The 55,947-nt window shown below is 68.9% G+C and carries 55 protein-coding genes (1 of these 55 only partly in view); 28 read left to right on the forward strand and 27 right to left on the reverse strand.

What is annotated here, in order from left to right; genetic code table 11:
- The 10 genes from Tfont_RS08765 to fliR all read left to right on the forward strand — a co-directional run.
- A partial coding sequence (locus Tfont_RS08765) for a FliI/YscN family ATPase (RefSeq protein WP_143969150.1) occupies positions 1-1,154 on the forward strand: 1,154 nt, incomplete at its 5' end.
- Positions 1,151-1,603 (forward strand): flagellar export protein FliJ, encoded by a 453-nt coding sequence (fliJ, locus tag Tfont_RS08770; RefSeq protein WP_068608899.1) that lies wholly within the window; start codon positions 1,151-1,153, stop codon positions 1,601-1,603. The genes Tfont_RS08765 and fliJ, both read left to right, overlap by 4 nt.
- Before the next feature lie 12 nt (positions 1,604-1,615).
- A complete protein-coding gene (locus Tfont_RS08775) occupies positions 1,616-2,938 on the forward strand; it encodes a hypothetical protein (protein ID WP_143969151.1) in 1,323 nt (440 codons plus the stop codon).
- A gap of 186 nt (positions 2,939-3,124) precedes the next feature.
- Positions 3,125-3,649, forward strand: coding sequence for a flagellar basal body-associated FliL family protein (locus tag Tfont_RS08780; RefSeq protein ID WP_143969152.1), 525 nt, complete (start codon positions 3,125-3,127; stop codon positions 3,647-3,649).
- A gap of 47 nt (positions 3,650-3,696) precedes the next feature.
- Positions 3,697-4,710, forward strand: coding sequence for a flagellar motor switch protein FliM (fliM, locus tag Tfont_RS08785; protein WP_143969153.1), 1,014 nt, complete (start codon positions 3,697-3,699; stop codon positions 4,708-4,710).
- Positions 4,700-5,131 (forward strand): flagellar motor switch protein FliN, encoded by a 432-nt coding sequence (gene fliN, locus Tfont_RS08790; protein ID WP_068608892.1) that lies wholly within the window; start codon positions 4,700-4,702, stop codon positions 5,129-5,131. The genes fliM and fliN overlap by 11 nt, the downstream gene beginning before the upstream one ends.
- Before the next feature lie 19 nt (positions 5,132-5,150).
- Positions 5,151-5,537, forward strand: a complete 387-nt coding sequence (locus tag Tfont_RS08795) for a FliO/MopB family protein (RefSeq protein ID WP_143969154.1) — start codon at positions 5,151-5,153, stop codon at positions 5,535-5,537.
- Positions 5,534-6,301, forward strand: a complete 768-nt coding sequence (gene fliP, locus Tfont_RS08800) for a flagellar type III secretion system pore protein FliP (RefSeq protein WP_143969155.1) — start codon at positions 5,534-5,536, stop codon at positions 6,299-6,301. Before Tfont_RS08795 ends, fliP begins: the two co-directional genes overlap by 4 nt.
- 11 nt (positions 6,302-6,312) lie before the next feature.
- The gene (gene fliQ, locus Tfont_RS08805) at positions 6,313-6,582 is read left to right on the forward strand and encodes a flagellar biosynthesis protein FliQ (protein WP_068608886.1); all 270 of its coding nucleotides are present in this window, start codon (positions 6,313-6,315) and stop codon (positions 6,580-6,582) included.
- A gap of 67 nt (positions 6,583-6,649) precedes the next feature.
- The gene (gene fliR, locus Tfont_RS08810) at positions 6,650-7,387 is read left to right on the forward strand and encodes a flagellar biosynthetic protein FliR (RefSeq protein ID WP_143969195.1); all 738 of its coding nucleotides are present in this window, start codon (positions 6,650-6,652) and stop codon (positions 7,385-7,387) included.
- Positions 7,388-7,396: 9 nt separating this feature from the next.
- Here fliR and Tfont_RS08815 read toward each other — a convergent pair whose 3' ends face one another.
- On the reverse strand, positions 7,397-8,026 hold the full coding sequence (locus Tfont_RS08815) for a response regulator (protein WP_143969156.1): 630 nt from the start codon (positions 8,024-8,026) through the stop codon (positions 7,397-7,399).
- Positions 8,023-9,123 carry a hybrid sensor histidine kinase/response regulator gene (locus Tfont_RS08820; RefSeq protein ID WP_260682327.1) on the reverse strand — a complete coding sequence of 367 codons (1,101 nt, stop codon included), beginning with the start codon at positions 9,121-9,123 and terminating at the stop codon, positions 8,023-8,025. Before Tfont_RS08820 ends, Tfont_RS08815 begins: the two co-directional genes overlap by 4 nt.
- A 306-nt stretch (positions 9,124-9,429) precedes the next feature.
- On the opposite strand from Tfont_RS08820, the gene Tfont_RS08825 reads away from it, so the two are divergent.
- From Tfont_RS08825 to Tfont_RS08850, 6 genes are read left to right on the forward strand one after another with little or no spacing between them, the layout of a single operon-like run.
- On the forward strand, positions 9,430-9,885 hold the full coding sequence (locus Tfont_RS08825; RefSeq protein ID WP_390612406.1) for a hypothetical protein: 456 nt from the start codon (positions 9,430-9,432) through the stop codon (positions 9,883-9,885).
- A gap of 26 nt (positions 9,886-9,911) precedes the next feature.
- On the forward strand, positions 9,912-10,274 hold the full coding sequence (locus Tfont_RS08830) for a response regulator (protein ID WP_143969158.1): 363 nt from the start codon (positions 9,912-9,914) through the stop codon (positions 10,272-10,274).
- Between the two features lie 45 nt (positions 10,275-10,319).
- The gene (locus Tfont_RS08835) at positions 10,320-12,602 is read left to right on the forward strand and encodes a chemotaxis protein CheW (protein ID WP_143969159.1); all 2,283 of its coding nucleotides are present in this window, start codon (positions 10,320-10,322) and stop codon (positions 12,600-12,602) included.
- Between the two features lie 18 nt (positions 12,603-12,620).
- Entirely contained in the window at positions 12,621-13,457 is an 837-nt protein-coding gene (locus Tfont_RS08840; protein ID WP_231960259.1) for a CheR family methyltransferase, read from the forward strand.
- Complete coding sequence (cheD, locus tag Tfont_RS08845) at positions 13,454-14,089, forward strand: chemoreceptor glutamine deamidase CheD (protein WP_143969160.1); 636 nt, start codon at positions 13,454-13,456, stop codon at positions 14,087-14,089. Before Tfont_RS08840 ends, cheD begins: the two co-directional genes overlap by 4 nt.
- 15 nt (positions 14,090-14,104) lie before the next feature.
- Positions 14,105-15,220 carry a protein-glutamate methylesterase/protein-glutamine glutaminase gene (locus Tfont_RS08850; protein WP_143969161.1) on the forward strand — a complete coding sequence of 372 codons (1,116 nt, stop codon included), beginning with the start codon at positions 14,105-14,107 and terminating at the stop codon, positions 15,218-15,220.
- Between the two features lie 40 nt (positions 15,221-15,260).
- Here Tfont_RS08850 and Tfont_RS08855 read toward each other — a convergent pair whose 3' ends face one another.
- On the reverse strand, positions 15,261-16,007 hold the full coding sequence (locus Tfont_RS08855) for a hypothetical protein (protein WP_143969162.1): 747 nt from the start codon (positions 16,005-16,007) through the stop codon (positions 15,261-15,263).
- A gap of 283 nt (positions 16,008-16,290) precedes the next feature.
- Here Tfont_RS08855 and Tfont_RS08860 point away from each other — a divergent pair, with 283 nt between their 5' ends.
- From Tfont_RS08860 to Tfont_RS08875, 4 genes are read left to right on the forward strand one after another with little or no spacing between them, the layout of a single operon-like run.
- Positions 16,291-17,226, forward strand: coding sequence for a branched-chain amino acid transaminase (locus Tfont_RS08860; protein WP_143969163.1), 936 nt, complete (start codon positions 16,291-16,293; stop codon positions 17,224-17,226).
- 30 nt (positions 17,227-17,256) lie between these two features.
- Positions 17,257-17,499 (forward strand): zinc-finger domain-containing protein, encoded by a 243-nt coding sequence (locus Tfont_RS08865; protein WP_143969164.1) that lies wholly within the window; start codon positions 17,257-17,259, stop codon positions 17,497-17,499.
- 24 nt (positions 17,500-17,523) lie between these two features.
- Entirely contained in the window at positions 17,524-18,858 is a 1,335-nt protein-coding gene (locus tag Tfont_RS08870; RefSeq protein WP_143969165.1) for an O-antigen ligase family protein, read from the forward strand.
- On the forward strand, positions 18,851-19,855 hold the full coding sequence (locus tag Tfont_RS08875; RefSeq protein ID WP_143969197.1) for a stealth family protein: 1,005 nt from the start codon (positions 18,851-18,853) through the stop codon (positions 19,853-19,855). Before Tfont_RS08870 ends, Tfont_RS08875 begins: the two co-directional genes overlap by 8 nt.
- Here the strand turns inward: Tfont_RS08875 and Tfont_RS08880 are convergent.
- From Tfont_RS08880 to argB, 9 genes are all read right to left on the reverse strand, one after another.
- On the reverse strand, positions 19,840-20,586 hold the full coding sequence (locus Tfont_RS08880) for a glycosyltransferase family 25 protein (RefSeq protein WP_143969166.1): 747 nt from the start codon (positions 20,584-20,586) through the stop codon (positions 19,840-19,842). The genes Tfont_RS08875 and Tfont_RS08880 overlap by 16 nt on opposite strands.
- A 7-nt stretch (positions 20,587-20,593) precedes the next feature.
- The gene (locus Tfont_RS08885; RefSeq protein ID WP_143969167.1) at positions 20,594-21,082 is read right to left on the reverse strand and encodes a thioesterase family protein; all 489 of its coding nucleotides are present in this window, start codon (positions 21,080-21,082) and stop codon (positions 20,594-20,596) included.
- Between the two features lie 123 nt (positions 21,083-21,205).
- Positions 21,206-22,006 (reverse strand): enoyl-CoA hydratase, encoded by an 801-nt coding sequence (locus Tfont_RS08890; protein ID WP_143969168.1) that lies wholly within the window; start codon positions 22,004-22,006, stop codon positions 21,206-21,208.
- The gene (locus tag Tfont_RS08895) at positions 22,006-23,241 is read right to left on the reverse strand and encodes an acetyl-CoA C-acyltransferase (RefSeq protein WP_143969169.1); all 1,236 of its coding nucleotides are present in this window, start codon (positions 23,239-23,241) and stop codon (positions 22,006-22,008) included. The genes Tfont_RS08890 and Tfont_RS08895 overlap by 1 nt, the downstream gene beginning before the upstream one ends.
- Positions 23,242-23,260: 19 nt before the next feature.
- Positions 23,261-25,672 (reverse strand): 3-hydroxyacyl-CoA dehydrogenase/enoyl-CoA hydratase family protein, encoded by a 2,412-nt coding sequence (locus Tfont_RS08900; RefSeq protein ID WP_143969170.1) that lies wholly within the window; start codon positions 25,670-25,672, stop codon positions 23,261-23,263.
- Between the two features lie 28 nt (positions 25,673-25,700).
- Entirely contained in the window at positions 25,701-26,132 is a 432-nt protein-coding gene (locus tag Tfont_RS08905) for a DUF2147 domain-containing protein (RefSeq protein WP_068608856.1), read from the reverse strand.
- A 26-nt stretch (positions 26,133-26,158) separates the two neighbouring features.
- Complete coding sequence (locus Tfont_RS08910; protein WP_068608854.1) at positions 26,159-27,955, reverse strand: acyl-CoA dehydrogenase C-terminal domain-containing protein; 1,797 nt, start codon at positions 27,953-27,955, stop codon at positions 26,159-26,161.
- A 51-nt stretch (positions 27,956-28,006) separates the two neighbouring features.
- Complete coding sequence (locus Tfont_RS08915) at positions 28,007-28,657, reverse strand: TetR/AcrR family transcriptional regulator (RefSeq protein ID WP_143969171.1); 651 nt, start codon at positions 28,655-28,657, stop codon at positions 28,007-28,009.
- A 159-nt stretch (positions 28,658-28,816) separates the two neighbouring features.
- A complete protein-coding gene (argB, locus tag Tfont_RS08920; RefSeq protein ID WP_068608851.1) occupies positions 28,817-29,719 on the reverse strand; it encodes an acetylglutamate kinase in 903 nt (300 codons plus the stop codon).
- Positions 29,720-29,768: 49 nt separating this feature from the next.
- On the opposite strand from argB, the gene Tfont_RS08925 reads away from it, so the two are divergent.
- The 5 genes from Tfont_RS08925 to Tfont_RS08945 all read left to right on the forward strand — a co-directional run bounded on the left by Tfont_RS08925 (position 29,769) and on the right by Tfont_RS08945 (position 37,110).
- Positions 29,769-31,313, forward strand: a complete 1,545-nt coding sequence (locus tag Tfont_RS08925; RefSeq protein ID WP_185974505.1) for a CYTH and CHAD domain-containing protein — start codon at positions 29,769-29,771, stop codon at positions 31,311-31,313.
- A 107-nt stretch (positions 31,314-31,420) separates the two neighbouring features.
- Positions 31,421-34,165: a cation-translocating P-type ATPase gene (locus Tfont_RS08930; protein ID WP_143969173.1), complete on the forward strand. Its 2,745-nt coding sequence runs from the start codon at positions 31,421-31,423 to the stop codon at positions 34,163-34,165.
- A 58-nt stretch (positions 34,166-34,223) separates the two neighbouring features.
- The gene (gene miaB, locus Tfont_RS08935) at positions 34,224-35,558 is read left to right on the forward strand and encodes a tRNA (N6-isopentenyl adenosine(37)-C2)-methylthiotransferase MiaB (RefSeq protein WP_143969174.1); all 1,335 of its coding nucleotides are present in this window, start codon (positions 34,224-34,226) and stop codon (positions 35,556-35,558) included.
- A gap of 151 nt (positions 35,559-35,709) precedes the next feature.
- Complete coding sequence (locus Tfont_RS08940) at positions 35,710-36,243, forward strand: GspH/FimT family pseudopilin (RefSeq protein ID WP_068608845.1); 534 nt, start codon at positions 35,710-35,712, stop codon at positions 36,241-36,243.
- Between the two features lie 45 nt (positions 36,244-36,288).
- Complete coding sequence (locus Tfont_RS08945) at positions 36,289-37,110, forward strand: exodeoxyribonuclease III (RefSeq protein ID WP_143969175.1); 822 nt, start codon at positions 36,289-36,291, stop codon at positions 37,108-37,110.
- On the opposite strand, the gene ntrC is transcribed toward Tfont_RS08945, so the two are convergent.
- The 6 genes from ntrC to Tfont_RS08980 form a co-directional block, all read right to left on the reverse strand.
- A complete protein-coding gene (gene ntrC, locus Tfont_RS08950) occupies positions 37,076-38,620 on the reverse strand; it encodes a nitrogen regulation protein NR(I) (protein WP_143969176.1) in 1,545 nt (514 codons plus the stop codon). The two genes, Tfont_RS08945 and ntrC, sit on opposite strands and share 35 nt — an antisense overlap.
- A 37-nt stretch (positions 38,621-38,657) precedes the next feature.
- Positions 38,658-39,743, reverse strand: coding sequence for a nitrogen regulation protein NR(II) (gene glnL / locus Tfont_RS08955; protein ID WP_185974507.1), 1,086 nt, complete (start codon positions 39,741-39,743; stop codon positions 38,658-38,660).
- A 7-nt stretch (positions 39,744-39,750) separates the two neighbouring features.
- Entirely contained in the window at positions 39,751-40,281 is a 531-nt protein-coding gene (locus tag Tfont_RS08960; RefSeq protein WP_143969178.1) for a hypothetical protein, read from the reverse strand.
- 160 nt (positions 40,282-40,441) lie between these two features.
- The gene (gene glnA, locus Tfont_RS08965; RefSeq protein WP_143969179.1) at positions 40,442-41,857 is read right to left on the reverse strand and encodes a type I glutamate--ammonia ligase; all 1,416 of its coding nucleotides are present in this window, start codon (positions 41,855-41,857) and stop codon (positions 40,442-40,444) included.
- Positions 41,858-42,010: 153 nt separating this feature from the next.
- Positions 42,011-42,853 (reverse strand): competence/damage-inducible protein A, encoded by an 843-nt coding sequence (locus tag Tfont_RS08970; RefSeq protein ID WP_143969180.1) that lies wholly within the window; start codon positions 42,851-42,853, stop codon positions 42,011-42,013.
- Complete coding sequence (locus tag Tfont_RS08980; protein ID WP_260682330.1) at positions 42,850-43,806, reverse strand: EI24 domain-containing protein; 957 nt, start codon at positions 43,804-43,806, stop codon at positions 42,850-42,852. Before Tfont_RS08980 ends, Tfont_RS08970 begins: the two co-directional genes overlap by 4 nt.
- 7 nt (positions 43,807-43,813) lie before the next feature.
- On the opposite strand from Tfont_RS08980, the gene Tfont_RS08985 reads away from it, so the two are divergent.
- Positions 43,814-44,662 (forward strand): alpha/beta fold hydrolase, encoded by an 849-nt coding sequence (locus Tfont_RS08985; RefSeq protein WP_260682331.1) that lies wholly within the window; start codon positions 43,814-43,816, stop codon positions 44,660-44,662.
- Here the strand turns inward: Tfont_RS08985 and Tfont_RS08990 are convergent.
- Positions 44,634-45,419, reverse strand: coding sequence for a 16S rRNA pseudouridine(516) synthase (locus Tfont_RS08990; RefSeq protein WP_068608832.1), 786 nt, complete (start codon positions 45,417-45,419; stop codon positions 44,634-44,636). The two genes, Tfont_RS08985 and Tfont_RS08990, sit on opposite strands and share 29 nt — an antisense overlap.
- A 68-nt stretch (positions 45,420-45,487) precedes the next feature.
- Between Tfont_RS08990 and Tfont_RS08995 the strand changes: the two genes are divergently transcribed.
- Complete coding sequence (locus Tfont_RS08995) at positions 45,488-46,093, forward strand: DUF2062 domain-containing protein (protein ID WP_143969181.1); 606 nt, start codon at positions 45,488-45,490, stop codon at positions 46,091-46,093.
- Between the two features lie 12 nt (positions 46,094-46,105).
- Here the strand turns inward: Tfont_RS08995 and Tfont_RS09000 are convergent, their stop codons facing one another.
- The 5 genes from Tfont_RS09000 to Tfont_RS09020 are packed head-to-tail and all read right to left on the reverse strand — an operon-like array spanning position 46,106 to position 51,152.
- Positions 46,106-47,380: a heme biosynthesis protein HemY gene (locus Tfont_RS09000; RefSeq protein WP_143969182.1), complete on the reverse strand. Its 1,275-nt coding sequence runs from the start codon at positions 47,378-47,380 to the stop codon at positions 46,106-46,108.
- Positions 47,381-47,428: 48 nt separating this feature from the next.
- The gene (locus Tfont_RS09005; protein WP_143969183.1) at positions 47,429-48,550 is read right to left on the reverse strand and encodes a uroporphyrinogen-III C-methyltransferase; all 1,122 of its coding nucleotides are present in this window, start codon (positions 48,548-48,550) and stop codon (positions 47,429-47,431) included.
- Complete coding sequence (locus tag Tfont_RS09010; protein ID WP_068608828.1) at positions 48,547-49,329, reverse strand: uroporphyrinogen-III synthase; 783 nt, start codon at positions 49,327-49,329, stop codon at positions 48,547-48,549. Before Tfont_RS09010 ends, Tfont_RS09005 begins: the two co-directional genes overlap by 4 nt.
- A gap of 4 nt (positions 49,330-49,333) precedes the next feature.
- The gene (gene hemC / locus Tfont_RS09015; protein ID WP_143969184.1) at positions 49,334-50,350 is read right to left on the reverse strand and encodes a hydroxymethylbilane synthase; all 1,017 of its coding nucleotides are present in this window, start codon (positions 50,348-50,350) and stop codon (positions 49,334-49,336) included.
- 10 nt (positions 50,351-50,360) lie between these two features.
- Positions 50,361-51,152, reverse strand: a complete 792-nt coding sequence (locus Tfont_RS09020) for a LytR/AlgR family response regulator transcription factor (RefSeq protein WP_068608825.1) — start codon at positions 51,150-51,152, stop codon at positions 50,361-50,363.
- Between the two features lie 112 nt (positions 51,153-51,264).
- Here Tfont_RS09020 and argH point away from each other — a divergent pair, with 112 nt between their 5' ends.
- The gene (gene argH, locus Tfont_RS09025; RefSeq protein WP_143969185.1) at positions 51,265-52,725 is read left to right on the forward strand and encodes an argininosuccinate lyase; all 1,461 of its coding nucleotides are present in this window, start codon (positions 51,265-51,267) and stop codon (positions 52,723-52,725) included.
- Positions 52,726-52,772: 47 nt separating this feature from the next.
- Here the strand turns inward: argH and Tfont_RS09030 are convergent, their stop codons facing one another.
- The 3 genes in view from Tfont_RS09030 to Tfont_RS09040 are tightly spaced (at most 7 nt apart) and all read right to left on the reverse strand, a layout consistent with a single transcriptional unit that may run on beyond the window.
- Positions 52,773-54,116, reverse strand: a complete 1,344-nt coding sequence (locus Tfont_RS09030; RefSeq protein WP_143969186.1) for a GGDEF domain-containing protein — start codon at positions 54,114-54,116, stop codon at positions 52,773-52,775.
- Complete coding sequence (locus tag Tfont_RS09035; RefSeq protein WP_143969187.1) at positions 54,113-55,087, reverse strand: ABC transporter substrate-binding protein; 975 nt, start codon at positions 55,085-55,087, stop codon at positions 54,113-54,115. The genes Tfont_RS09030 and Tfont_RS09035 overlap by 4 nt, the downstream gene beginning before the upstream one ends.
- A 7-nt stretch (positions 55,088-55,094) precedes the next feature.
- Positions 55,095-55,947: the 3' end of a TonB-dependent receptor plug domain-containing protein gene (locus Tfont_RS09040; RefSeq protein WP_143969188.1), read on the reverse strand. Its footprint extends 1,139 nt past the window's final position; the window shows 853 of its 1,992 coding nt (coding positions 1,140-1,992); its start codon lies off the right edge, out of view; it ends in the stop codon at positions 55,095-55,097.

The following is a 55,947-nucleotide window of genomic DNA, read 5'->3' on the forward strand; positions in this document are numbered from 1 at the left end:
CCTACCGCCCGCGCCCCCGCCTGGGGGACGAGCCCCACCCCATCGTGCCGAACGATCGCGGTGTGCTGCGCCTGCCACTGGGCGATGGCCTGCTCGGCCGGGTGGTCGACGCCTATGGCCGCCCACTGGACCACGGTGGCCCGCTGCACGGGGTGCAGGTGCAGCCACTGGAGCGCCCACCCATCAACGCCATGAACCGCGCGCCCGTGCGCCAGCCGCTGGACACCGGGGTGCGCGCGATCAACGCGCTGCTCACGGTGGGGCGCGGGCAGCGCCTGGGGCTGTTCGCCGGCTCTGGCGTGGGCAAGAGCGTGCTGCTGGGCATGATGGCGCGCTACACCCAGGCCGACGTCATCGTCGTGGGCCTGATCGGCGAGCGCGGGCGCGAGGTCAAGGAGTTCATCGAAGACATCCTGGGCGCGCAGGACCGCGGCCGCGCGGTGGTCGTGGCCGCACCAGCGGACGCCCCCCCGCTGGTGCGGCTGCAGGGCGCGCACTACGCCACCGCGATCGCCGAGCGCTTTCGCGACGATGGCCGCCACGTCCTGCTGCTGATGGACTCGCTCACCCGCTACGCCATGGCGCAACGCGAAATCGCACTCGCCATCGGGGAGCCGCCGGCCACCAAAGGCTACCCCCCCAGTGCCTTCGCGCGCTTGCCGCAGTTGGTGGAGCGGTCCGGCAACGGCCCGGAGGGCGGCGGCTCCATCACCGCGTTCTACACCGTGCTGTCGGAAGGCGACGACCAGCAGGACCCGGTCGCCGACGCCGCGCGCGCCATTCTGGACGGGCACATCGTGCTGTCGCGCGCGCTCGCCGAGTCGGGCATCTACCCCGCGATCGACATCGAAGCGTCCGCCTCGCGCGTCATGCACAACGTGGTGGACGAAACGCATTGGGCGCTGGCGCGGCGATTCCGGCAGCTGTATTCGCGCTACCAGAAGAGCCGCGACCTCATCCAACTGGGCGCCTATGTGCCGGGCAGCGACCCGGAAACCGACTTGGCCATCCAGTTGCAACCGGCCATGCAAGGCCTGCTGATGCAGGACATGCGCGAATGCGCCCCCTTCCAGGAGAGTGTGCAACGGCTGGCCGAGGTGCTGCAGCCCGCCACCGCCCGCAGCGGCCGCGACGCGACAGGAGGCCGTGCATGAACAAGCCGCGCGATCTGGGGATTTTGCTGGAACTGGCCGAGCGCCGCCGCGACGAAGCCGCGCAAGCGCTGGCCCGCGTGCGCCAGGAGCGCCAGGGCGCCGATGCCCAGATGGCGCAGTTGCAGGCCTACACCCAGGACGCCGAAGCCCGCTGGCACCAGCGCGCCACCGTCGGCGTGTCGCCCACGCTGCTGGCCACCCACCGACAGTTCATGGCCAAGCTGGAGGACGCCATCACGTTCCAGACCCAGACGCTGCAGCAGCTCGACGAGCGCATCGTCCACCACGAAGGGCGGCTGCGCGATGCCGAACGCGAGCTGGCCACGCTGAAGCGGGTGCAACAACGCTGGCAGCAGGACTGGCACCAGCACCTGCAGCGCCTGGAGCAAAAAGCCAACGACGAGATGGCCGCCACGCTCCACCGGCGCCGCCACACGCTCCATCCCTGACGGAGAACGCCCATGAAAGCCGAATCGCTCCCCCCGGCCACGTCTGCACACGGCACCCACCGGCCCCAGGGTCCGCAGGGCCAGCGCAGCCACGCGGCTGACCCACAGGGCGGCGACCCGTTCGCGCAGCTCTTGGCCGATTTGTGCGCCGACGACGCCACCGGGCTGTGCGATGCCGAGGCCAGCGCCGAGGCCAGTACCGACGCGGCCGCCAAAGACGATCCGCGCGCGGAGGAGATCACCAAACGCCCTCCCCGCGCGGACGCCCTGCCCGACACCGCCGCGGCCCTGATGGCAGCGGCCACCCCCGCCGCCGCGCTGCAGCCGCCCGCATCGGATGCCGCGAATCCTATTCCCAGTGACACGCCAGCCAGCACCGCCGACCTGACGGCGCTGACAGCGGCATCCCCGCGCACGGGGACGGAAGCCCCCACCGACGGCGACCCGGCCGCCCCGTTGGTCTCCGCCTCCGCCCACCCGGTCGCGGATTTGGCCAAAGGCGGCGGGCTGGGCCAGCTCATGCAGGCCACGGCATCCGACACGCCGTGGGGCAACTGGGTCTCCACCGTGGCGCGCTCCAAGCAACGGTCGCCCGGCGCGGCCCTGGCCAATGGCCGGCTGGCGCAGCGCGAGGCGTCCGCACCCGATGGGGCCGCAGGCCCGCTGGCACCGACCACACGGACCGACCGCCACCCCAGCGATGCCACCGCGTTGACGGCGCCCACCGCACCGTCCCCCGCGGCGCTGATGGAGCGGGCGGAGACATCCACCCACCCCGGCGAGCGGCGCGAGGCGGAACGCACCCCCGACGCACTGCGAACCGGCGGCCCGGCCACGCCAGACGCCCCGTCGCCCACCGGAGCCGGCGGCCCGGGCCCGGAGGCGTCCGACTTCGGCCTGCAACTCGGCCAGGCCCTGGGTGACGCGTTCGAGTCCCTGGGGGCTCAGGTCAGCCTGTGGACCGCCGGCAAGTCGCAGCGCGCCAGCTTCTCGCTCCAGGAGGGCACCGACGACCCGCTGGGGGTGGATCTGACCGTGACCGATGGGGTGGCGCAGGTGCTGTTCCGCACGGACGACGGTGCCATGCGCCAGCTCATTCAGGCGCAGGCGCCGGCCGCGCTGGCCGAGGCCCTGGCCCGTGTCGGCCTGACGCTGGGCGGCGTGGACGTCGGCGGGCAGTTTGCCCAAGGTCAAGGGCAGCCGCCCGCGGATGCGAACCCCCGCTCGATCCGCATGGGCCTCGCCCCCGTCGCCACGGCCGAACCCGCCCGTGTGGGCCAGGGCGTCCTGCTGCGGAGGCCCAGCGGGCGCGCGGGCCTGGACGTCTACGCCTGAACACCGCACATCCCCCGAACAACCCGGGTGCGGGCGGGCTTTTCGGGCTTTGGTCGGGGCGACGGGTGGCGCCACAATGCAGGCATCGGCGTCGGCACGCATGACCCGTGACACAATAGGTGCGGTCACCGTGCCGGCGGTCCACCGTCGGCTTTCGTCCATTCTTTTTTACACGCCACCGACACCATGGCCGAACCCGCTGCAGCCGCCGCCGGCGGTGAAAAACCCAAGAGCAAAAAGCTCCTGCTGATCATCATCGTCCTGCTGGTGGTGCTCGCGGGCGGTGGCGCGGCGGCCTTCTTCCTGCTCAAGGGCGGCCACGACGAAGAAGCCGGCGACGAGCCCGCCAAGGAAGCCAAGGCCAAACCCAAGAAAAAGGCCCCCGCCGGCCCGCCGACCTTCATGCCGCTGGAGGCCGTCGTGGTCAACCTGGCCGACCAGGGCTCCACGCGCTACGCCCAAGTGGGCATCACCCTGCAGGTGGAGGATGCCAAAGTTGCCGAAGAGGTCAAGAAGTTCATGCCCGCCATCCGCAACGGCGTGCTGATGCAGATTTCCCGCCGCACGGCAGACCAGCTCCTGAGTGCCGAAGGCAAGGAACAGCTCTCCCAGGACATCCTCGACCTGGTGCGCACCACCACCGGCATGGAGGAGTACCGCGGCTACAGCCCGGTCGAGGCCGTGCTGTTTTCCAGCTTGATCGTCCAGTGAGGCCACCGCCCCGCTGATCCCCGCCCGCCCTTGCGCCCCACGACACCATGAGCGACGCGTTTTTGTCCCAGGACGAGATCGACGCCCTGCTCGAGGGCGTCACCGGCGAGAGCCAGAAGCTGGCCAAGGAGGAGGTGCAGACCGGCGGCATCCGCACCTACGACCTCTCCAGCCAGGAGCGCATCGTTCGTGGGCGTATGCCCACGATGGAGGTGATCAACGAGCGCTTCGCCCGCAACCTGCGCGTGGGCCTGTTCAACTTCATCCGCCGCAGCCCCGAGATCTCCGTCGGCCCGGTGCAGGTGCAAAAGTACAGCATGTTCCTGCGCGAGCTGGTGGTGCCGACCAACTTCAACATCATGGCGGTGCGCCCGCTGCGCGGCAGCGGCTTGGTGGTGTGCGAGCCGACGCTGCTGTTCGGCGTCATCGACAGCCTGTTTGGCGGCACCGGCAAGTTCCACACCCGCATCGAGGGGCGCGACTTTTCCCCCACCGAGCAGCGCGTCATCAACCGCATGGTGGACGTGGTGGCGGAGGAGTACAAAAAGGCCTGGAAAGGCGTGTACCCGTTGGAGCTTGTCTACCAGCGCTCCGAGATGCAGCCGCAGTTCGCCAACATCGCCACCCCCAGCGAAATCGTCGTCTCCACCAGCTTCACGCTGGAGATTGGCGACATCACCGGTTCGCTGCACGTGTGCATCCCCTACTCGACGCTGGAGCCGATCCGCGACCTGCTGTACTCCAACACCCAGGGCGACTCGATGGAAGTCGACCGGCGCTGGGTCAAGCTGTTGAGCCACGAGATCCAAGCCGCCGAGGTCGAGCTGGTGGCCGAACTCGCCACCGCCGAGGCCACGGTGGAGCAACTGCTGGCGATGAAACCGGGCGACTTCATCGAGCTGGAGCGCCAGCGCATCATCCAGGCCAAAGTGGACGGCGTGCCGGTGCTGGAGTGCGAATACGGCACGCACAACGGCAAATACGCGCTGAAGGTGGTGCGCACCATCCGCAGCAGCGACAAGAGCTGGCACGGACACGGAGCGACGAACTATGACAAATGAAAACGACACGCCGGCCGGCCCGGTGGACGAACAGGCGCTGGCCGACGAATGGGCCCAGGCGCTGCAAGAGCAGACCGGCGGGAGCGGAGGCGGCAGCGACGACGTCTTCGCGAGCGCCCCGCACTTCGATGGCGCGGCGCCGGCGCCGACCGGCAACAACGACATCAGCATGGTGCTGGACATTCCGGTCACCCTGTCGGTGGAACTGGGCCGCACCAAGGTGCCGATCAAATACATCCTGCAACTGGCACAGGGCTCCATCGTCGAGCTGGACGCGCTGGCCGGCGAGCCGATGGACGTGCTGGTCAACGGCTACCTGATCGCGCAAGGCGAGGTGGTGGTGGTCAACGAGAAGTTCGGCATCCGCCTGACCGACATCGTGACGCCATCGGAGCGGCTGCGCCGCCTGAGCAAGCATTGAACGCCGACGGACGCCAGGCATGACACCGGACTGGACCGCGTGGCTGCCCGCCCTGGGGCTGCTGGCCGCATTGGCGGCCTTGGCCTGGGGCGTGCAGTGGCTGCGCCGGCGGCAGGCCAGTGCCGTGGGCGGCGGTGCGGCGCTGCGCGTGACCGCGCAGCTGATGGTGGGCCCCCAACAGCGCGTCGTCGTCGTGGAGCTGGACGGCCCGGCCGGCGCGGTGCAGCTGACCCTGGGCGTCACGCCGCAGCATGTGCGCACGCTGCACGTCCAGCCGCTGGGGGTCGGCCGCCGCAGCGCGGGCGACGCTGCCCCCGCGGCAAACGCCCCCGCGACGCCCCCACGGTATGCGGATGTGGCACGTGCCCTGTCGGCCGAGCCGCAGCGGCGGGAGCCCACGGTATGACCGGCGCGCACCGCCGTTGGCTGCGCGCCGCGCTGGCGCTGGCGCTGGCGGCCGGCGCCAGCGCGCTGTGGGCGCAGCCAACCCCGCCCGGACAGCTGCCCCTGGTGATTGGGCAAGGCCCCGGCGGCACCAGCTATTCGGTGCCGATCCAGACGCTGCTGTTCTTCACGGCACTGTCCTTCCTGCCCGCCATCCTGCTGATGATGACGGCGTTCACCCGCATCGTCATCGTGCTGTCGCTGTTGCGCCAGGCGCTGGGCACGCAGGCCTCGCCCCCCAACCAGGTCATCATCGGGCTGTCGCTGTTCCTCACCTTCTTCGTCATGGGACCGACGTTCGATCGGGTCTACGAAACCGCCTACCGCCCCTACAGCACCGGGCAGGCCACCTTCGAGCAAGCCGTGGCGGCGGCCGAGGTGCCGATGCGCGAGTTCATGAAGGGCCAGACCCGGCAAGCGGATTTTCAGTTGTTCGTCAACCTGGCCAAGCTGCCGCCCGAGACCCGCATCGACGACGCGCCGCTGCGCGTGCTGGTGCCGGCTTTCGTCATCAGCGAGCTCAAGACCGCGTTCCAGATCGGCTTCATGGTCTTCATCCCGTTCCTGGTCATCGACATGATCGTGGCCAGCGTGCTGATGTCGCTGGGCATGATGATGCTCTCGCCCGTGCTGGTGGCGCTGCCCTTCAAGCTGATGCTGTTCGTGCTGGCCGACGGCTGGAACCTGCTCGTCGGCTCGCTGGCCGCCAGCTTCGCCACTCCCTAGGGACCGACCGCATGGAACCGCAAGCCGTCCTCACGATCGCGCAGCAGGCGATGTTCATCCTGCTGACGGTGGCCGCTCCCATCCTGGGTACGGTGCTGGTGGTCGGCTTGGTCATCAGCCTGTTCCAGGCGCTCACCCAGATCAACGAGGCCACGCTGTCCTTCGTGCCCAAGCTGATCGCGGCGGTGGCCGTCATCGCCCTCACGGGCCCCTGGATGCTGACCACGCTGGTCGAGTACATCCGCCGCGTGCTGCTCGCCATCCCCGATTACGCCGTTTGAGCGCGGGTTGGTCGGCGGCCTCGATACGATGGATGGGGTGTTTCTGACCTTCACCGAAGCCCAGTTGATGGGCTGGGTGACGCCGATTTTTTGGCCGTTTCTGCGCATCCTGGGTCTGTTTTCCGCGGCACCGCTGTTTTCGGCGCGTTCGGTGCCCATGCGCACGCGCATCGGGCTGGCTTTCGTCATCGCGGTGTGCGTGCAGCCCGCGTTGCCGGTGCAACCCACCGTATCGCTCAACAGCCCGCAGGCGCTGGGCACGCTGGTGCAGCAACTGGCCATCGGGCTGTCCATCGGACTGGCGGCGCGCATCCTGTTTGCCGCGATCGAGATGGCCGGCGAAATCGTCGGCCTGCAGATGGGCCTGAACTACGCGGGCTTTTTCGACCCCAGCACGGGGTCGCAGGCCAGCACCGTGGGGCGCTTCTACGGCAACACGACGATGCTGCTGTTCATCGTGCTCAACGGCCATCTGCTGCTCATCCAGGCGGTGGCGGCCAGCTTCGTCACCTTCCCTGTCGGGGACGACACCTGGACCGCGCTGCGCCAGATGCGCCTGTACGAGCTGGGGGCGGCCATCTTCTCTCACGGCCTGTGGATCGCGCTGCCGCTGATCGCGATTTTGCAGTTCGTCAACGTGGTGCTGGGCATCATCTCGCGCATCGCCCCGCAGATGAACGTGTTTGCGATTGGCTTTCCGCTGACGCTGTCGGTGGGGCTGATCGGCGTGGCCGCGTCGATGCCGCTGCTGGCCGAACCGGTGCGCCGGCTCATGCAACTGCTGGCGGACCTGTACGGGATATGAGGCCGGGCCTCACACGAGTTTGTTGCGGATGGCGTAGACGGTCAGCTCGGCGTTATTGCTCAGACCCAGTTTTTCGAGCACGCGCGCGCGATAGACGCTGACGGTCTTGGGACTGATCATCAGGGCCTCGGCGATCTGCGAGAGCTTTTTGCCCGAGGCGATCAGGCGCAGGGTCTGCAACTCGCGCTCCGACAGGCTGTCGTGCAACTCGCCGCCTTCCGGGGCTTGCAGGTGGTTGGCCAGCAGCTCGGCAATCTCGGGGGTGATGTATTTGCGCCCCTGGGCGACGGTGCGCACCGCAGCAATCAGGGCCTGGGGATCGCCTCCCTTGTTCAGATAGCCCATCGCCCCGGCACGCAGGCAGCGGATCGCATACTGGTCCTCGGGATACATGCTGACCATGATGGTGCGCACGGGGTTGCCCTCCTCCTGCAGCACGGAGAGAATTTCCAGCCCGCTGCGCCCGGGCAGGTCCACGTCCAGCAGCAAGACATCGGGCTTTTCGCGCCGCAGTGCCTCGCGCAGCACGGGGTAGCTGTCGGCCTCGGCCACCACCTGGATGTCGGTCGCCTCCATCAGGGTGTCGCGCACGCCGCGCCGCACCACCGCATGGTCGTCACACAGCACCACTCGGATCATTGATCGTCCTCCTCGGCTTCGTTCGGTGCGGCCGCACCCGCCAGCGGCACCGACAAGATCAGCGTCATGCCCTGGCCGGGGGCCGTCACCACATCCAGCCAACCGCCGACGGACTGCGCCCGCTCGCGCAGGCCCAGCAGTCCGAACGAACGGTCCTTGCCCAGCTCCTGCGGCGAAGCGCCCCGGCCGTCGTCGGCAATCTCGATGGTCAGATGGTCCTCCAGGTCGCTCACGTCGATGGTCACGCGCCGCGCCTGCGCATGCTTGAGCACGTTGGTCAGGGCCTCCTGCACCGTGCGGTAGGCCACCATCTCCTGCCGGGGGGTCAGCGTGCCTTGCACGCGCCCCCGCAGCACCACGTCCAGCCCGGTGCGCTCGGCAAAGGTGCGGGTCAGCCACTGCAGCGCGGGCATCAACCCCTGATCCAGCACCGCCGGGCGCAGGTTGCGCATGATGCGCTGGCTGGCGCCCAGGGCGTGTTCAGCCATGCCCAGCGCCGAGCGCACATGGCCCAGGGCCTCCTCGTCCGTCAATCGGCGCGCCAGCCACGCCAGGTCGAGCTTGACCGCCGCCAACGCCCCGCCGATGTCGTCGTGGATCTCGCGCGCGATGTCGGCGCGCTCACGGTCGATGCTGGTTTGCAGATGCTCGGTCAGCTCCAGCAGGCGCTGGCGGGACGCGGCCAGCTCGCGCGCCGCCTCGGCCTGCGCGCGGCGCGTGGCCGACAGCTCCAGCGCGCGCTGCAGCACCCGGGGCAAGCGGGACAGCTGCGCTTTGTCCACATAGTCGCTCACGCCGCGGACCATGGCATCGGCCACGGCCGCCTCGCCAATCGCCCCGGACACGAGGATGAACGGCAGATCGATCCCGGCCTCGCGCAGCCAGTCCCAGGCCTCCAACCCGGAAAAGCCACCCAGGTGAAAGTCGGCCAGCACCGCATCGAACGGCGGCTGACCGGGCGCCAGGGCCGCGCGAAAGGCCTCCAGCGTGTCCACGAGCACGACCTCGGACTCAATCTCGCCGCGGCGCAAGGCGCGCACGAGCAGGCCGTGATCGACGGGGTTGTCCTCCAGATGAAGCAGGCGCAGAGCGTTCACGCAGCGGGGTATCCATGGGTTGGGCGGCGGGCCAGGCGGGAATGGGTATCGCAGCCACCCCGTGATTGTGGGCGAAAGGCGCCCCATCCAGCATCCACACGGCGCTGGCCAGGCACCGGCATCGTGACGAAAGTCCAACGATTCGCCGAAATCCGATCAAATCCCAGGTCCAGCCCCCCTGGAGCCGGGGTATATTTACACGACCACATCCCGATGGGACTGCAGCAGGGCCTCAGCATGTCAGATCCGGACACCCCCCAACCTTCCCTGCAGCGCCGACGCTGGCCGCGGGAAGAGGTCACCGTGATCGAACCCCGACCCGCGCCGCCCGAGGACAGCGACGAGCCCACCGTCCCCGTCCGCCTGAGCGCGGTGGCAGACCTGCAGGACTCGCTGCTGGTGGCGATGAACGACCTCAAACGCCTGGAAGGCCTGCTCGACCATGCCACGGGCAACCTGCTGGACCGCTTCAACCGGGCGATCGCCGCCGTAGACGCCCTCGCACCGGAGCCCAGCACGCCGGAAATGCAAGACCTGCGGCAAACCCTCCATCAAGCCGTGCTCGAACTGCAGTTCCACGACATGGCCACCCAGTTGCTGGTCCACACCGGCAAAGTCCTGCGCGGCTGCGCCTATATGCTGGCTGAACAGGTGATGGAGCCCGAAGAGGACGAGGTCGGCATGGTCGTGACGCACCTGCCCCAGAATCCCAACCCGGTCACCCAAAGCGAGATGGACGCCGGCTCCATCGAACTGTTCTGAACCCGTCATACCCACAAGGTCCGCCCATGCACTCGATCCTGGCCGTTGATGACTCCGCCTCCATGCGCAAGATGGTCTCGTTCACGCTGGTGGGAGCTGGCTTCCAGGTGGTGGAGGCCGTCGATGGCGTCGATGCCTACGAAAAGGCGCAAAAGCAGCGCTTCGACTTGGTGCTCACCGACCAGAACATGCCGCGGCTGGACGGCATCGGCCTGACCCGCAAGCTGCGGGAGCACCCCAGCTACACCGCCACGCCGATCTTGATCTTGACCACCGAATCCAGCGACCAGATGAAGCAGGCGGGCCGCGCCGCCGGCGCCACGGGTTGGCTGGTCAAGCCGTTCGACCCGAACCGGCTGATCGAGGTCATCCGGAAAGTCATCCGCTGACCCCCCGGGCGCCCCGACGCTTGCGAGACGACCGAGAGCACCGCCATGGCAGATACCGCGAACGACGGCTTCGACCTGACCCAGTTCTACCAAATTTTCTTCGAAGAAGCGGGCGAGAACCTGGAGCAGATGGAGCAGCTCCTGCTCAACCTGGACCTGGACACGGTCGATGACGAGACCCTGAACGCGATCTTCCGGTGCGCCCACTCGATCAAGGGGGGGGCGGCCACCTTCGGTTTCGAGGACGTGGCCGAGCTGACCCACCAGATGGAGTCCCTGCTGGACAAGCTGCGCCGCCACGAGCTGGTGCCCACCCCGCCGATGGTGGATGTGCTGCTGGAGTCGAGCGACGCCCTCAAGGGCCTGCTGGCGCGGCACCAGGGGCTGGGTGGCGAGCCTCCGGAGACGGCGGGGCTGGTGTCGCGCATCCGCGCGCTGGCCAGCGGCCAGGCCGCCACGGCCGCGCCGCCGCCCCCTCCGCCACCACCGCCTGCGGCAGAGCCCACCCCACGCGCCACGGCGGGTGGGATGCCGGCCCCCTCGCCCGCCGGCGCGCCGCGGCATCTGCAGGCCCGCATCGGCCCGCTGACCCGGCTGGACCAGGCCGACCCCATCAAGGAATTGTTCCGCGACATCGCGGGCCTGGGCACCATCACCGCCGAGCGCGACGAGGGCAACGTCCGCATCTACGAGATCGACACCACCAGCACCGACGACGAGCTGCTCGATCTGTTTGCCTTCCACGTCGCCCGCGAGCATGTTGCGCTGATACCGGCGGGCACGGCAGCAACGGCGCCCGCAGCCGAGTCTGCAGCCGCCCCCGCCGCAGAAAGCACCCTGCCCGAGCACAGCCGCGACGTCATCGAGGAGGGCTACGGCCTGTTCGCCGGGGCCCCAGGCAGCCCTGTAGCGGGCACGCGAACGGACGCCAGCGGCACCCCGGTCCCAGCGCCGGACGAGGTGCACGGCTACGGCTTGTTCCCCGGCGCGCCCGGCAATCCGGTGACGCCCTCGGAACACGCCGCCGCGCTGCAGGCCGAGGCCGCCCTGCACACCGCCGCCCAGTCCACGGGAGCGGCCAGCGCGGCCCCGGCGCTCAGCGCCGATGCGCGGGCGCGCGAAACCGCCAAGGCCGCGCGCAATGCGGCCAGCGCCCAGTTGGAGACGACGACGCTGCGGGTGTCCGTCAGCAAGATCGACCAGCTGATCAACCAGGTGGGCGAGCTGGTCATCACCCAGGCCATGCTGGCACAGTACAGCCGGGACCTGGACGCAACGCTGCACCAGCAACTGCTGACCGGCTTGGCCGACCTGGAGCGCAACACGCGCGACCTGCAGGAATCGGTCATGTCGATCCGCATGATCCCGATGTCGGTCGTGTTCAGCCGCTTCCCGCGCATGCTGCGCGACCTGGCCGGCAAGCTCGGCAAGAAGGTCGAGCTGGTCACGCACGGCGAGGCGACCGAGCTGGACAAGGGCCTGATCGAAAAGATCACCGATCCGCTGACGCACCTGATCCGCAACAGCTGTGACCACGGCATCGAGCTGCCGCACGAGCGCGTCGCCAAAGGCAAGCCGGAGGTCGGCACGATCACCCTGTCGGCGGCACACCAGGGCGGCTCGATCCTGATCGAGGTGCGCGACGACGGCCGCGGCCTGTCGCGTGCCAAGCTGCTGGCAAAGGCGCGCGACAAGGGCATCCCCTGCTCCGACGACATGAGCGATGCCGAGGTGTGGCAACTGATCTTCGCGCCGGGTTTCTCCACGGCCGAGGTCGTCACCGACGTCTCCGGGCGCGGGGTCGGCATGGACGTGGTCAAGAAAAACATCGCCTCGCTGGGCGGATCGGTGGAGATCGACTCGGCCGAAGGCTATGGCATGAGCGTCAAGGTGCGCCTGCCGCTGACGCTGGCGATCATGGACGGCATGACGGTGCGCGTCGGCGAAGAGGTCTACATCCTGCCGCTGTCCTCCGTGGTCGAATCCTTCCAGGTCCAGGCCACCGACATCAACACCGTGGCCCAGAGCGCCCAGCTCGTCAAGGTGCGCGAGGAGTACATGCCGGTCATCGAGCTGGACCGTCTGTTCCAGGTGCCGCGGTCTGCGGCCGACGCGTCGGCCAACAGCATCATGGTCGTGGTGGAGTCGGACGGCTCGCGCGTGGCGCTGATGGTCGATGAGCTCCTGGGACAGCAGCAGGTGGTGATCAAAAACCTCGAGGCCAACTACAAGAAGGTCCCCAACGTCTCGGGCGCCACCATCCTGGGCGATGGCAGCGTGTCGCTGATTCTGGACATTTCCGCCCTGGTGCGGCGCGTGCGCCAGTAACCCACGCCCCTTGCGATGATGCGCGACGACACCGCCACCCTGCAATCCCGCGAATTCGCGTGGACGGTGGCGGATTTCGACCGCATCCGGCAGCTCATCTACCGGCATGCCGGCATCAGCCTGCACGAGGGCAAGCAGGCCATGGTGTACAGCCGCATCTCGCGCCGCTTGCGGGAGACGGGACACGACAGCTTCCGGGCCTACCTGGACTGGCTGGAGTCCAGCCGCGATGCCGCCGAGTGGCAGGAATTCGTCAACGCGCTGACCACCAACCTGACTTCGTTTTTTCGGGAGAACCACCATTTCGTGGAACTGGCCCGCCTGGTCCGGGAATCGGCGGCCCAGCGCGAATGGAAAATCTGGTGCAGCGCCGCCTCTACGGGGGAGGAGCCCTACTCCATCGCCATCACGATGGCGGACGTGCTGGGCCTGCAGGGGGCCTTCCGAATCTGGGCCAGCGACATCGACACCCGGGTGCTGCAGACTGCCCAGCGCGGCGTGTACAAGCTGGAGCAGTTGCGCGCCGTCACCCCCGAGCAGTTGCGCAAGTATTTCTTGCGCGGCAAAGGCGCCAACGAGGGCCTGGCCCGCGTCAAGCCGGAGCTGCAAAAGCACCTGCAGTTCTTCACGCTCAACCTGGTCGATGAGGCGTGGCCCCTGCGAGAGGAGTTCGACGTGATCTTCTGCCGCAACGTCATGATCTATTTCGACCACACGACACAGCGGCAGGTGCTCGCGCGCCTGCACCGGCTGCTGCGCCCCCACGGCACCCTGTTCGTCGGGCATGCCGAGAACTTCAGCGACGCGCGCGACCTGTTCCGGCTGCGCGGCAAGACCATCTACGAAAAATTATGACGTCCTTGGTGCGCACCCCCACGCATGTGCAGCAGCTCAAGGCGCACCCGCGCAAACCGGGGGAGGCGTCGTTCTTCTTTTTCGATCAGCACTTCAAGTACGCGGCGGTCAAGGTGCTGCCCGGCGAGTTTTTCGTCAGCGACGAGGATTTGCTCATCATGACGGTGCTGGGCTCATGCATCGCGGCCTGCATTTGGGATTCGCGGCTGCGCATCGGCGGCATGAACCACTTCATGCTGCCCGAGGGTGGGGCCGATACCTCGGGCCGGTATGGCTCCTACGCCATGGAACTGCTGATCAACGAACTGATCAAGCGCGGCTCCACACGCGAGTACATGCAGGCCAAGGTGTTTGGCGGGGGGGCGGTCATCTCGGGCATGACGAGCATGAATGTGGGCGAGCGCAACACCCAGTTCGTGCTGGACTATCTGGCCACCGAACGCATTCCGGTGGTGTCCAAGGACGTGATGGACATCTACCCGCGCAAAGTGGTGTTTTTTCCCGTCACGGGCAAGGCCATGGTAAAACGACTCGCCCATGCGCACCCCGAGACCCTGGAGACCCAGGAACGCCAGGGCACGGCGACCCGGCTGGCGCAATCGAATGCCGGTGGAACCGTGGACCTGTTCTGATATTCCGTATTTGGCATGACCCCCAAGATCAAGGTGGTGGTGGTCGACGACTCGGCGCTGGTGCGCAGTCTGTTGACCCAGATCATCAATCAACAACCGGACATGACCTGCGTCGGCGCGGCCGCCGACCCGCTGCAAGCGCGCGAAATCATCCGCGAGCGCAACCCGGACGTCATCACGCTGGACGTCGAAATGCCCAAGATGGATGGGCTGGAGTTCCTCTCGCGCCTGATGCGGCTGCGCCCCACCCCGGTGGTGATGGTCTCGACGCTGACCGAGCAGGGCGCGGAGACGACGCTCAAGGCCCTGGAGCTGGGCGCGGTCGACTTCGTCGCCAAGCCGCGCATCGGTGTGAGCGCCGGGCTGCAGGAGCTGGCCGACGACATCGTCGACAAAATCCGCATCGCCGCCAAGGCGCATGTGCGGCGCCTGACCGCTGCCCCCGTCGCCGCCCCGGCCGCCGCGCCATCGAACCCAGCGGCCGCGGCCTCCAGCACCCCAACCGGAGTCGCCTCGGGCACCGGGCTGCTGCGGCTGTCGACCGAGAAGGTCATCTGCATCGGCGCCTCCACCGGCGGCACCGAGGCGATCAAAGAGATTCTGGTCGAGCTGCCGTCCGACGCCCCGGCGGTGGTCATCACCCAGCACATGCCGCCGGGCTTTACCGCCAGTTTCGCCGCGCGGCTGGATTCGCTGTGCCGCATCCGGGTGGCCGAGGCGCGCGATGGCGAGCGCATCCTGCCCGGTCATGCCTACATCGCCCCGGGCGGGCGTCAGTTCTCGATCGCGCGCAGTGGCGCCAACTACATCGCGGTGGTGGATGACTCACCGCCGGTCAACCGCCACAAACCGTCGGTGGAGGTGCTGTTTCGCTCCTGCGCGCGGGTCCTGGGGCCCAATGCTATTGGGGTGATGCTGACCGGCATGGGCGGCGACGGCGCCCAGGCGATGAAGGAAATGCGCGACGCCGGGGCTTATAACATCGCCCAAGACGAAGCAAGCTGCATCGTATTCGGTATGCCGAAAATGGCCATCCAGGTAGGGGCAGTACACGACGTCCTGCCCTTGAAGCAGATCGCACGGGCCATCATGGAGCGCGTGGCCGCCTCGGGCGTGCGGCACCGCATCTGAAGACGACGCCCGACCGGCCGCGCTCAGGCCAGTTGGCCGCTCAGGCCAGCTGGTCGATTTGCCCGCCCGGCGCCGGTCGGTTGCCGGTGTCCGCGGCCACGCCATAGTTCTGCGCCGCATCGTTGGGCGGCAGGTTGGCCAGCGGCCGGGTGTTCAGTCGGTTTTGTAACTCCTCCAACCGTTGCGCGCGCTCTTGCGCGGCCTGGACAGCCTCCTCGCCAATCATCAGGTCCACCGCCGCGCGGCTGGCCTTCCACATGTTGGGCAACAGATCCTTGATCTGGACGTCCATCGCCTCTTGAGCGGGGTTTTTGACCTCGGGGAAGTCCTTCTGCCCCGAACGCCCGGCGGCATCGCCGGGTCGCCCTGGGCGTGACTGCGCCTCGGCACGGCGTTGGGCGTCGGCATTATGGGCCTCCCGCGCCCGTTTGTCCCGCTCGGCCGCCCGGGCCTGGGCCGCCTCCTGGTCGGCCATGGCCTGCGCATCGGCGGCGCGGGGATCGTCGCGGCCCGCCGCCGGCAGCGGCAGTCCGGAGCGCTCCGGCGCCGCGCCATTCGCAAACCCATCGGCCCGCTGCCCCTCCTGCGCCGGGGAGACGGGCGCCAACACGGGAGGGGCGGCCAGCGCCTGCGCACGCGCGGCCTCGCCTTGCGGCGCCACGACGGCGCCGGCCGCATTGTCACGGGCCACGGCATTGCTGGGCCGCGCCGGGGTCACCGGCTGAGCCCGCACGGTCGGCGTCGATTGCGGCGCCGGTGCCACGGCAATCGATGAAATGGTCAACATGGCGCAACCCCCAACTCGTCTGCACGCAAGGGTCACAATCCCTGCGTTCATCCGTGTTATCGACCAACTTGAGCTCGACTTTAGGGGCAAATGGACCGTTTTTCAAACGATCGCCCCACGCCCCGCCATGACGGGGCGCGCGTATGGCCCCCGAACCCGGCGGTTCGGCCCGCGCGGCAGGACGCCGCGGGGCGCAAGCCACGTAAAATGACAATGACTCTGACCCCGGCGCGCCCGCTCCGGCCCAGCCCCAGACAGGCGCCCCCAACCCAAAGGACCCCCGATGGCGACACCCCTCCCGCTGCACGACCGCGACGGCAAGATCTGGATGGACGGCGAACTCGTCGACTGGCGCGACGCCAAGGTGCACGTGCTGACGCACACGCTGCACTACGGCTGCGGCGCCTTCGAGGGCGTGCGCGCCTACAGGACCGAGCGGGGCACGGCGATCTTCCGGTTGCAGGAGCACACCGAGCGCCTGTTCAACAGCGCCAAGATCCTGCGCATGAAGATCCCCTTCAGCGTGGAGGAGGTCAACGAGGCGCAGCGCGCCGTCATCCGCGCCAACGGGCTGGAAAGCGGCTACATCCGCCCGCTGACCTGGATCGGGTCGGAAAAGCTCGGCGTCAGCCCGAAGGGCAACCGCGTGCACCTGATGGTGGCGGCCTGGGCGTGGGGCGCCTACCTCGGCGAGGAAGGGATGAAGCGCGGCATCCGCGTCAAGACCTCCAGCTACACGCGCCACCACGTCAACATCACGATGACGCAGGCCAAGACGGTGTCCAACTACACCAACTCCATCCTGGCCAACATGGAAGCCACCGACGACGGCTACGACGAGGCGCTGCTGCTGGACCCGGCCGGCTTCGTCTCCGAAGGTGCTGGCGAAAACCTCTTCATCGTCAAGAACGGCGTCGTCTACACCCCGGACCTGTCGGCCGGCGCGCTCAACGGGATCACGCGCAACACCGTGCTGCACATCGCCAAGGACCTGGGCCTGGAAGTGGTGCAGAAGCGCATCACCCGCGACGAGGTCTACATCGCCGACGAGGCGTTCTTCACCGGCACCGCCGCCGAAGTCACCCCGATCCGCGAACTGGACCGGGTGACCATCGGCGCGGGCCAGCGCGGCCCGATCACCGAACGCATCCAGAACGCGTTCTTCGACATCGTCAACGGCCGCAACCCGAAGTACGCGCACTGGCTGACGTTGGTCTGAGCCATTTGTCTGCCCAACACGAGCAACGCCATGACCGCCACCACCCAAGCCCCCGCCGTGGTCGAGCTCGCTGCAGCCGACCTCAACGCCCACGGCCGCATCCACTGCCCGCATCCTAAAGCCGGCATGGAACTGTGGAACAGCCACCCACGCGTCTTTCTGGACCTGAGCCACACCGGGCAGGCGCAGTGTCCGTATTGTGGGACGGTGTACCGGCTCCACGCGGCGGCCTCGGCAGAGCGCGCCTCATCGTGCGCCTCGCCCAAGAGGTGACATCGAACCTGCCGCCCCCTCCCAATGCTCCTCAAGGATAGGCGCGCCTCGGACGTGGTGGGCCGCGAGCGCATCGCGCAGGCACTGGTCAGCACCGGGGTGTTTGCAACGCCGGCATTGAGTTTGGCGCTTCCTTCAGGCTATTCTTTGGGTATATTGTGCCTTCTGTTGGCCGGCCTCCTCGGCTTACCTGACTACATCTCACGATCCCGCACCACGATCCCCGCAGCCGTACTCCACTTTCTGTTGGCGGCGTGGTGGATGGTTTGCGTTTGGTTTTTTCGTATCGATAACGTCGGCTGGAACCATGTCGAGGGCTACGAACGCTTACTCAAATACGCACTGTCGCCCTTGGCCGCTGTTGCGTTGCTAACATTTCGACCGCCGCCACAGCTGGCATGGTACGGATGCACGGTCGGCGCGATACTGGCTGGGGCTACAGCGATAACCCAGGTTCATATACTGGGTTACGAGCGCGCCAATGGCCATACCAATGCCATTCAGTTTGGCAATTTAGCTCTGCTGCTTTCGCTCTGGTCTGCGGTCGGTCTGCACTACTTTCGAGGCCGCACCTTCAGAACTCTGTGGGGCTTCTTAGGGATGATCGGCGGAAGTGCGGCGATATTCTTGTCAGGCACCCGCAGCGCATGGTGGATCACGGCGCTCGCCGTGCTCGTGTACCTTTGGGCCACGTTGCGCCCTCGCCACGCCGATGCCGGACCTCGTGGTACCGGGACTTACCGCGCGCTTGGCCCCATTTTCATCGTCCTCGTTAGCGGCGCCATTACAGTGCTTATGTGGCAGCCGATCACCAACCGAATCAGCGAGGGCTTACGAGACCTCCAACTTTACCACGACAACAATACCGACACGTCCCTGGGTCATCGGCTGGCTCATTGGAAATTGGCCTGGCGCCTAGGCTACGAACAGCCCCTATTGGGCTGGGGACAACAGGGTTATGAAAAACGAAAAGCCGAGCTGGTAAGCACCAATGAAGCACCCTCAACTGTGTTGAGGTTTCGTCACGCGCACAGCGACGTCCTTGACCTTTGGGCTAAAGCAGGCTTGGTGGGCGTCGTCTCGTACTGTCTACTGCTTGGGACACCACTGTGGTACAGCCTGCGCCTGTGGCGTGCACAGCGCACACACTGTACCGATCCAGACGCCCTCGTCATACGCTACGCGGCTCTTTGTGGTACCGTTACCGTCTTATGTTATGTTGGCTTCGGCCTGACCCAGACCTTTTTCGCTCACAACAACGGCAACATGATGTACCTGTATATGACCATTTTATGGTTATGCTTGGTTTTTGGCGTTCGACCACAAAACAACCAAACAAGGCTCGTCAAGCATGCCTAGCAACCCCATTGACGCTGTCATCACGTGGGTGAATGGCAACGACCCGGACCACCAAAAAAAACGCGCCCTTTGGCAACCACGTAGCGGAGCCGACGCTCCCAACGCGATCATTCCAACACGCTTTGCCGATGACGGCGAAATTTATTATTGTTTGATTTCAATATTGCACTACGCACCATTTATTCAAAATATCTTTATCGTAACTGACAACCAGCACCCCAAACACCTGAATGCCATTGCTGCCGCCGCACCAAACACACAAATCCGTGTGATCGATCACCAAGAAATCTTTCGCGGTTACGAGAACTATCTACCCTCATTCAACTCGACAACAATCGAAACATTGTTGTATCGCATAAACGACCTCAGCGAGCATTTCATATACTTTAACGACGACTTTTTTTTAAATGCCCCCGTCACCGTAAACGATTTTTTTCGCGCTGGACAGCCGGTGATCTATGGAAAACAGCAGTCAACCATCCCAACGCTGGTTAAACACAAGCTGAAACGCACAACACAGCGATTATTACACCAACCCAGCCAGGTGAGCTACCTTTATAAACAAGCAAAATCCGCGCAACTTATTGGCAGCCCAATATTCATTCGTGTTGGCCATACGCCACGCGCCCTTCGCAAGTCGACTTTCGAACAGTTTTTTTCACAACACCCGATGCTACTGGAACAACAGCTCGTGCATCGCTTCCGTCATCCAGAGCAATTTCATGCGATCGCGCTAGCCCATTTGCTTGATCGCCTTTACAACCGCGCCATTCTTTTACCGGACCCACCTCAATTCTATCTAAAACCAAGCAGCGATCTCCAGCGACAGCTGCAACTGCTCGATTGCGAAGATATCAAATTCGGATGCATCCAGAGTCTGGATCTTTTTACCGCCACTGATCGTCAGCTTATCAAATCACACCTGTTTCGTAAGTTTGCCGCATCCCTACCACAAGCACTCGAGAGTATCCTCCGGTCAACTCACGGTAATTCCTGACCTCGTACCATCCACGCATTTTGGATGGCATGCACCAGCTGCAGGTACCAACGCTTCCGTTGTTGTTTCCACGTGCGCCGGGAACGACCGTTTGCCCAAATCGAGCTGTTCTTGGACAGCGGCGCCTTTTCGACCACCGAGGGGAAGATACCAAAAATTCGCAGATCAAACTCCCACCAATAGCGCTTATCCACATCAATGGGACGTCCAAATGGAACGAAGTTTTTGTATACTTTACGCGCGCCGGCTTGGCTTACAACATAAGCATTCGACCAGCTCGGAACACGCTTGTACGTGCAAAGCTCGTATCCTTCGAGGTCACTTAACGGCCGACGCAGACGGGGACGCTCCTTTTGCCGATTGTACAACTTGATAATATCCCAGCCTTCGACTGGCAATCTTTCGATTGCTTTCAAAACCGCTGGTAAGCCGTCCTTCAGAATAACATCGTCTTCGAGTATCAACATGCGGTCGTAGGATGCCTCGATGGCATGCCGGGCTGCATACAAATGACTGACGTAGCAACCTTTCTCGCCATCCGAGAGTGGCCGGTAGAACTTTCTTTGATTGACCTCGCTCGAATAGAATTTAGATTGCTCCTGAGGTGTCAGCTCACTCCACAGCACACCCCGGATGCGGTGCGCGGACAGACCGAACCGCTCCAGCTGGTGCTCCAAATGTCGACGGCGATCGACATCGCGGTCAAGGTTAATATAGACGATAGGAATCATTGCTCAATCAAGACACAATATAAACCCCCGCCCCCGTCGCCAGCAACTTTCCATCGGCCCCAGAAAAAGACATGCGTGTGGAAGCGACACGCGAGCCCAAGCGCAGCGTTTCCGCTTGCAGCTCGAACGTGGCGCCGATGCCGGGGCGCAGGTAGTCGATGCGCAGGTCGATGGTACCCAGCTTGGCGAAACGATGCAGCCGTTGCGCCGGCGGCTCGTCCATGTGGCGTGCGCCGATGGCGGCCATCACCGCCAGCCCCCCCATCGCGTCCAGGCCGGCGCTGATAACGCCGCCGTGGACGCGGTGGTAAGCATAATGCCCAACCAGCTCGGGACGCATGTCGATGCGTGCGCGCACTTGGTGCGGCGCGATGTCGGTGATCCGCAGGCCGAGCACCCGGTTGAAGACGATTTTGTCTTCAAAAATTTCCCGCACGCCGGCGATGAACTCGGGCTCGAAGGCGATCGCAGGGTCAGGGGAAGCGTCACGTGTCATCGTGGGGCCACCTTTCGGGAAACGATTATCGGGCACCTGGGTAAAGGCCGCCGTCCACGACGGTCGTGGACAGTGGCCCCAGAGTTATCCCGGCCAACGAAATGTCGGCCTGCGCGCCGCCGCTCAAAGGCGGCTGAAGTCGGGGGTGCGCTTTTCCAAAAAGGCGGCAAACGCCTCTTTCGCAGCCGGCTCGCGCAGCATGCGGCCAAAGATCGTCCCTTCCTCGGCCATACGCTGCAGGACCGCGTCTTGCTGCGCGCCTTTCATCAGGCGCTTGGTCTCGACCAGCGACGTCAGCGGTTTGGCGGCCAGCTTGCGCGCCATCTGCTGGGTGTAGCCGTTGGTCTCATGGGGTGGCAATACTTTGTTGACCAGGCCCACCTCCAGCGCCGCTTCGGCGTAGATCGGCTCGCCCAGCAGCAGCGCCTCGGCGGCGCGGTGGTAGCCGAACATCTGCGGCGCGATCAGGCTGGAGGCGCCTTCGGCGCACAGGCCCAGGTTGACGAACGGCATGGAAAACGCCGCGTTGTCCCCGGCGTAGACCAGGTCGCAGTGGAACAGCATCGTCGTGCCGATGCCCACGGCGGGGCCACACACCGCCGCCAGGAGGGGCTTGGGGAAGGTTGCAATCGAGCGCAGAAACCGAAACACGGGGCTGTCGGTGCCCGCCGGCGGCTGGTGGAGGAACTCCTCGATATCGTTGCCGGCGCTGAACATGGCCTCCTGGCCCTGGATGACGACCACCCGCACCGAGGTGTCGTCGGCACCTCGCTCGAGCGCCTCGGCCAGGGTGGCGTACATCGCACTGGTCAGCGCGTTTTTGCGTTGCGGGCGGTTGAGGGTCAGCGTCAGCACGCCGCCCTCGGTGTGCTGCAGGATATCCTGGGTTGTGGTCACGGTGTCGCCTCCAGTCGTCACGGGCATCATACCCGCTCGAAGATGCCGGCCGCACCTTGCCCCATGCCGACGCACATGGTCACCATGCCGTAGCGCAGCTGGTGGCGGCGCAGCGCGTGCACAACGGTGGCCGAGCGGATGGCACCGGTGGCCCCCAGCGGGTGGCCCAGCGCGATGGCGCCGCCCATCGGGTTGACCTTGGCGGGATCCAGGCCAAGCTGGTTCATCACCGCCAGCGACTGCGCGGCGAACGCTTCGTTGAGCTCAATCCAGTCCAGGTCGTCTTGCTTGAGGCCGGCGGCCTTGAGCGCGGCGGGGATGGCTTCGATCGGGCCGATGCCCATGATGTGCGGCGGCACCCCACGGCTGGCGTAACTGACAAAGCGCGCCAGCGGCTGCAGGCCAAAGCGCTTGATGGCGTCCTCGCTGGCCAGGATCAGGGCGCCGGCGCCATCCGAGGTCTGCGAGCTGTTGCCCGCCGTGACGCTGCCCAGCCCGGTGGGCGTGAGGTCGGCGCGGCGTGGCGTGGCGAACACCGGGCGCAGCTTGGCCAGGGCTTCCAGGGTGGTGTCGGCACGCGGGCCCTCGTCCAGATCGACGGTGCGGCGCTGGATGCCGACTTCGCCCCGGTCCAGGTCCAGCGTGCGCTCTTCCACCTCCACCGGCGTGATCTCGTCGCGGAACTCGCCGGCCTGCTGCGCGCGGATGGCGCGCTGGTGCGACTGCAGCGCAAATTCGTCCTGCGCCTGGCGCGACACCTTCCACTGCTGCGCCACCTTCTCGGCGGTCAGCCCCATGCCGTAGGCGATGCCGTAGTCGTCCACATCGTCGGTGTTGGCAAAGATCGCCGGGGAGAGGCTGGGCGTGTTGCCCATCATCGGCACCATGCTCATGCTCTCCACGCCGGCGGCAATCATCACGTCGGCCTCGCCGACGCGGATGCGGTCGGCGGCCATCTGCACCGCCGACAGACCGGAGGCGCAGAAACGGTTGACGGTGATGCCGCCCACGCTCTTGGGCAGACCGGCCAGCACCGCGCCGATGCGCGCGACGTTCAAGCCCTGCTGCGCCTCGGGGATGGCGCAGCCGCAGATCACGTCTTCGATGGCGGCCGGGTCGAGCGAGGGCACCTGCGCCACGGCGGCGCGCAACACGTGCGCCAGCAGGTCGTCCGGTCGGGTGTGGCGGAAATAGCCCTTGTGGGACTTGCCGATCGGTGTGCGGGTGGCCGCGACGATGTAGGCGTCTTGTCGGGTTTTCATGTCGGGTGTCTCCGCGGGTTCAGTTGCGCAGGGGCTTGCCGCTGTCGAGCAAGGCCATGATGCGGGCCTGCGTCTTGGGTTGGACGATGAGGGCGCAGAATGCCTCGCGCTCCAGCTTCATCAGATAGTCCTCGGACACCAGCGTGCCGGCCTCGACATCGCCGCCCGTGACCACATGGGCGATGCGGCTGGCGATGTGGAAGTCGTACGCGGTGATGAAACCGCCGTCGCGCATATTGACCAGCGAGCCCAGGATGGTGGCCTTGCCGCTGCGACCCGCCACGGGGAAGCGGCGCTGCAGCGGCGGCCGGTAGCCGCCCGTGGCCAGGGCCTGTGCCTCGCGCACGGCGACGAACAGCAGCTCGTCACGGTGCGGCACGATGACGTCGCTGTCCAGCAGGTAGCCGAGCTTGCGGCTTTCCAGCGCACTGGTGCCCACCGTGGCCATCGCCGCGGCCTTGAAGCCCTCGGTCAGGAACGGCAGCAGGTCGGTGCCGGTGCTGGCACGGGCGTTTTCCGCGGCGCGGCGGGCGAGGTAGGTCAGTCCCCCGGCGCCGGGGATCAGGCCCACGCCCACTTCCACCAAACCCATGTAGCTTTCCATGTGCGCCACGCGCCGCGCGCAGTGCACGGCCAACTCGCAGCCGCCGCCCAGCGCCATGCCGCGTACCGCCGCCACCGTGGGCACCTGGGCGTAGCGCAGGCGCAGCATGACGCGCTGCATTTCCGCCTCCACGGATTCGATGGCCTGCACGCCCATCGCGGCAAACGCCGGCAGCGTGGCCTGCAGGTCGGCCCCGACCGAAAACGGCTCGTCGCCCGACCACACCACCAGGCCCGCGAAGCGCGCCTCGGCCTCCTCCACCGCGCGGTCCAGCCCTTCCACCACCGCCGGGCTGATGGCGTGCATCTTGGTCTTGAGGCTGGCGATCAGCACGTCGTCCAGCCCGGCGCGCGGCAGCGTCCACAGGCGGATCGCGTCATCCTCATAGACCGTGGCGCCATCGGTGCGCCAGTCCGGCCCGCCTTCGCCGAAGACGCGCTCGCGGTAGAGCTGGCGCGCGTGCACCGGCAACGTGCGCGGCGGCTCGAAGCGGCCGGTGGCCGGGTTCCACGAGCCTTCCGGCTGGTGCACGCCGCCGCGCTCGGCCACCGGGCCCTCGAACACCCAGGCCGGCAGCGGCGCCGAGCACAGCGCGCGTCCGGCGTCGATGTCTTCCTGCACCATGCGCGCCACCTCCAGCCAGCCGGCCTGCTGCCACAGCTCGAACGGGCCCTGCTGCATGCCAAAGCCCCAGCGCATGGCCTGATCGACGTCGCGCGCCGTCTCGGCGATCGCCTGCAGGTGCAGCGCCGCGTAGTGAAAGCCGTTGCGCAGGATCGCCCACAAAAAGCGCCCCTGCGGCCCCTCGGCGTGACGCAGCAGCTTCAGGCGCTCGGGCGCGGGTTTTTTGAGCATGCGGCCATAGACCTCGTCGGCCTTGGCGCCGGCGGGCACGTAGTCGCCGCTGGCCAGGTCGAAGCGCAGCACGTCGCGCCCGACCTTCTTGTAAAAGCCCGCCTTGGTCTTCTGCCCCAGGTGGCCCTTGTCGAGCAGCGCCTGCAGCACCTTGGGCGTCTCGAACGTCGGGTAGAACGGGTCGGTCTCGGGGCTGAGCTGGGTCTGCATCGTGCGGATGACGTGCGCCAGCGTGTCCAGCCCCACCACGTCGGCGGTGCGGAAGGTGCCGCTGGAGGCGCGCCCGAGCCGCTTGCCGGTCAGGTCATCGACGACGTCGAACGTCAGGCCGTGCCGCTCGGCCTCGATCATCGTCGAGAGCATGCCGGCGATGCCGATGCGGTTGGCGACGAAGTTGGGCGTGTCCTTGGCGCGCACGACGTTCTTGCCCAGCGTCGTGGTGACGAACCCCTCCAGCGCATCGAGCACGTCGGCGCGCGTCTCGGGCGCGGCGATCAGCTCCACCAGCGGCATGTAGCGCGGCGGGTTGAAGAAGTGGATGCCGCAAAAGCGCGGCCGCAGTTCGGTCGTCAGCGGCTCGGCCAACTGGCAGATCGGCAAGCCCGAGGTGTTGGTGGCCAGGATGGCATGCGCGGCGAGGTGCGGCGCGATGCGAGCGTAGAGCTGGTGCTTCCAGTCCATGCGCTCGGCAATGGCCTCGATGACGAGGTCGCACTCGCCCAACAAGGCCAAGTGCTCGTCGTAGTTGGCCGGCCGGATCAGGTCGGCGTCGTCGGCCACGCCGAGCGGGCTGGGCTTCATTTTTTTGAGGTTGGCGATCGCCTGGCGGGCGATGGCGCTCTTGTCGGCGCCGTCTTTGGCCAAGTCGAACAGCACCACCGGCACCTTGACGTTGACCAGGTGCGCGGCGATCTGCGCCCCCATGACGCCGGCGCCGAGCACGGCGACGCGTTTGACGGTGAATCGGGACATGATGAATCCTTGCAATGGGCGGGGCGCGTCAGTTCGCGCGCACCCAGGTCTGCGTGCGGCCGATGAACAGGATGGAGCCGCGCACCTCCAGCTTGGCGCCGCCCTCCACGGGGGTCAGGCGCACGTTGTAGGTCTTGCCGTTTTCGGGGTCGAGGATGGTGCCGCCCTCCCAGACCGCCTTGCCCGGCACCTGCCGCACGCCGCGGATGATCTCCAGCCCGACGATGGGCTGGTCCTTGCGGTCGTCGGTGCAGGCGGTGCAGCGGCGGTTGGGGTCGGCGCCCTTGCGCAACAGCTTCTCGACGCGCCCGGTCAGCACGCCGTCCTGCTCGGTGATGACGACCTCGCTTTTGACTTCCTTCGTGTCATCGTCGATGGTGTGCCAACGGCCGACGGGGGTGGGGTTGGCCCAGGCCGGGGCGGCCAGGGCCAGCAACAGGGCAGCGATGCGGTACCGCATGGGTCGTCTCCTCTGCGCGTGGGCGATCAGGCCAGTGCCGCGTCGGTGTCCATGAGCGCCGCGCTGCCGGAGCGGGCCAGACGCATCAGCGTCGCGGTCTCCGGGAACAGGCGCGCGAAGTAAAAGCGCGCCGTCTGCAGCTTGGCGGTGTAGAAGGGGTCGGTGCTGCCGGCGGCAATCGCCTTGAGCGCCACCGAGGCCATGCGCGCAAAGAAGTAGCCAAACACCAGGTGGCCCGCCACGCGCAGGTAGGGCACGGCGGCAGCACCGGCCTCGTCGGGGTTTTGCAGCGCCTTGAAGCCGATCTCGGTGGTGAACTTGGTCATCTGCTCACCCAGGTACGCCAGCGGGTTGATGAACTCGGCCATCTTTTCGTTGACGCCTTCTTCCTCCACCAGCGCGGCGACCAGCTTGCCGAACTTCTTGAGCGTGGCGCCGTTGTTGGCCAGCACCTTGCGGCCCAGCAGGTCCAGGCTCTGCACGGTGTTGGTGCCCTCGTAGATCATGTTGATGCGGGCATCGCGCACATACTGCTCCATGCCCCATTCCTTGATGTAGCCGTGGCCGCCGAAGACCTGCAGGCAGTGGTTGGTCGCCTCGAAGCCGTTGTCGGTGAGGAACGCTTTGGCGATCGGCGTCAGCAGGGCCAGCAGATCGGCGCTGTCCTTGCGCACCTTCTCGTCGGGGTGGTGCAGTTCCTTGTCCAGCAGCAGCGCGCAGTAGATCAACAGGGCCCGCCCGCCCTCGGCGTAGGCCTTGGCCGTCAGCAGCATCTTGCGCACGTCCGGGTGCACGATGATGGGGTCGGCGGGCTTGTCCTTGGCCTTCGGGCCCGACAGGCTGCGCATCTGGATGCGGTCTTTGGCGTAAGCCAGCGCATTCTGGAACGCCACTTCGGTCAGGCCCACCGACTGGTTACCCACGCCCAGGCGGGCCGCGTTCATCATCACGAACATGGCCTGCAGGCCCTTGTTGGGCTGGCCCACCAGCGTACCGACCGCGCCGTCCAGGATCATCTGACAGGTGGCGTTGCCGTGGATGCCCATCTTGTGCTCCAGGCCGCCGCAGTAGATGGCGTTGCGCTCGCCCAGGCTGCCGTCGGGGTTGACCAGGAACTTGGGCACCAGGAACAGGCTGATCCCCTTGCTGCCGGCCGGGGCGTCGGGCAGGCGGGCCAGCACCAGGTGCACGATGTTGGCGGCCAGGTCGTGCTCGCCGGCGGAGATGAAGATCTTCTGCCCGGTGAGTTTGTAGGTGCCGTCGGGCTGCGGCTCGGCCTTGGTGCGCAGCAGGCCCAGGTCGGTGCCGCAGTGCGGCTCGGTCAGGCACATGGTGCCGGTCCACTCGCCGCTGGTCAGCTTGGGCAGGAACAGCGCCTTCTGCGCCTCGGTGCCGTGGGCGTGCAGGCATTCGTACGCACCGTGGCTCAACCCGGGGTACATGGTCCACGCCTGGTTGGCGCTGTTGAGCATCTCGTAGAAGCACTGGTTGACCACGAAGGGCAGCCCCTGGCCGCCATAGGCCGGGTCGCACGACAGCGCGGGCCAGCCGCCGGCCACATACTGCTCGTACGCGGCCTTGAAGCCCTGCGGCGTGGTGACGGTGTGGGTGGTCTTGTCGAGACGGCAGCCCTCGGCGTCACCGCTGATGTTGAGCGGGAAAGTCACCTCGGCGGCAAACTTGCCCCCCTCCTCCAGCACGGCGTTGATGGTGTCGGCATCCACCTCGGCATGCGGCGGGCAGACTTTGAGCTCGTCGACGACGTGAAAGACTTCGTGCAGCATGAACTGCATGTCGCGCAGGGGCGGGGTGTACTGGGGCATGGTGGTCTCCTTGGACGCGGGTGAACGGTGGGGGGTTGAAGGGGCTGGCGCTCAGGGCTGGTAGCGCGCCAGAATGTTGTCGAAACCGGTGCGGGCATGGTGCAGCCCGGCCGGGCTGCGCAGAAAGCGCGCCTCGTAATGCAGCGCAAGGATCAGGCCGTGGATTTCGAAGGCGATCTGCGCGGGGTCGGCGTCGGCGCGCAGGTGGCCTTCGTCGATGGCGATGCGGATGGCGCGCCGCACGGCCGACTGCCAGGTGTTGACCGTGTCCACGAGCGCATCGCGCACGGGGCCGGGGCGGTCGTCGAACTCCACCGCGCCGCTGATGTAGATGCAGCCGGAGTCGATCTCCAGCGACGTCTGGCGCATCCAATGGTCGAACAACGCGCGCAGCCGCGGCAGCCCGCGGGGCGCAGCCAGTGCCGGGTGGAACACATCGCGCTCGAAGCGCGCGTGGTACTCGCGCACGACGGCGATCTGCAGCTCCTCGCGCGAGCCGAAGTGCGCGAAGACGCCGGACTTGCTCATGCCCATCAGCTCGGCGATGGCGCCGATGCTCAGACCCTCCAGCCCGACGTGCGAGGCCAGCCCGAGCGCCGCATCGATGATGGCGGCTTTGGTCTGCTGCCCCTTGTGCGGGGCGCGCTCGGCGCTGCGGCCGCGGGCGCGGGCCGCCGGGTGGGCGGCGTCGATGTCGGCCATGCAAGCCTCCAAAATAAAACGAACGGTCGTTCTATTCTAGAGGTAGACGAGGTGCTGTCAATCCCCAAATCCTAGGGAAAACCCTGGGTTTGACCTGCCCGGGCGCCAACCCAGTAGATCGCGCTGGCGCCCAGCATGAGCGCCAAAGCGCGGACCGTGTCAGTGCGAGCGGATCATCGTGCCGAAGGGCTGATCGCCCAGCACCTCCAGCAGGATGGCGTGCGGCACGCGCCCGTCGATGATGTGCACCGCCTTGACGCCGCTCTTGGCCGCATCCAGCGCGCCGGCGATCTTGGGGATCATGCCGCCGCTGATGGTGCCGTCGGCCACCAGCTCGTCGATGCGCCGCGGCGTCAGCTCGGCCAACAACTGGCCGTCCTTGTCCAGCACGCCGCGGATGTTGGTCAGCATCAGCAGCTTTTCGGCCTGCAGCACGGTGGCGAGCTTGGCCGCCACGACGTCGGCGTTGATGTTGTAGCTCTCGTTGTGCTCGCCAAAGCCGATCGGGCTGACGACCGGGATGAACTGGTCCTCCTGCAGCGCGCGCACGACGCTGGGGTCGATGGAGACGATATCGCCGACCTGGCCGACGTCGTGCTCGACGTTGGGGTCGTTGACGTCCACCATGCGCAGCTTGCGCGCGCGAATCATCGCGCCGTCGCGCCCGGTCAGGCCGACCGCCTTGCCGCCGGCGCGGTTGATGAGGCCGACGATGTCCTGCTGCACCTCGCCGGCCAGCACCCACTCGACCACTTCCATCGTCTCGGCATCGGTCACGCGCATGCCCTGCACGAAGCGGCCCTCCTTGCCCAGGCGTTTGAGCAGCGTCTCGATCTGCGGGCCGCCGCCGTGCACCACCACCGGGTTGATGCCGACCAGCTTGAGCAGCACCACGTCCTCGGCGAACGCCGCCTGCAACTCGGGGTCGGTCATGGCGTTGCCGCCGTACTTGATGACCATCGTCTTGCCGTGGTAGCGGCGGATGTAGGGCAGCGCCTGGGACAGGATTTCGGCCCGGTCCGGCGGGGCCACGTGGGACAGGTCGCGAGGGGTATGGTTCATGACGGATGGGGCGGCTACGATAGGCGTTCTGTATCTGGCGGAGGTCATTGTGCCGCAAGAAATCGAACTCAAGTTCGCCCTGCCGGGCGTGCGCGCCGACGACGCCCTGCAGCGCCTGCGCCGCCACCCGCTGTTGCGCCGACGCCCCATGCGGCAGCAACGGCTGGTCAACCGCTATTACGACACCCCGGATGGCTGGCTGCGCACCCAGCGCTGCGCCTTGCGCATGCGGGGGATCGAGGCACTGCCGGGAAAGGCGTCCCCGACCGGGCAGCCGACGCCAGGCACGCCTGCGAGGCGCACCTGGGAGCAAACCCTCAAGACCGCCGGCCACGGCAGCGGGGCCTTGAGCGTGCGCGGCGAATGGACCACGCCGCTGGCGCGGCCGGTGCTGGATCGGGCGGCGCTGCTCGCCACCGCACTGGCGGCGGCCCCCGATCTGGCGCAACGGCTCGACGCCCTGCAGCCGGTGCACGAAACCCGCTGCCTGCGCACGACCTGGACGGTGCGGGGAGGCGACGGCAGCGTCGTCGAAGTCGCGCTGGACGCGGGGGACATCCGCGCGTCAGGCGGCCGGGCGCCGCTGCTGGAGCTGGAACTGGAGCTGCTGGCCGGCGACCCCGCCGCCCTGCACGCCCTGGCCGACGCGCTGGCCAGCGACCTGCCGCTGCTGCCTGCCCGCACCAGCAAGGCCGAGCAGGCCCAGCGCCTGGGCGATGGCACGCTCGATCAACCCGTCGTCGCGCGGCCGCTCGATCTGCCGCGCCACGCCGACCCGATGGCCGTCGCCCGCGCCGCGCTGGGCGATGCCCTGGGGCAGCTGTGCGACAACCTGCTGCTGGCGGCCCGCCACGACGACCCGGAAGCCGTGCACCAGGCCCGGGTGGGTTGGCGACGCTGGCGCAGCCTGCTGCGCCTGCTGCGCCCGTGGCTGCCCGCCCCGCCGGCGCACGACGCGCTGCGCCCCTTGCTGGCCAGCCTGGGCACGGTGCGCGACCTGGACGTGGCGCTCACCGAGACGCTGCCCCTCTGGGGCCCGTTGTTCGTGGAAGACGACACCGCGCACCCCGACCGCCTGCGCGCCTGGCAGCAGGCAAGCCGGCGGCTGACCGCCAGCGTGCGGGCCGCCCGGCGGGCGCTGCGTGCGCAATTGAGCGATCCGGCGACCGCGCAGGCCTTGCTGGCCTGCGCCACATGGCTGCAGCAGTTGCCCGGACACGTCGAGGCCCCCGCCGGCTGGGCCGTCGAGCGCTTGGGCCGCTGGCATGCGCGACTGGCGCGCAGTCTTCGGGAATCGGCCCATCCCGCCGACGCCCAGACCACGACCGACGCCCTGCACGCCGCCCGGTTGCTGGCCAAGCGCCTGCGCTACGGGGCCGAAGCCGTCGCGCCCACCCTGCCCGACAAAGCCGCCCGGCGCGTCCATCGCTGGCAGCGCGACGCCCGCACGTGGCAAAGCCGCATCGGCCGCTGGCGCGATACCCAGCGCGCCGCCGAGCTGCTGGCCGAACACCGCGCCGATGCGGCCCTGACCGGCTTTTTGCGCGGGGTGGCGCTCGCCGGCCGGCGGGCCGAAGCGCACACCGGCGACTGATGCCGCCACCCCGATCCGGCGACGCCCCTTGTGCACCGGTCGGGCCAGGAACTCGCGGCGGCCTGTCAGCGTCCGACGATAACCCCGCCTCCAACATGGACAAAACCATGCCGCCTCCCGAGCCGGCCCGCGCCGACGACAGCCGCCCCACCCCCGCGTGGCACGCCCTCGAGGGCGACGCGGTCTTGCAGCAGCTGCACACCACCGCGCACGGCCTGAGCGCGGCCGATGCCACCGCGCGGCTGGAGCGCCACGGCGAAAACCGGCTGGCGGACACGCCACCGGTGCCGCTGTGGCGGCGCGTCGCGCGCCAGTTCGACAACCTGTTGATCTGGGTGCTGCTCGCCGCCGCCGCCATCACCGTCGCCATCGGGCACGGCATCGACGCCGTCGTCATCGTGGCGGTGGTCGTGCTCAATGTGACGATCGGCCTGATTCAGGAAGGCAAGGCCGAACGCGCCCTGGCCGCCATCCGCAACCTGCTCGCCCCCCGCGCGCACGTCTGGCGCGACGGCCATTTGGTGGAAATCGACGCCGCCCACCTGGTCCCGGGCGACATCGTCCAGGCCGCGGCCGGCGACAGCCTGGCGGCGGACGTGCGCTGGCTGCAGGTGCACGAACTGCAGGTGGACGAAGCGGCGCTGACCGGTGAGTCCGTGCCCGTGGACAAGCGCGCCGACCCCGTCCCCACGGAGGCCATGCTGGGCGACCGGCGCAGCATGGGCTACGCGGGCACGCTGGTGACCCGTGGCCAGGGCCGCGGGGTCGTCGTGGCCACCGCCATGGCCACCGAAATGGGCCGCATCGGCCGACTGTTGCAGGACGTGGGCGACACGACCACCCCCCTGGTGCGCCAGATGGCCCAACTGGGCCGCTGGATCACGCTGGTCGTGCTGGCCGCCGCCGCGCTGCTGTTCGTGTTCGGCTGGTGGGTGCGCGGGCTGCCGGCACTGGACACCTTCATGGCGGCCGTGGGGCTGGCGGTGGCGGCCATCCCGGAAGGGCTGCCGGCCATCATGACCATCACGCTGGCCATCGGCGTGCAGCGCATGGCGCAGCGGCGGGCCATCGTGCGGCGCTTGCCCGCGGTGGAAACGCTGGGCTGCGTGACGGTGATCTGCTCCGACAAGACCGGCACCCTCACCCGCAACGAAATGACCGTGCAGCAGGTGGTGCTGGCCGACGGCCTGGTGGATGTGGAGGGCGTGGGCTATGCGCCGACGGGGGCGCTGCTGCGCGGCGACGTGCCGCTGCAGCCCGCCGAGCTGTGGCGCGAGGCACCCGCCCTGCTCGCGCTGGCCGAAGGCGCGGCCCTGTGCAACGACGCCGAACTCCTTCAGGGCGAAGGCGGCGCCAACGACTGGCGGCTGTCCGGCGACCCCACCGAAGGCGCCCTGCTGACGCTGGCGATGAAAGCGGGGCTGGACCCCGTCCGACTGGCTGAGGAGCGCCCGCGCGTGGGCGTGCTGCCCTTCGAATCCGAGCGCCGCTACATGGCCACAGCCCACCGCCGCGGCGATGGGGCCGCCACGCGCATCGACATCTGGGTCAAAGGCGCGCCGGAGCGGCTGCTGGCGATGTGCAGCCACGAGCTGGACGCTCACGGCCGCCCCCAGCCGCTGCGCCGCGCCGAGTGGGCCGATCAGGTCGAACGGCAAGCCCGGCAAGGCCGGCGCGTGCTGGCCATCGCCACCGGTACCCTGCCGAGCCACCGCCCGTTCACCCACGACGCCGTGGCCGGGGATCTGGTGCTCGTCGGGCTGGTCGGCATCATCGATCCGCCGCGCGAGGAAGCCAAAGCCGCCGTCGCGCAATGCCGTGCCGCGGGCATCCGGGTCAAGATGATCACCGGCGACCATGTCGTCACCGCCAGAGCGATCGCGCATCAGCTCGGCCTGGGATCGGGCGCCCCGGCGCTGTCCGGGCAGGCGATCGAGGCGCTGGACGACGCCGCGCTGCGCGAGGCCGTGCAAACCACCGACGTGTTCGCGCGCGCGGCGCCGGAGCACAAGCTGCGCCTGGTGCGCGCGTTGCAGGCCAACGGCGACATCGTGGCAATGACCGGGGACGGCGTCAACGACGCCCCCGCGCTGAAGGCCGCCGACGTGGGCGTCGCCATGGGGCACAAGGGCACCGAGGCCGCCAAACGCGCCGCTGCCATGGTGCTGGCCGATGACCATTTCGCAACCATCGCCCACGCGGTCGAAGAGGGCCGCACGGTGTACGACAACCTGCGCAAGGTGATCACGTTCTTGCTGCCGATCAACGGCGGCGAGTCGATCTCGCTGCTGGTGGCGGTGCTCTTTGGCCTGGCGCTGCCGATCGCGCCCGTGCAGATTCTGTGGGTGAATATGGTCAGCTCGGTGGCGCTGGCCATGGTGCTGGCCTTCGAGCCGACCGAAGCCGACGTGATGCGCCGCCCGCCCCGCCAACCGGGCGAACCCATTTTGAGCCGCTTCGTGCTGTGGCGCATCGGACTGGTGTCCGCGCTGTTCGCGGTGGGCATCTTTGGCGTCTACCGCTGGGCGCTGGATGCGGGCCACCCGGCCGACGTGGCGCAAACGCTGGCGGTCAACACGCTGGTGGCGATGGAGATTTTCTACCTGTTCAGCGTGCGCTACCTCAAGGCGCCGTCGTTCACCTGGACAGGCGTGCGCGGCACCCCCCGGGTGCTGGCGGCCGTGGCCGTCGCCTGCGGGCTGCAGGCGCTGTTCACCTACGCGCCCTTCATGCAGGGCTGGTTTGGCAGCGCGGCCCTGCCCCTGCCGTTGCTGGCCCTGAGCGCCGGCGCCGGCGTGGCCGTGCTGGCGGTGCTGGAGCTGGAAAAGGCGCTGCTGCGCGCGACGCGCTAGACTAGTGGGCTTTTCCCCGTCCAGCCCCTGGATCTACACCACGCACCGCTGACGCCCCATGAGCAAGAAAGTCTACATCCGCACCTTCGGCTGCCAGATGAACGAGTACGACTCGGCCAAGATGGCCGACGTGCTGGCCGCCGCCGAGGGCTACGAGCCCACCGATGACCCCGATCAGGCCGACCTGATCCTGTTCAACACCTGCTCCGTGCGGGAAAAAGCCCAGGAAAAGGTCTTTTCCGACCTGGGCCGCGTCAAGCACCTGAAGCAAAAAGGCGTGCTCATCGGCGTGGGCGGCTGCGTGGCCAGCCAAGAGGGCGAGGAAATCATCAAGCGTGCGCCCTACGTGGACGTGGTGTTTGGCCCGCAAACGCTGCACCGCCTGCCCGAGCTGCTGCGCCAGCGCCAACAGCAGGCGCGGCCGCAGGTGGATATCAGCTTCCCCGAAATCGAGAAGTTCGACCACCTCCCCCCCGCGCGGGTGGAGGGCGCGTCGGCCTTCGTCAGCATCATGGAGGGCTGCAGCAAGTACTGCAGCTATTGCGTGGTGCCGTACACGCGCGGCGAGGAGGTCTCGCGCCCGCTGCAGGACGTGCTGGTGGAGGTGGCGGGTCTGGCCGATCAGGGTGTCAAGGAGGTGACGCTGCTGGGCCAGAACGTCAACGCCTGGCGCGGCGAGGAGGGCGAGGACTTTGCGCTGCTGCTGGAGTGCGTGGCCGAGATCCCCGGCATCGAGCACATCCGCTACACGACCAGCCACCCCAACGAATTCACGCCGCGCCTGATCGAGGCCTACGCGCGCATCCCGCAGCTGGTCAGCCACCTGCACCTGCCGGTGCAGCATGGCAGCGACCGCATCCTGATGGCGATGAAGCGCGGCTACACCGCGATGGAATACAAGAGCACGGTGCGCAAACTGCGCGCGGTGCGGCCGGACCTGAGCCTCTCGAGCGACTTCATCGTCGGCTTTCCCGGTGAAACGGAAGAGGACTTCGCCAGGCTGATGAAGCTGGTGGAAGACGTCGGTTTCGATGCGAGCTTCAGCTTCATCTTCAGCCCGCGGCCGGGCACGCCGGCGGCCAACCTGCCGGACGACACGCCGCACGAGGTCAAGCTGCGCCGCCTGCAGACCCTGCAGAAGGCGCTGGAAGCGAATGTGGCGCGCATCAGCGCCAGCCGCGTCGGCACCGTGCAGCGCATCCTGGTCGAAGGTCCGTCGAAGAAGAACCCACAGGAACTGATGGGCCGCACCGCCTGCAACCGCATCGTCAATTTCGACGGCGGGCCCCACGGCCAGCGCCTCATCGGCCAGATGATCGACGTGCGCATCACGCAGGCGCTGCCGCACTCGCTGCGCGGGGAGGTGGTGGTGCGTGAGGCAGTCGCAGCCTGACGCCAACGGCCCCCAGCTGACACCGCATCGTCCACGGCGCGATCGCCCCCCGCACGGGCCCTGCCTCCCCCAACTGGGGGATGGTCTGCTGCGCTCCCCTGCCGCAGAATGATCGCGTCACACGAATGGCACGGTCTTGGGGAGTGGAGCGATGCGGCACAAGGACCGCAGGGTTGGGCGTGGGATCACGCTCGTGGAGTGTCTGGTCGGCTTGGCGGTGCTGGCCATTGTGTTGTCGGCCGGGCTGCCTGCCTACACCGGTTGGCGTGAATCGACCCGCTTGCGGGGCGCGGCCGATCGGTTACACAACGATCTTCGGCTGGCCCAGTCGGAAGCGCACCGGCGGCTGTCCAACGTGGCGGTGAGTTTTCGCCGCACGGCGGATGGGGGCTGGTGCTATGGCTGGCGGCTGGAGACCGCCTGCGACTGCGAACAGTTGCAGCACTGCGTCATCGACGGCACAGAACGGGCGGTGCGCAGCGACGACTGGCCGGGCATCGACCTCGCACCCGGAATCGCGGGGAACACCTTGATTTTCAACCCTCGCCGCAGCACCGTCACCGCCGGCCACATCACCGTGGTGGGTGCATCCGGCGACCAGCTTCGCGTGGTCGTCAGCGGCATCGGCCGCATCCGGCAATGCGCCCCCGGCGGGGGTCTGCTGGGCCTGTCCGAGTGCGAATGAGGCGCCTCGGGCAGAATGCGGACCGTCTGATCGCTGGAAAGCCACATGCACCTCGCCACCTGGAACGTCAACTCCCTTTCCGTCCGACTGCCGCACCTGCTCGACTGGCTGGCCGACCATCCGGTGGATGTGCTGGCGCTGCAGGAACTCAAGCTCACCGATGACAAGTTCCCGGCCCAGGCGCTGGAACAGGCGGGTTACGCGGCCGCGTGGTTGGGTCAAAAGACCTACAACGGTGTGGCCTTGCTGGTGCGCTCGCCCGGCTCCCTGGGGGAGGTGCAGCGCAACATCCCGGGGTTCGAAGACGAACAGGCGCGCGTGATCGCGGCCACGGTCCAACCGGCATCGGGCATGCCACCGCTGCGCGTGATCGGGGCCTATTTTCCCAACGGACAGGCCCCGGGCAGCGACAAGTTTGCCTACAAGATGCGCTGGCTGGACGCGCTGCGCGCCTGGGTCGCGCAGGAACTGGCCCGCCACCCGCGGCTGGTGCTGATGGGCGACTTCAACATCACCGTGGACGACGACGACGTGTGGGACCCGGACGGCCTGCGCGACACCATCCACTGCACGCGCGAGGAGCGCGCGCAACTGCAGGCCCTCAAAGACCTGGGGTTGCACGACGCCTTTCGGCTGTTCCCGCAGCCACCCAAAAGCTATTCGTGGTGGGATTACCGGCAGCTCGCCTTCCCCAAAAACCGTGGGCTGCGCATCGACCACATCCTGATCAGCGACGCGCTCAAGCCCCACGCCGTGGCCTGCACCATCGACCGCGCGCCCCGCAAGCGCCCGCAACCCAGCGATCATGCGCCGGTGGTGCTGACGCTGGCCGTCACTCCAACCCCAGCTCCTGAATCTTGCGGGTGATGGTGTTGCGGCCGATGCCCAGGCGTTGCGCGGCCTCGATGCGCCGGCCCCGCGTCGCCTGCAGCGCCGTCTGGATCAGGCGAGTTTCCACCCGCCGGATCAGGGCGTCCCACACATCGTGGCGCCCCTCGGCCAGCAGGGCCATGGCCTCGGCCTGCAGCGCGGCCTCCCACGCCTGAGGCGTGCCGGCCGCGGCCGAGGCGGGCGGCACCACGGCGCCCCCCAGCGCCCAGGCGGGGGGCATGGGCGCCTGCGGCGTTGCCGGGGCGTCGGATGGGACGGATAGGGCAGACGGGGCCGGTGCTGAGGCGGCTGGCTCCGCGGCGGACGGTTGGCGCCGCTCGTTCAGCGCGGCCAGCACTTCCGGGGGAAGATCCTTGACCTCGATGACCTGGGCCGGCGCCATCACCGTCAGCCAGTGGCACAGATTCTCCAGTTGCCGGACGTTGCCGGGGAAATCAAACGCGCTGAGGACCTCCAGCGCCGCGTCGGACAGGCGCTTGGGCTCCACCTCCAACTGGCGCGCGCTGTGTTGCAGAAAGAAGCGGGCCAGCAGCGGAATGTCCTCGCGCCGCTCGCGCAGCGGGGGCAGGCGCAGGCGGATCACATTCAGGCGGTGGTACAGGTCCTCGCGAAACGCCCCTTCCTTGACCCGCTGCTCCAGGTTCTGGTGGGTGGCGGCGATGACACGCACATTGGCCTTGATGGCGCTGTGGCCGCCGACGCGGTAGTAGTGGCCGTCCGAGAGCACGCGCAGCAGCCGGGTCTGCAGCTCGAACGGCATGTCGCCGATTTCGTCCAGGAACAGGGTGCCCCCCTCGGCCTGCTCGAAGCGGCCGCGGCGCAGGGTCTGGGCGCCGGTGAAGGCGCCGCGTTCGTGGCCAAACAGTTCGGACTCCAGCAAGTCCTTGGGGATGGCGGCGGTGTTGATGGCGACGAACGGCCCTTTGGCCCGCGGCGAATGCTTGTGCAACGCCCGCGCCACCAGCTCTTTGCCGGAGCCGGACTCGCCCGTGATCAGCACCGTGACATGGCTTTGGCTGAGCCGCCCGATGGCGCGAAACACGTCCTGCATGGCCGGGGCCTGCCCCAGGATTTCGGGCGCGGCGGCCAGGGTCTCCTGCGCCACCTCCTCGCGCTGGCTTTCTTCGACGGCGCGGCGAATCAGCTCCACCGCCTTGGGCAGGTCGAACGGCTTGGGCAAGTATTCGAACGCCCCGCCCTGAAAGGCGGCCACGGCGCTGTCCAGGTCCGAATAGGCGGTCATGATGATGACCGGCAGGGCCGGGTGCTGGCACTTGACTTTCTCCAGCAGTTCCAACCCCGATCCGCCGGGCATGCGGATGTCGCTGACCAGCACCTGGGGGCCCTCGTCCGCGCCATCGGCCAGCGCGTCGAGGACGGCCTTGGGGCTGTCGAAGCTGCGCGTGGGCAGCTCCTCGCGCGCCAGCGCCTTTTCCAGCACGAAGCGGATGGAGGGGTCGTCGTCGGCAATCCAGATCGGTTTCATGCGCGGCACTTCCTGCTCGCCCCACCGCGCCACCGGATCACGGCAACGGGATGAGGATCTTGAAATCGGTGTATCCCGGTCGGCTGTCGCACTCGATGAGCCCTTGGTGCTGCTGCACGAACGTCTGCGCCAGGGTGAGCCCCAAGCCGGAGCCGCCATCCCGACCCGACACCAGCGGGTAGAAGATGCGGTCCTTGATCTCCTCGGGCACGCCGGGACCGTTGTCGATGACATGCAATTCCAGTGCCAGGCGAAAGCGCCGCTTGCCGAAGGTGACCTGCCGCTGCACGCGCGTGCGGAAGTTGATGCAGGCATCCCCCGCGGCGATGCGGTCCTTGAGGGCATGCGCCGCGTTGTGCGCCAGGTTCAGCACGGCCTGGATGAGCAGCTCGCGGTCGCCGCGGAACTCGGGGATGGACGTGTCGTAGTCCCGCACCACGCTCAGCCCGCGCGGAAACTCGGCCAGGATGATGGCGCGCACGCGCTCGCAAACCTCGTGGATGTTGACGTCGGCCATCACGGGCGCGCGCCGGTGCGGCGCCAGCAGCCGATCCACCAGCGATTGCAGGCGGTCGGCCTCGTGCACGATGACCTCGGTGTATTCGACCAGATCGTCGCGCTCGGCCAGCTCCATCTGCAGCAGCTGGGCGGCACCGCGGATGCCCCCCAAGGGGTTCTTGATCTCGTGAGCCAGATTGCGGATCAGCTCCTTGTTCGCCTGGGCCTGCTCCAGCAGGCGCTCCTCGCGCTCCTGGCGGGTCTGCTGCTCCAGCGGCAGCATCTCGACGACGCGGTGGTCGGGCCATTCGGTGGACGCCAGCACCAAGTGCACCGGCAAGGGCTCGCGCAGCAACCGCTTGAGGTGGGTGTCGTAGCGGATGACGGCGTATTCGTGCCCGCGCGCGCCGTCCAGCGCGCTTTGCAGCAGTTCGGGCTGGGTCACCCACTCGGTCAGCGGCACGTCGGCCAGATTGCGGCGCGACAGGCCGATGGCATCCTCCAGGGCGTGGTTGGCATAGCGCACATGGCCCCGATCGTCCACCACCGCCACCAGGGTGGCCAGCAGGTCCAAGGCCGCAAAGCGCTTGTCGGCGCCGGCCGACCGCGATCGACGCGCTTCCATCGCGGTGTCAGCGCCCGCCGTCCAGACGACCGATCTCGCGGCGGATCGCAGCCACATCGGCCTCGGCCCGCTCGACCCGGGTGCGCAGCTCCTCCACCCGCGCCGTGTAGCGCGGGGAGTCGGTGCGCTCGTTGGCCAGCCGCGGCGGCTTGCCGTCGGCGTAATCGGCGCGGGCCTGGGCCAGGCGCTCCTCGGCCCGGCGCAGCTCCTGCTCCAGAATGCGGCGCGCCTCGGCATCGCGCTGGCGCTGCTGATCCGGCTCCACCCGCTCGGCGGGCGAGCGCGCGCCATTGGGTGCGGCGGCCGGTGCCGCACCGCCCGCCCCACCCGCGTTGCCCGGCGCCCCCGCCGCCCCGCCGGCGGGGCGGGTGCCTTCGACGATGGTCAGGTTGCCGCCCTGCATTTCACGGCAGCCGCGCGCCGCGGGGTTGGGGCCGGGGTTGTTGGTGTACTCGTTGCCACAGCGCCAGATGGCGCCGCCTTGCGCCCAGGCCGCACCGGCGGCGCACCACACGGCGGCCGCCCATGCGGTGGCCATGCCCGCCTTGCCCCATCGCCGAATGTTTTGCTGCAACGACATGCCAACCCTGATCCACAGAATGCGACGCGACACAGTATCGTTCAAAACGGCTGGGGGCGGCACACGGCCGCCCCCAGGGTGATTCAGCAAGCCGCCTGCCGCGGGCGGCCCGTCCGCATCACAGGCTGAAGTACATGTCGTACTCGGTCGGCGTGACCTCGACGCGGGCGCGGGTGACTTCCTGCATCTTCAGCTCGATGTAGGCATCGAGCATGGAGTCGGTGAACACACCGCCCTTGGTCAGGAAGGCACGGTCCTTGTCCAGGTAGTCCAGCGCCTGATCCAGGCTGTGGCACACGGTGGGCACCAGCTTGTCCTCTTCCGGCGGCAGGTGGTAGAGGTCCTTGGTGGCGGCCTCGCCCGGGTGGATCTTGTTCTCCACGCCGTCCAGACCGGCCATCAGCAGCGCCGCGAAGCACAGGTACGGGTTGGCCATCGGGTCCGGGAAGCGGGCCTCGACGCGGCGCGCCTTCGGATTGGCCACGTACGGGATGCGGATGGAGGCCGAGCGGTTCTTGGCCGAGTAGGCCAGCTTGACCGGGGCCTCGAAGTGCGGCACCAGGCGCTTGTAGCTGTTGGTGGTCGGGTTGGTGATGGCGTTGAGCGCGCGGGCGTGCTTGATGATGCCGCCGATGTAGTACAGGGCGAAATCGCTCAGGCCGGCATAGCCGTCACCGGCGAACAGGTTCTTGCCGTCTTTCCAGACCGACTGGTGCACGTGCATGCCGCTGCCGTTGTCGCCGTGGTAGGGCTTGGGCATGAAGGTGGCCGTCTTGCCGTAGCTGTTGGCCACGTTCCAGATGACGTACTTGAGCACCTGCGTCCAGTCCGCACGCTCGACCAGCGTGCTGAACTTGGTGCCGATCTCGCACTGGCCGGCGCCGGCCACCTCGTGGTGGAACACCTCCACCGGGATGCCCAGCGACTCCAGGATCAGCACCATCTCGGCGCGCATGTCGTGCGTGCTGTCCACCGGCGGCACGGGGAAGTAGCCGCCCTTGGTGCGCGGACGGTGGCCGCGGTTGCCGTTTTCGAACTTGGTGCCGGTGTTCCAGGGCGCTTCGTACTCTTCGATTTCGTAGAAGCAGTTGCCCGGGTTGGTGCTCCAGCGCACGCCGTCGAACAGGAAGAACTCCGGCTCGGGGCCAAAGTAGGCGGTGTCACCCAGGCCCGACGCCTTCAGGTAAGCCTCGGCGCGCTTGGCGATCGAGCGCGGGTCGCGGTCGTAGGCCTTGCCGTCGCTGGGCTCGATGACGTCGCACTGCAGGTATAGGGTCGTTTCTTCGAAGAACGGGTCGATGTTGGCGGTGTTGGGGTCCGGCATCAGGAGCATGTCCGAGGCCTCGATGCCCTTCCAGCCGGCGATCGAGGAGCCGTCGAATGCGTGGCCCGACGTGAACTTGTCTTCGTCGAAGGCGGAAATCGGCACCGTCACGTGCTGCTCTTTGCCGCGGGTGTCGGTGAAGCGGAAGTCGACGAACTTGACGTCGTTCTCCTTCACCATGTTCATCACGTCGGCGACGGTCTTGGCCATCAGTGTGCTCCTAAGAGGTTCGGGTCGAGGGAAAGGACTGAAGTCGGACAATGGAAAGCAGGTTCCATGCCAGATCCGCACATGGTGCATGCCGCCCCGGATGGACGCCAATGCACCATTTCAATGCATATTGCACGTTATCGGTGCGCCATATCAACGCACCAATTCGGGGCCCAGCCGCACGGGCATGGTCCGCAAGGCGTCCAGCATGGCCTCGTATGCGGCTGCTGCGGCAGCGTCGGCGCCCTTGACCCCGAGTTCGATGTGCCGCCCCCACTCCGGGTGGTCGACGCTGGGCAGGCTGAACACCTTGACCCCGGGGTGCTCGGCTTCGATGCGCTCCATCAGCGGGGCCAGCGTCGCCTCGATACCGCCGAAGACGATGACCGAACGTTCGCGCTGCCGGGACTGCCCGAAATGCGCGCGGTAGTCCGTGTCGAGCACCCACTCGATCATCGGCCAGGCCATGACGGGAAAGCCCGGCACGAAGTGCACCGTCCCACCCCCGGGGCCGTCGCAGGCAAACCCCGGAATGCGGTTGTACGGGTTGGGGATGAGGCGCGCGCCCACGGGGAACACCCCCATGTTGAGGCGGTGCACATTGTCGGGGCGATCGGGCTCGAAGGGCACGCCCTGCTCCGCCGCGACTTCGCGCATGCGCTGCTCGATCAGGGCCTTGGCCTCGGGGTGCAGCACCGCCTCCACCCCCAGCGCGGCCGCGGCGGCCTGGCGGGTGTGGTCGTCGGGGGTAGCGCCGATCCCCCCGGTGGAAAACACCACATCGCCGCTGGCGAAAGCCTGCCGCAGCACCTCGGTGATGGCCGCGCGGTCGTCACCCACATAGCGCGCCCAGTCCAGGCGCAAACCGCGGGCGCCCAGCAGTTCGATGACCTTGGGCAGGTGCTTGTCCTGGCGCTTGCCGGACAGGATTTCGTCGCCGATGACGATCAGGCCGAAGCGCGGGGCGGCGGCCGCAGCGGGGGATACGGGCGTCATGATGCAGGAGGAGAAGGAAGCGGGCGGGCCTCGACGTCGACGATGCGGTCCGCAGGGACGGGATGGGCTGCAGAAACCGTGGGGGCCGAGGACCCGGGCGGCACCGGCGGGGTGGCGGCCTCGCGTCGCAGCTCATCCAGCGCCTGCAGCAGATAGTGGGCATACCACAGCGACGCAAAGGCAAACACCAGCGCGTAAATCCAGATGGCCAGCGGCACGAGCAGCGGGGCCAGCGCAATGAACATCGCCCCGGAGGCCCACAGCACGCTGGGCGCCGCGCTGATCAGACCCGCAATCACCCCCATGACCAGCAAGGGCACGCGGTGGCGGGCCATGAGGGTGCGCCGCTCGTCCACCGAGGCATGTTCGGCCAGCGCATCGTAGGCGAACACGCGGTAGGTCAGCCAGCCCCAGATCAGCGGCGGCAGCACGAGCACCAGCGGCGGAATCAGCCAAAAGGGCAGCGAGACCACCAGCATCAGCACGGCCAGCACGGTGGACCACAGGGACCAGCCCACGCTGCCCAGCACCCCGCCGCCGCGGCGCCGCTGCAGGTCCGGGAAACGCCGCTGGGCGACCAGATCCACCATGGCGGGGGTCATGAAAAACGCCACCAGCAGCAGCGCCAACACGACGATCAGCGGCGTGGCCATGACGAGCACCAGCAGCGGTGCGACCACCGTCCGCAGCGCGCCCAGCCCCACGCTGTCCAGCCAGCCGAGCACGAATTCGATCAGCGACCACGTCTCCAGCCAGGCGAGCACGGCATCGACCGCCCGGTCCCAAAACCAGTAGCCCAGGGCAAACGCCCCCGCCACCATCAGCACCAGGGGCAGCAGCGACAGCGCGATGACCCGCGGGTGCAGGCAATACGCGACCGAGCGCCAGAACGAACCGAGCAGCACACGCATGTCGCAAGCATAACCGGCGATGCGGCCCGGGGGCTCTACCATCGTGGGCATGGAGCCGACTGCCCCGCTCAACCCGCCTCTTGCCGACTCAACCGCCGAGGTGTCGCTGGATCCGCCCATGCGCGTCGTCATCGACGGCGTGGGGCTGGAGGTCCAGGCGATTCGTCCGGCCGCCCCCCGGGCGCTCGCCCCCATCGTCTTTCTGCACGAAGGGCTGGGGTCGGTCGCGATGTGGCGGCAGCGCGGCGGCCACTGGCCCGCGGCCCTGTGCGCGCGCACCGGGCGCGCAGGCTGGATGTACTCCCGGCGCGGCTATGGGGCCTCCGACCCCATCCCCGACGTGCGCGGAAGCGGCCGACACGGGCCGGATTACATGCACCGCGAGGCGTTCGACACCCTGCCCCGCCTGCTGCAGGCGCTGGGGCTGCAGCAGCCCGTGCTGGTGGGCCATTCGGACGGCGCGACGATCGCGCTGCTGCACGCCAGCCAGCACCGGGTGGCGGCCTGTGTGGCGATGGCGCCCCATGTCTTCGTCGAAGACGTGGCCCTGCGCGCGATTGCCGCCGCACGCGACGCCTACCCCCTGGGCCTGCGCGAGCGGCTGGCGCGCTACCACGCCGACGTGGACAACGCCTTTTGGCAGTGGAACGATGTTTGGCTCTCGCCGGCGTTTCGCGCATTCGACATCCGGGCGGCGTGCGGCCGGATCGCCGCACCGCTGCTGCTGGTGCAGGGCACCGACGACGAGTACGGCACCTTGGACCAACTGGACGCGATCGCGGCCGTCGCGCCCCAGGCCCAGCGGCTGGTGCTGCCGGCATGCGGCCACAGCCCGCACCGCGACCGACCCGACGCTTTGCTGCAGGGCGTCAGCGCGTTTCTGGACGCGGTGCCTTGACGCCCGCGGCCTTGCCGCCTGCCGCCTGGAGGGCGGCCACCTCGTCCGCACTCAACCAGCGCCATTGGCCGGGCGCCAAATCGGCGGGCAAGGCCACGGGGCCGATGGCGGTGCGGTGCAGCGCGTCCACCCGGTTACCCACCGCCGCCACCATGCGCTTGACCTGGTGGTAGCGCCCCTCGGTCAGGGTCAGGCGCAGCCGGCTGGCGTCGATGCGCTCCACCGCCGCGGGCGTCACCGGTCGCGGATCGTCGTGCAGCACGACGCCAGCGCGCAGACGCTGGATCTGTCCCTCGTCCACCGGGTGGCGGCAGGTCACCTCGTACACCTTGGGGACGTGGTGGCGCGGCGAGGTCAGGCGGTGGATGAAGGCCCCGTCGTCCGACAGCAGCAGCAGGCCGGTCGTGTCCTGATCGAGTCGGCCAATCGCCTGCACGCCGTCGGCCGCTCCACCGGGGCGCTGGCGCAGCGGCGCGGGCAGCAAGGTGTGCACGCCCGGCCAGGCCGAGGGCCGGCGCGAACACTCGTAGCCGGCGGGCTTGTGCAGCATCAGGTAGGCCCGCGGCTGATATGTCCAGCAGACCCCTTCCACCCAAAACGGCAGGCCGGGGGCGAGCTCGTCCGGGGGCACCGGCTCGTCCGGATCGACGACGGGGTGCCGGCCGCCCCCCGCCGCCACCGCCCCGCTCAGGATCAGCGCCCGGCAGGCGCGGCGGGTGCCAAACCCTTGCGAATACAACACATCTTCCCATCGCATGGGGGGCGAGGATAGCGGGGATCGCGGCGGATGCGTCACAATCTGAATCGTTTCGTACTCCACTGCCCATGAAAGCGCGCATCCAGTCCCTGCTGCCCAGCCGCGAGCGCCTGCACGACATGCGCTGGCTGCGCTGGCTTGCCCCCTACCTGCATCACCCCCGGCTGTGGCACATCAACCGCAAGGGGCTGGCGCTGGGGTTGGCGCTGGGGGTGTTTTTCGGGTTGTTGATCCCCGTGGCGCAGATCCCGGCCTCGGCCACGCTGGCGGTGTTGCTGCGCGCGAATGTGCCGGCCGCCGTGGCGAGCACGCTGGTGACCAATCCGGTCACTTTTGGGCCGGTGTACTTTGGGGCGTACAAGCTGGGCGAATGGGTGCTGCAGGCAGAACCCAGCGCGGCGTCCCCCCGCAGTGGTGCCGACGCCAACGCAGCGGCGCGCGGGGGCGCGGCGACCGACGGCGCTGGCGGGTCGTGGCTGGCCGACTTCTGGCACTGGATCACCGACGTGGGCACACCGCTGGTGGTGGGCTTGGCCATCGTCGCCAGCCTCACCGGCGTGTTGGTGTATCTGGCCGTCCACTGGGCGTGGATTTTGAAGGTGCGGCTGGCGCAGCGCCGCCGGCGCCATCAGCGCTTGGGCCACGCCCGTGCGCAGCGGGTACGGCGGTCCTGAGCAGAGGCCGGATCAGGTCAGCGCGGCCTGCTTCCAGGCGTGGCCGGCGCCGGCCTCGTCACCGCGCTGCTCGGCCAGTTCGGCCAGCGCGCACCAGCAGCGCCGGCGCAGATCGCGGTCGTCCAGGCCACGCACCGCCTGCTGCAGCAGCGTCTGCGCCTTGCCCCACAAGCCACGGGTGCGGTACGCCTGTCCGGCCAAATATTGCAGACCGGCATCCGACGGGTTGCGCTGCTGGGCTTCCTCCAGCCGGGGCAGCCAGGCGGCATCCAGCCGCGTCAACCAGGGCTCGACCAGAGCGACGGCCCGCAGCCGATCCGCGTCCGTGAGGGTGTCGTACCCCGCCCAGGCCGTGCGGATGGCTTCGTCCACCGCGCGGGGCACCGGCCCCGTGGCATCGAACAAGCCCTCGGCCGCCAGCCGCTCGACATGCGACAGCAAGGCCAACGCCCGGGTGGGATCACGGCGCTCGTCGCCCTGCAGGCTGCGCCAGACAGCGGACAGGCTCTCCTCGTCGCGCGCATCGCGCAGGGCCTCGATCCACAGCCCACGCAGTACGGTGCGCACCGCCTCCGGCGAAAAGGCGCGGTGTTTGGCGAGCAGACGCGCCATGTCCAGCGCGGCACGGCTGTCGTGCCGCAATTGGGCCAGCCGCAGCCGCAGGCGCACCGCCTGGATGCGGCGGGCCGCCCCTTGGGGCAGTTCAGCCAGCCAGCGCGCCGCCTCGGCAGGATCCCGGGCCTCGATGGCCCACTCGGCGGCCCGCAGCAGCGCGCCCTCGCGGGCCTCGGGCGCGCCGCGGGCGCGCGTCGCATCGGTGGCCGCCGCCAGCCAGGCGTCGCGCTGTTCGCGCTGGCCCAGCTGCTGGGCGCTCTCGGCCGCGGTCAGGTGCGCCAGCACCCACAGCGCATCGGCATACGGGACGGTGTCCCGGTCGGCCGCCTGCAGGCGCGCGATGGCCTCGCGCGCCGCCCCCTGCGCGCGGACGAAGCGCCCACCCAACTGGTGCCCCCAAGCCTGCAGCAGCAGGCCCACGGTGGCCCGCTCTTGCTGCAGGGCCCGCCAACGGCTGGCCCGGCGCGGCAGCTCGCGCAACAAGGCGATGCCCCGCAAGGCGGCATAGCCCAACACGAAGGCGGCGAGCGCGACGATCAGCACCAGGTTGAGCGACACGTCCACCCGCCAGGGCGGCCAGAACAACGACACCGTGGCGGGGTTGTCGCCCATCAGCAGCGCGGCGACGACCGCGAGCGCCGCCACGAACAGCAGACCGAAGACGCCCTTCACCGCCCGCCTCCGCAGTCCGATGCCCCCTGGCGGGTGCGCACGGCCATGTCAGCGCCCTCCCGCCGCGGCGGACAGCGCCGCCAGCGTTTCGTCGGGCCGGGGCAGGGTCTCCTGCCGCAGCTCGCGCTGCAGCGCGGCCAGGGTGTCGAGCGCCTGGCGCATGCGCGGCGCGTCGGTCTCGAAGTAGCGCCGCAGGTGGCGCTCGACGGTGCGCACATCGGCGCGCGCGCTGTCGAACTGCCGCGCGAGCAGGCCCAGCCGGGCGTTGAGCAGCATCAGGCGCACGTTCTCGCGCAGAAAGTAGGCCTGCTCCGGCGCGAGCAGCACGGCCTCGGGCTGGTCGATGCGGCGCAGCCGGACCAGGTCACGGGTGGCGACCTGGAGCCGCGCCCAGCCGGCTTCAATCCAGCGTTGGACGCTGACGCGGGCGCGCACCCACGCGGAGTCGGTCGCCGCGCCGCCCTCCCCGGCTGTCGGCGCTGGCGATGGCTCCCCCGCCGATTCGGGCGTCCCCGCGGGGCGGATCGGCTCGTCCAGCGGCGGGCCGGACCGCAGGGGCCACTCGTCCACGGCGCGGGCCAGCTCGTCCAACCGGGTGACCAAGGCGGGCACGTCCACCAACGACGCGGCCCGGATGCGCTCCAGATCGCGGGCGATGGCCCGCTGCACGGGGTTCAGGCGTGGCTGCGCGGCGCGCTCGATGCGCTGCTGGGCACCCTGCAGCGCCGTCACCACGGGCTGGACGCTGCCGGTGAGCTGGCTTTGCTGAATGGCCAGACGCAACGCCGCTTCCAGATCCTGCACCAGGGCATCGTCGCGGGAGCGCGACACGGACAGCATCAGCTCCTCGAGCTGGGTCCGCTGCAGTGACACCTCCGACAGCTTCACCTCCGCCACCCCGAGCCGGGCCTGCAGATCGGCCACGGCCGCCTGGGCCTGGTCGGCCAGCACCCGCGCCGCGGCCAGTTCGGCCTGGGCGTCGGTGGTGCGGCGCGCCAGCTCCTCCTGCGTGCGCGCCAGGCGTTGCCACAGCACCGCAGTCCCCGCCAGGGCCACCGCGGCGAGCCCCACGGCCACCGCGGCGAGCAGGCGCGAAGACCCACCCCCCGTGCCCGTCCGAGGGGCAGGCGGCGGGGTGGTGGCGGGGTCGGTGGAAATGGGGTCGCTCACGGCGACGATTCTAGGGCCTGCACGACGTCGGGCAGTGTGGGGCGGCAGGAGCGGACCTCACCGAAGCCCAGTGCCCGGGCCGCCTCGGCAATGCGCGGGTGGGTGGCGATGGCGCGGGCCCGCGACCATGGGGCCTGCGGCAGCAGGTCGCGCAAATGCCCGACCGCCTCGCTGCTGCTGAACAGCCACACCGCCCCATCCGCCACCGCCCGGCCGGCTTCGGCGCGTCGGGTCGCGTCCCAGGTGGGGGGTTGTCGCCGGTAGGCCACGACGGTGCGCACCGTGGCACCCGCGCCACGGCAACGCTCCAGCAGCCAGTTCCGCCCCGCATGCCCGTTGGCCGAAACCCCGCGCACGATCAACAGGCGGTGGCCCGGGTGCACCTGCGGCGCGATCACCGGCCACAGCGCCTCGGAATCCATTTGCGCCGCATCGGCCGGGGGGTGATCGATGGCCGCCGGGGCCACACCCCAGTCCCGCAGGGCGCGCACCGTGCCGGTGCCCGGCGCCCAGCAACGCAGCCCGAGCGCGGGGACCGGGACGGCGGCCTGACGCAGCGCCCCCACCGCGGCGGGGCTGACGAACATCGCGGCGTCCAGATCGGCCCAGTCCGCCACCGCGGCACGCAAAGCGGGCGGATCGGCGGCGGGGACGATGTCGATCAGTGGCAACGCCAGCACGGGCCAGCCCGCCGCACGCAAGCCCTGCACCCACGCACCGGCTTGATCGGCCGGCCGTGTGACGACGACCAACGGCCGCGACGCCTGCTCGGCGAACACGGCGTCACCCTGCGGCAACGATGCGCGCGCCCTGCGCGATCAGGCCGTGCGCCACGCGCTGCCCGGCCGCCTCCGCCGAGGCCAGGTCCGCCACCTCGGCCTCGACCACCGCGCGCAGCAGCGGCAAGACGGCATCGGACTCGGCCCAGGCGGCCTCGATGCGCAAGCGGGCCGGGCTGCCCGGCCCGGACGGAGCCGGCCCCACCCAGGTGGCGTGCGCCGCCAGCGGGACGGAACAACTCCCGCCCAAGGCGCGGGAGACGGCCCGCTCCGCGGCCACGGCGGCCCAGGTGGGCCAATGCCCCAGGGGCGCGAGGGCCGCCGCGACGTCGGCGCGTTCGGCCCGGATTTCGATGCCGAGCGCCCCCTGCCCGGCCGCGGGCAGCATCTCGGTCGGCTCGAACACGCGGCGGATGCGCGCCTGCAGCCCCAAGCGGCGCAAACCGGCCGCCGCCAGGACGATGGCGTGGTACTGCCCCTCGTCCAGCTTGCGCAGCCGCGTATCCAGATTGCCGCGCAGGGGCTCGATACGGACGTCGTCGCGACCCAGGCGGGCCAGCGCCTCGCGCAGCAGCACGACGCGGCGCAGGCTGGAGGTACCGATCACCGCCCCGGCCGGTAGGTCCTGCGGGCCGTCGCCGTGCGGGGAGACCCAGGCATCGCGGGGATCTTCCCGTTCCATCACACACGCCAGCCGAAAGCCCTCGGGCAGCTCCATCGGTACGTCCTTGAGCGAGTGGACCGCCAGATCCGCCCGCCCTTCGTCCATGGCCACTTCCAGCTCTTTGACGAACAGGCCCTTGCCGCCCACCTTGGACAGCGCCCGGTCCAGGATTTGGTCGCCCCGCGTGGTCATGCCCAGCAGGCGCACCCGGTGGCCCAGCGCCTGCAGGCAAGCGCGGACGTGTTCGGCCTGCCACAGCGCCAGGCGGCTTTCGCGGGTGGCGATGGTCAGGTCGAGGGCAAGCGAAGGGGCACCGGACGGCGCAGCGGCCGCCCCACAGGGCAGGGTTTGGGACATGCCGGGGATGCTAGCACGCCGCCCGTTCGGCCAGCAGCGCCTCGCGCACGGTGGCAAGCTGGCGGCGCGAGACCTGCAGACGCTCGCTGACACCATCCAGCCGCACCACCCAGCCGTCGAACGGCTCGCCCGGGTTGTCGCCGGTGCGCTCGTGCACCCGCTCCAGGGCGCGCACGCGCTCGCGCGCGACCAAGGCGTTGCGGTGGATGCGCAGCCAGCGCTCGGGCTGGGCCCGCTCGAACTCGTGCAGCGAGCCGTCGTAGATGTAGCTGCGGTCCCGCGTGCGCACGGTGACGTACTTGAGCTCCGCTTTCAGATAGACGACCTCGTCGATGGGCACGCGCTCGGTGCGCCCGCGGTCGTGGATGACGAGGCAAGTGCCGATGCCACCCGCGGGGCCCGATCCCGCACCGTCCGCCGCCGCATCCCGCCCGGCGGCACGCCAGCGCAGCGCCTTGTCCAGCGCCTGGCGCAAGCGCTCCAGCCGCACGGGCTTGGTCAGGTAATCGACGGCGTCCAGCTCGAACGCCCGAAGCGCATGCTCGGCGTGGGCGGTGACGAAGACCACTGCAGGCGCCCGCGCTCGGCCGCGCAGCAGCTCCGCCAGGCCCAGCCCATCCATGCCGGGCATCTGCACATCCAGCAGCAGCACATCCCACGGCTCGCTGATCAAACGCGCATAGGCCGCGCGGGCATCCGCCGCCTCCCCGACCTCGATCGCCCCGTCCAACCGCCCGAGCAGATCGCGCAGGCGTTCGCGCGCCAAGGCCTCGTCGTCCACCACCAGCACCCGAGTGACCATCGTGCGTACTCCCGCCGGGCCGGGCCGGCGCCCCCGGTAGAATCGTCGTTGCTCTATTTATACCCTTGCGCCCGGCTGTCGTCCATCGGCGCCCCACCCCACCCGTCCCGCCATGTCGCCCAATCAGCTCGATGCCAAGTCCCAGGCCTGGTCGGCCCTGTTTTCCGAACCGATGAGCGAGCTGGTCAAGCGCTACACCGCCAGCGTCTTCTTCGACCGGCGGCTGTGGCAGGCCGACATCCAGGGCAGCCTGGCGCACGCCGAGATGCTCGCGGCGCAGGGCATCATCAGCGCGCAGGACTGGGCCGACATCCAGCGCGGCATGGCGCAGATCCGCGCCGAGATCGAGTCCGGCCAGTTCGAGTGGAAACTGGACCTGGAGGACGTGCACCTCAACATCGAGGCGCGGCTGACGCAGCTCGTGGGCGACGCCGGCAAGCGGCTGCACACCGGCCGCAGCCGCAACGACCAGGTCGCCACCGACGTGCGCCTGTGGCTGCGCGACGAGATCGACGCCATCGCCACGCTGCTGCGCGAGCTGCAGGCGGCGCTGGTGGAGGTGGCCGCGCGGCACGTGGACGTGATCCTGCCGGGCTTCACGCACCTGCAGGTGGCGCAGCCGGTCAGCTTCGCGCACCACCTGCTGGCGTATGTGGAAATGTTCGCGCGCGACGAGGAGCGGCTGGCCGACGTGCGCCGCCGCACCAACCGCCTGCCGCTGGGCAGCGCCGCGCTGGCCGGCACCACCTACCCGCTGGACCGCGCGCGCGTGGCGCGCACGCTCGGCATGGTCGATGAACACGGCGAGCCGCAGCTGTGCCTCAACAGCCTGGACGCGGTCAGCGACCGCGACTTCGCCATCGAATTCAGCGCCGCCGCCGCGCTGATCATGGTGCACGTCAGCCGCCTGAGCGAGGAGCTGATCCTGTGGATGAGCCAGAACTTCGGCTTCATCCGCATCGCCGACCGCTTCACCACCGGCAGCTCCATCATGCCGCAAAAGAAGAACCCCGACGTGCCGGAACTGGCGCGCGGCAAGACCGGCCGGGTCGTCGGCCACCTGATGGGGCTGCTGACGCTGATGAAGGGCCAGCCGCTGGCCTACAACAAGGACAACCAGGAAGACAAGGAGCCGCTGTTCGACACGGTGGACACGCTCAAGGACACGCTGCGCATCTTCACCGACATGATCGGCGGCGAGCGCGACCCGGCCACCGGGCAGCGCTCAGGCGGTCTGACGGTGAACCGCGAGGCGATGGAGGCCGCGGCGCGGCGCGGCTACGCCACCGCCACCGACTTGGCCGACTACCTGGTCAAGAAGGGCGTGCCGTTCCGCGACGCGCACGAGACGGTGGCGCACGCCGTCAAGGCTGCCACCAGCCATGCCTGCGACCTGTCGGAGCTGCCGCTGGCGGTGCTGCAGGGCTTCCACCCCCTGATCGAGAAGGACGTGTACGACGTGCTGAGCCTGCGCGGCTCGCTGCAGGCCCGCAACACCCTGGGCGGCACCGCGCCGGCCCAGGTGCAGGCGCAGATCGAGCGCCACCGCGCCCGTCTGGCCCCTCTGGCCTGACCCCCCCACCGGCACGCCGGCCCGCCCATCGGGCCGGTGCCCGCCGCTCAATCGGCCGATAGCGTGGGCGGCGGCGCGACGACCACCCGGTTGCGCCCGTGGCGTTTGGCCTCGTACAGCGCGCGGTCGGCGCGCGCGAGCAAGGCCTCCCAATCGGCGTCGTGCGGGTGCAGCAGCGCCACGCCGACGCTGACCGTCACCCGGATGGTGCGCCCGTGCTGCTGCAGCTGGCGCTGCTCCGCCAGTTGGCGCACGCGCTCCGCCGCCGCCTCGGCGGACGCCGGATCGCAGCGCGGCAGCAGCGCCACGAACTCCTCGCCCCCCAGCCGCGCCATCACATCCACCTCGCGCAGGCCGGCCGCCAGATCGCGGCCGAAGCCCGCCAGCACGGCATCGCCGACCGCATGGCCGAAGGTGTCGTTGATGGCCTTGAAGTGGTCCAGGTCGAACATCAGCAGCGCCAGCGGCTCGCCATAGCGGTGGGCGCGCAACACCTCGGCCTGGGCAGCCTCGGTGAACGCGCGGCGCGTGCCCAGACCCGTCAGCAGATCGACCCGGGCCTGTCGCTCGGCCTCCTCTTTCTGGCGGCGCAGCTCTTCGGTGGCCACCCGCACGCGTTGCTCCAGACGGGCCTGGTCGGACGCCACGGCGTCGGCCATCGCGTCCACGCCCTGCGCCAGCGCATCCAGAATGCCGCGCCGCGCCGGGTCGGTGCGCGCATCCAGCTCGCCCCGGCCGATGTGCCCGACGACTTCGCTGATGTGCGCAAGCGGCCGGGTCACGCTGGCGGCAATGCGCTGCGCGAGCACACCCGCCAGCACCAACGCCAGCAGCGCCAGCGCGAGCGCCCAGCCCCAGAAGGCCTGGCGGTCGCGCTGCAGACCACTGATGTCCAGGCGTAACACGACATGCCCCAAGGGCGGGCCCGACGCGGCAGGCGACGCCTGCGCCCCTGCCCCGGGGTAGAACCAGTCGTCCCCAGCCACGACCCGCTGCCGCACGGGCGTGATGACGAGGATGTCGGCCTGCCCGACCGTCACGATGTCGACATCCCCCAACATGGCGGGCGTGATGCGGACCTGCCCCGCCAACGCCCGCAGACGCTGGTCCCGCCCGTACAGGGCGATGCCGAGCAGTTGAGCGTCGCGCGCCCGCGCCCCTTCGACGAGTTGCATGAGCGCCGCGCCGTCGTCGGCGAACAGGGCAAACTCCGACGCCGCCGCGAGTTGCTGCGCGCTGGCCACGGCGCGCTGCTGCCAGGCGGCGGTGACGTCCTGGCGGTGGCGCTCCACCAATCCGACGGTCAGCACCAGCAGCACCAGCAAGGCCGGCAGCGCGGCGGCCCACCACAGCCGCCAGCCGATGCGTCGCCGCTGCTGCTGCCAGTTCATCCCCGCCCCTCCTGCCGATCGGCTTGGCGCAACGCCGCCTCCAGCGCGGCGGCCGCCGGCAACACCAGCTCCAGTGACCGAGCCACGGGTTCGTTGACCGCGACGGCAAAGTCGCGCGCCAGCGCCAGCGCGGGCAGCGCTCGCCCTTGCAGGGCGGCGCGCGCCGCCTCGGCGATCTGCCGGCCCGCCTGCGCCGGCGTGACCGCCAGCGCCAGCACGGCACCGGCCCGCACATGGGCGGGCGCATAGCTGACCACGGGCACGCGCCGGCGGTACGACGCGATCAGGATGTTCTGCAGCGCCTCCGGCGTAAAAATGGCCGGGTCGGGAACGGCGAGCAGCACATCGGCGGTCTCCAGCACCCGCCGCAGCGCCGGGGCCAGGCCGTCGCTGCGCACCGGCTCGATCTGCAGGTCCCGCCCTGTACGGGCGGCCCAGCGTTGCAACGCTTCCACACTGCCCGCCACGGGCGTGCCGACCAGCAGGCCCAGGCGGCGCCGCTGGGGCATGGCCTGCCGCACCAGCTCGCCATACCGCTCCACGGGTTGATCGAGCGCGATGACGGCCACCTGGCGGCTGCCGGAGGGGATCTCTGCCTCGATGGCGTGGCGCGGCACCAGGCCCGCGACCAGCGGCACCGCGGCCAGGGCGGGCTCGCGCGCACGTCGGGCCATCATGCCGCGCAGGGCGGCCGTGCCGAGGGTGACGATCACCCGGGGCGCATCGCGATCCGACCCCGTCCCCGCGGCGGCGCCGGCCTCCCACCCGGTCTGCTCCACCGCCGCCACGGCAGCCAGCCCTTCGCGCACCGCGGCGGCGGCTTCCTCGTTGGCGGATCCGGCATCGGAGGGCACCAGCCACACGCGCGGCGACGACGCCGCGGCGTGCCCCGCCACCCCCAGCAGGGCCGCGCCCAACAGCAGCCGGCGCCGGCGCCAGCCCTCCCCCGTCGACGCCACCGGCCCGCTCACGCCCCCCTCACTGCGACAGGCGCCAGGTCACGAACACCCGGCGATCCAGCACCCGCTCCGGGATGAAGGCCGACTGCGCCCCGCCCAGGGACTGGACGGTGAAGGCCAGCTCCGATTCGACATCGCCCAGGCGCCAGGTGCGCGCCAGCCGCACATCGACGCGCCCACGCCCGGGCAGCGAATTCACGCCAGGGCGCCGCCAGCTCATGCGGCTTTGCGCCGTGAAGACGACCGAGGCATCCCACCCCTTCGGCAGCCGCTGCCACCACCCGGACGTCAGCATGCGCTTGGGCGGCTGGCGCAGATAGTCGGCATCGATCCACTCGGTGTCCGTCCAGACTTGGCCCAACCACACCTGCGTCTCGCGCGAGGGGTTCCAGCGCAACTGGTACTCCAGCGCGCGCAGCACGAAGCCGCCCCGGTTGACGAAATCCCGCCGTTGGCCGCCGCGCGACACGGTTTCGATGTAGTCGCGCAGCCGCTCGCGCGCCAGCCGGACATCCAGGGTGAGCTGTCGCTCGGGCCAGTGCCCCAGGTAGCCGACCTCTTGCACATCCAGCCGCTCGGGGCCGACCGTTCCGCTGGAGACGAAGGTGGCGATCTCGTACGGCGGCGTCGGGAAGCAATAGCGCACATTGGCCGACAGGTCGAACAGCGACGGATCGCGCTCCGCCCGCGTGACCCCCAGGCGCAGGGTGTGGTGCTCGGCCACCTGATGGTTGACCATCAACCGCGGCCAGGCGCTCGTGCCCAGGCGGCTGTGGTGGCTGGCATACAGCCCCGCGTTGAGCAGCCAGTCCGGTGCCAGCGCCCACTCGGCGGTGCCGAACAAGCGCCAGCGTTGCACGGACACAGCGGCA

Source organism: Tepidimonas fonticaldi, assembly GCF_007556755.1.
Lineage (GTDB): Bacteria > Pseudomonadota > Gammaproteobacteria > Burkholderiales > Burkholderiaceae_C > Tepidimonas > Tepidimonas fonticaldi.

Bases quoted from the DNA above. Each gene is read 5' to 3' on its own strand.
- fliJ (WP_068608899.1), top strand. From the start codon at position 1,151: ATGAACAAGCCGCGCGATCTGGGGATTTTGCTGGAACTGGCCGAGCGC.
- Tfont_RS08775 (WP_143969151.1), top strand. From the start codon at position 1,616: ATGAAAGCCGAATCGCTCCCCCCGGCCACGTCTGCACACGGCACCCAC.
- Tfont_RS08780 (WP_143969152.1), top strand. From the start codon at position 3,125: ATGGCCGAACCCGCTGCAGCCGCCGCCGGCGGTGAAAAACCCAAGAGC.
- fliM (WP_143969153.1), top strand. From the start codon at position 3,697: ATGAGCGACGCGTTTTTGTCCCAGGACGAGATCGACGCCCTGCTCGAG.
- fliN (WP_068608892.1), top strand. From the start codon at position 4,700: ATGACAAATGAAAACGACACGCCGGCCGGCCCGGTGGACGAACAGGCG.
- Tfont_RS08795 (WP_143969154.1), top strand. From the start codon at position 5,151: ATGACACCGGACTGGACCGCGTGGCTGCCCGCCCTGGGGCTGCTGGCC.
- fliP (WP_143969155.1), top strand. From the start codon at position 5,534: ATGACCGGCGCGCACCGCCGTTGGCTGCGCGCCGCGCTGGCGCTGGCG.
- fliQ (WP_068608886.1), top strand. From the start codon at position 6,313: ATGGAACCGCAAGCCGTCCTCACGATCGCGCAGCAGGCGATGTTCATC.
- fliR (WP_143969195.1), top strand. From the start codon at position 6,650: ATGGGCTGGGTGACGCCGATTTTTTGGCCGTTTCTGCGCATCCTGGGT.
- Tfont_RS08815 (WP_143969156.1), bottom strand. From the start codon at position 8,026: ATGATCCGAGTGGTGCTGTGTGACGACCATGCGGTGGTGCGGCGCGGC.
- Tfont_RS08830 (WP_143969158.1), top strand. From the start codon at position 9,912: ATGCACTCGATCCTGGCCGTTGATGACTCCGCCTCCATGCGCAAGATG.
- Tfont_RS08835 (WP_143969159.1), top strand. From the start codon at position 10,320: ATGGCAGATACCGCGAACGACGGCTTCGACCTGACCCAGTTCTACCAA.
- Tfont_RS08840 (WP_231960259.1), top strand. From the start codon at position 12,621: ATGCGCGACGACACCGCCACCCTGCAATCCCGCGAATTCGCGTGGACG.
- cheD (WP_143969160.1), top strand. From the start codon at position 13,454: ATGACGTCCTTGGTGCGCACCCCCACGCATGTGCAGCAGCTCAAGGCG.
- Tfont_RS08850 (WP_143969161.1), top strand. From the start codon at position 14,105: ATGACCCCCAAGATCAAGGTGGTGGTGGTCGACGACTCGGCGCTGGTG.
- Tfont_RS08855 (WP_143969162.1), bottom strand. From the start codon at position 16,007: ATGTTGACCATTTCATCGATTGCCGTGGCACCGGCGCCGCAATCGACG.
- Tfont_RS08860 (WP_143969163.1), top strand. From the start codon at position 16,291: ATGGCGACACCCCTCCCGCTGCACGACCGCGACGGCAAGATCTGGATG.
- Tfont_RS08865 (WP_143969164.1), top strand. From the start codon at position 17,257: ATGACCGCCACCACCCAAGCCCCCGCCGTGGTCGAGCTCGCTGCAGCC.
- Tfont_RS08870 (WP_143969165.1), top strand. From the start codon at position 17,524: ATGCTCCTCAAGGATAGGCGCGCCTCGGACGTGGTGGGCCGCGAGCGC.
- Tfont_RS08875 (WP_143969197.1), top strand. From the start codon at position 18,851: ATGCCTAGCAACCCCATTGACGCTGTCATCACGTGGGTGAATGGCAAC.
- Tfont_RS08880 (WP_143969166.1), bottom strand. From the start codon at position 20,586: ATGATTCCTATCGTCTATATTAACCTTGACCGCGATGTCGATCGCCGT.
- Tfont_RS08885 (WP_143969167.1), bottom strand. From the start codon at position 21,082: ATGACACGTGACGCTTCCCCTGACCCTGCGATCGCCTTCGAGCCCGAG.
- Tfont_RS08890 (WP_143969168.1), bottom strand. From the start codon at position 22,006: ATGCCCGTGACGACTGGAGGCGACACCGTGACCACAACCCAGGATATC.
- Tfont_RS08895 (WP_143969169.1), bottom strand. From the start codon at position 23,241: ATGAAAACCCGACAAGACGCCTACATCGTCGCGGCCACCCGCACACCG.
- Tfont_RS08900 (WP_143969170.1), bottom strand. From the start codon at position 25,672: ATGTCCCGATTCACCGTCAAACGCGTCGCCGTGCTCGGCGCCGGCGTC.
- Tfont_RS08905 (WP_068608856.1), bottom strand. From the start codon at position 26,132: ATGCGGTACCGCATCGCTGCCCTGTTGCTGGCCCTGGCCGCCCCGGCC.
- Tfont_RS08910 (WP_068608854.1), bottom strand. From the start codon at position 27,955: ATGCCCCAGTACACCCCGCCCCTGCGCGACATGCAGTTCATGCTGCAC.
- Tfont_RS08915 (WP_143969171.1), bottom strand. From the start codon at position 28,657: ATGGCCGACATCGACGCCGCCCACCCGGCGGCCCGCGCCCGCGGCCGC.
- argB (WP_068608851.1), bottom strand. From the start codon at position 29,719: ATGAACCATACCCCTCGCGACCTGTCCCACGTGGCCCCGCCGGACCGG.
- Tfont_RS08930 (WP_143969173.1), top strand. From the start codon at position 31,421: ATGCCGCCTCCCGAGCCGGCCCGCGCCGACGACAGCCGCCCCACCCCC.
- miaB (WP_143969174.1), top strand. From the start codon at position 34,224: ATGAGCAAGAAAGTCTACATCCGCACCTTCGGCTGCCAGATGAACGAG.
- Tfont_RS08940 (WP_068608845.1), top strand. From the start codon at position 35,710: ATGCGGCACAAGGACCGCAGGGTTGGGCGTGGGATCACGCTCGTGGAG.
- Tfont_RS08945 (WP_143969175.1), top strand. From the start codon at position 36,289: ATGCACCTCGCCACCTGGAACGTCAACTCCCTTTCCGTCCGACTGCCG.
- ntrC (WP_143969176.1), bottom strand. From the start codon at position 38,620: ATGAAACCGATCTGGATTGCCGACGACGACCCCTCCATCCGCTTCGTG.
- glnL (WP_185974507.1), bottom strand. From the start codon at position 39,743: ATGGAAGCGCGTCGATCGCGGTCGGCCGGCGCCGACAAGCGCTTTGCG.
- Tfont_RS08960 (WP_143969178.1), bottom strand. From the start codon at position 40,281: ATGGCCACCGCATGGGCGGCCGCCGTGTGGTGCGCCGCCGGTGCGGCC.
- glnA (WP_143969179.1), bottom strand. From the start codon at position 41,857: ATGGCCAAGACCGTCGCCGACGTGATGAACATGGTGAAGGAGAACGAC.
- Tfont_RS08970 (WP_143969180.1), bottom strand. From the start codon at position 42,853: ATGACGCCCGTATCCCCCGCTGCGGCCGCCGCCCCGCGCTTCGGCCTG.
- Tfont_RS08980 (WP_260682330.1), bottom strand. From the start codon at position 43,806: ATGGTAGAGCCCCCGGGCCGCATCGCCGGTTATGCTTGCGACATGCGT.
- Tfont_RS08985 (WP_260682331.1), top strand. From the start codon at position 43,814: ATGGAGCCGACTGCCCCGCTCAACCCGCCTCTTGCCGACTCAACCGCC.
- Tfont_RS08990 (WP_068608832.1), bottom strand. From the start codon at position 45,419: ATGCGATGGGAAGATGTGTTGTATTCGCAAGGGTTTGGCACCCGCCGC.
- Tfont_RS08995 (WP_143969181.1), top strand. From the start codon at position 45,488: ATGAAAGCGCGCATCCAGTCCCTGCTGCCCAGCCGCGAGCGCCTGCAC.
- hemC (WP_143969184.1), bottom strand. From the start codon at position 50,350: ATGTCCCAAACCCTGCCCTGTGGGGCGGCCGCTGCGCCGTCCGGTGCC.
- Tfont_RS09020 (WP_068608825.1), bottom strand. From the start codon at position 51,152: ATGGTCACTCGGGTGCTGGTGGTGGACGACGAGGCCTTGGCGCGCGAA.
- argH (WP_143969185.1), top strand. From the start codon at position 51,265: ATGTCGCCCAATCAGCTCGATGCCAAGTCCCAGGCCTGGTCGGCCCTG.
- Tfont_RS09030 (WP_143969186.1), bottom strand. From the start codon at position 54,116: ATGAACTGGCAGCAGCAGCGGCGACGCATCGGCTGGCGGCTGTGGTGG.